Annotated in this window: 52 protein-coding genes, 1 tRNA gene and 4 pseudogenes; 40 read left to right on the forward strand and 17 right to left on the reverse strand. The window is 51.9% G+C overall.

Features of this window, described 5'->3' with window-relative positions; all coding sequences use genetic code 11:
• The first annotated feature begins 205 nt into the window (after window positions 1–205).
• The 6 genes and pseudogenes from ACLD3P_RS20135 to ACLD3P_RS20160 all read left to right on the forward strand — a co-directional run.
• On the forward strand, window positions 206–532 hold the full coding sequence (locus tag ACLD3P_RS20135; RefSeq protein WP_000162759.1) for a PTS fructose transporter subunit IIB: 327 nt from the start codon (window positions 206–208) through the stop codon (window positions 530–532).
• A gap of 20 nt (window positions 533–552) precedes the next feature.
• A complete protein-coding gene (locus tag ACLD3P_RS20140) occupies window positions 553–1800 on the forward strand; it encodes a PTS fructose transporter subunit IIC (RefSeq protein ID WP_001528423.1) in 1248 nt (415 codons plus the stop codon).
• A gap of 16 nt (window positions 1801–1816) precedes the next feature.
• Complete coding sequence (gene ypdF / locus ACLD3P_RS20145) at window positions 1817–2899, forward strand: aminopeptidase (RefSeq protein WP_411006593.1); 1083 nt, start codon at window positions 1817–1819, stop codon at window positions 2897–2899.
• Entirely contained in the window at window positions 2899–3939 is a 1041-nt protein-coding gene (gene ypdE, locus ACLD3P_RS20150; protein WP_000365989.1) for an aminopeptidase, read from the forward strand. The genes ypdF and ypdE overlap by 1 nt, the downstream gene beginning before the upstream one ends.
• 21 nt (window positions 3940–3960) lie before the next feature.
• On the forward strand, window positions 3961–6456 hold the full coding sequence (ptsP, locus tag ACLD3P_RS20155; RefSeq protein WP_001528500.1) for a phosphoenolpyruvate--protein phosphotransferase: 2496 nt from the start codon (window positions 3961–3963) through the stop codon (window positions 6454–6456).
• A gap of 13 nt (window positions 6457–6469) precedes the next feature.
• A pseudogene (locus ACLD3P_RS20160) lies at window positions 6470–6550 on the forward strand (hypothetical protein); the annotation flags it as partial.
• Between the two features lie 7 nt (window positions 6551–6557).
• Here the strand turns inward: ACLD3P_RS20160 and ACLD3P_RS20165 are convergent.
• Window positions 6558–7412, reverse strand: coding sequence for an AraC family transcriptional regulator (locus ACLD3P_RS20165; protein ID WP_000750530.1), 855 nt, complete (start codon window positions 7410–7412; stop codon window positions 6558–6560).
• Between the two features lie 585 nt (window positions 7413–7997).
• On the opposite strand from ACLD3P_RS20165, the gene alaC reads away from it, so the two are divergent.
• On the forward strand, window positions 7998–9236 hold the full coding sequence (alaC, locus tag ACLD3P_RS20170) for an alanine transaminase (protein ID WP_000763118.1): 1239 nt from the start codon (window positions 7998–8000) through the stop codon (window positions 9234–9236).
• 49 nt (window positions 9237–9285) lie between these two features.
• Here alaC and ypdK read toward each other — a convergent pair whose 3' ends face one another.
• Both ypdK and lpxP read right to left on the reverse strand, forming a co-directional pair.
• Complete coding sequence (ypdK, locus tag ACLD3P_RS20175; RefSeq protein WP_010723117.1) at window positions 9286–9357, reverse strand: membrane protein YpdK; 72 nt, start codon at window positions 9355–9357, stop codon at window positions 9286–9288.
• A gap of 402 nt (window positions 9358–9759) precedes the next feature.
• Complete coding sequence (gene lpxP, locus ACLD3P_RS20180; RefSeq protein WP_000484431.1) at window positions 9760–10680, reverse strand: kdo(2)-lipid IV(A) palmitoleoyltransferase; 921 nt, start codon at window positions 10678–10680, stop codon at window positions 9760–9762.
• A 521-nt stretch (window positions 10681–11201) separates the two neighbouring features.
• Here lpxP and ACLD3P_RS20185 point away from each other — a divergent pair.
• A complete protein-coding gene (locus ACLD3P_RS20185; protein ID WP_000639886.1) occupies window positions 11202–11444 on the forward strand; it encodes a YfdY family protein in 243 nt (80 codons plus the stop codon).
• Between the two features lie 274 nt (window positions 11445–11718).
• Here ACLD3P_RS20185 and pgtP read toward each other — a convergent pair whose 3' ends face one another.
• Window positions 11719–13110 carry a phosphoglycerate transporter PgtP gene (pgtP, locus tag ACLD3P_RS20190; protein WP_000955744.1) on the reverse strand — a complete coding sequence of 464 codons (1392 nt, stop codon included), beginning with the start codon at window positions 13108–13110 and terminating at the stop codon, window positions 11719–11721.
• Window positions 13111–13545: 435 nt separating this feature from the next.
• Between pgtP and pgtC the strand changes: the two genes are divergently transcribed.
• From pgtC to ACLD3P_RS20225, 7 genes and pseudogenes are all read left to right on the forward strand, one after another.
• Window positions 13546–14739 (forward strand): phosphoglycerate transport regulator PgtC, encoded by a 1194-nt coding sequence (gene pgtC, locus ACLD3P_RS20195; protein ID WP_000467985.1) that lies wholly within the window; start codon window positions 13546–13548, stop codon window positions 14737–14739.
• On the forward strand, window positions 14736–16742 hold the full coding sequence (pgtB, locus tag ACLD3P_RS20200) for a two-component system sensor histidine kinase PgtB (protein WP_000678493.1): 2007 nt from the start codon (window positions 14736–14738) through the stop codon (window positions 16740–16742). The genes pgtC and pgtB overlap by 4 nt, the downstream gene beginning before the upstream one ends.
• The gene (gene pgtA / locus ACLD3P_RS20205; protein WP_000930843.1) at window positions 16732–17979 is read left to right on the forward strand and encodes a two-component system response regulator PgtA; all 1248 of its coding nucleotides are present in this window, start codon (window positions 16732–16734) and stop codon (window positions 17977–17979) included. Before pgtB ends, pgtA begins: the two co-directional genes overlap by 11 nt.
• Before the next feature lie 267 nt (window positions 17980–18246).
• Complete coding sequence (gene pgtE, locus ACLD3P_RS20210) at window positions 18247–19185, forward strand: omptin family outer membrane protease PgtE (protein ID WP_129397602.1); 939 nt, start codon at window positions 18247–18249, stop codon at window positions 19183–19185.
• Between the two features lie 194 nt (window positions 19186–19379).
• On the forward strand, window positions 19380–19502 hold the full coding sequence (locus ACLD3P_RS20215; protein WP_411006726.1) for a tail spike protein: 123 nt from the start codon (window positions 19380–19382) through the stop codon (window positions 19500–19502).
• 80 nt (window positions 19503–19582) lie between these two features.
• Window positions 19583–19690: a hypothetical protein gene (locus ACLD3P_RS20220; protein WP_139780162.1), complete on the forward strand. Its 108-nt coding sequence runs from the start codon at window positions 19583–19585 to the stop codon at window positions 19688–19690.
• A 372-nt stretch (window positions 19691–20062) separates the two neighbouring features.
• A pseudogene (locus ACLD3P_RS20225) lies at window positions 20063–20509 on the forward strand (transposase); the annotation flags it as partial.
• Window positions 20510–20679: 170 nt separating this feature from the next.
• Here ACLD3P_RS20225 and ACLD3P_RS20230 read toward each other — a convergent pair.
• From ACLD3P_RS20230 to ACLD3P_RS20240, 3 genes and pseudogenes are all read right to left on the reverse strand, one after another.
• Window positions 20680–22602, reverse strand: a complete 1923-nt coding sequence (locus tag ACLD3P_RS20230) for an LPS modification acyltransferase (RefSeq protein ID WP_131046832.1) — start codon at window positions 22600–22602, stop codon at window positions 20680–20682.
• Window positions 22603–22654: 52 nt separating this feature from the next.
• Window positions 22655–22873 (reverse strand): annotated as a pseudogene (locus ACLD3P_RS20235) (glycosyltransferase); the annotation flags it as partial.
• Entirely contained in the window at window positions 22842–23231 is a 390-nt protein-coding gene (locus ACLD3P_RS20240; protein WP_131046831.1) for a GtrA family protein, read from the reverse strand. The gene ACLD3P_RS20240 and the pseudogene ACLD3P_RS20235, both read right to left, overlap by 32 nt.
• 320 nt (window positions 23232–23551) lie before the next feature.
• On the opposite strand from ACLD3P_RS20240, the pseudogene ACLD3P_RS20245 reads away from it, so the two are divergent.
• Window positions 23552–24176: pseudogene (locus ACLD3P_RS20245) on the forward strand (transposase); the annotation flags it as partial.
• Between the two features lie 147 nt (window positions 24177–24323).
• Here the strand turns inward: ACLD3P_RS20245 and ACLD3P_RS20250 are convergent.
• Window positions 24324–24398 (reverse strand) — tRNA-Arg (locus ACLD3P_RS20250).
• 75 nt (window positions 24399–24473) lie between these two features.
• Complete coding sequence (locus ACLD3P_RS20255; protein WP_000377772.1) at window positions 24474–25415, reverse strand: formate/nitrite transporter family protein; 942 nt, start codon at window positions 25413–25415, stop codon at window positions 24474–24476.
• 288 nt (window positions 25416–25703) lie between these two features.
• On the opposite strand from ACLD3P_RS20255, the gene mlaA reads away from it, so the two are divergent.
• The gene (mlaA, locus tag ACLD3P_RS20260; RefSeq protein WP_000776787.1) at window positions 25704–26459 is read left to right on the forward strand and encodes a phospholipid-binding lipoprotein MlaA; all 756 of its coding nucleotides are present in this window, start codon (window positions 25704–25706) and stop codon (window positions 26457–26459) included.
• A gap of 60 nt (window positions 26460–26519) precedes the next feature.
• On the opposite strand, the gene fadL is transcribed toward mlaA, so the two are convergent.
• A complete protein-coding gene (gene fadL, locus ACLD3P_RS20265; RefSeq protein ID WP_001549822.1) occupies window positions 26520–27827 on the reverse strand; it encodes a long-chain fatty acid transporter FadL in 1308 nt (435 codons plus the stop codon).
• A 370-nt stretch (window positions 27828–28197) separates the two neighbouring features.
• Between fadL and ACLD3P_RS20270 the strand changes: the two genes are divergently transcribed.
• From ACLD3P_RS20270 to sixA, 4 genes are all read left to right on the forward strand, one after another.
• Window positions 28198–28482 carry a YfcZ/YiiS family protein gene (locus ACLD3P_RS20270; RefSeq protein WP_000030904.1) on the forward strand — a complete coding sequence of 95 codons (285 nt, stop codon included), beginning with the start codon at window positions 28198–28200 and terminating at the stop codon, window positions 28480–28482.
• Window positions 28483–28659: 177 nt separating this feature from the next.
• Window positions 28660–29970 carry an acetyl-CoA C-acyltransferase FadI gene (fadI, locus tag ACLD3P_RS20275; protein ID WP_079905582.1) on the forward strand — a complete coding sequence of 437 codons (1311 nt, stop codon included), beginning with the start codon at window positions 28660–28662 and terminating at the stop codon, window positions 29968–29970.
• A complete protein-coding gene (gene fadJ / locus ACLD3P_RS20280) occupies window positions 29970–32117 on the forward strand; it encodes a fatty acid oxidation complex subunit alpha FadJ (RefSeq protein ID WP_131046830.1) in 2148 nt (715 codons plus the stop codon). Before fadI ends, fadJ begins: the two co-directional genes overlap by 1 nt.
• A 208-nt stretch (window positions 32118–32325) precedes the next feature.
• Window positions 32326–32811, forward strand: a complete 486-nt coding sequence (gene sixA, locus ACLD3P_RS20285; protein WP_001195801.1) for a phosphohistidine phosphatase SixA — start codon at window positions 32326–32328, stop codon at window positions 32809–32811.
• Between the two features lie 99 nt (window positions 32812–32910).
• Here the strand turns inward: sixA and smrB are convergent, their stop codons facing one another.
• The gene (gene smrB, locus ACLD3P_RS20290; RefSeq protein WP_097362590.1) at window positions 32911–33462 is read right to left on the reverse strand and encodes an endonuclease SmrB; all 552 of its coding nucleotides are present in this window, start codon (window positions 33460–33462) and stop codon (window positions 32911–32913) included.
• A 165-nt stretch (window positions 33463–33627) separates the two neighbouring features.
• Here smrB and prmB point away from each other — a divergent pair, with 165 nt between their 5' ends.
• Genes prmB through ACLD3P_RS20320 form a run of 6 tightly spaced genes read left to right on the forward strand, consistent with a single transcriptional unit; the run spans window position 33628 to window position 38174 of the window.
• A complete protein-coding gene (prmB, locus tag ACLD3P_RS20295; protein ID WP_001542329.1) occupies window positions 33628–34560 on the forward strand; it encodes a 50S ribosomal protein L3 N(5)-glutamine methyltransferase in 933 nt (310 codons plus the stop codon).
• A gap of 35 nt (window positions 34561–34595) precedes the next feature.
• Window positions 34596–35681, forward strand: coding sequence for a chorismate synthase (aroC, locus tag ACLD3P_RS20300; RefSeq protein WP_000918457.1), 1086 nt, complete (start codon window positions 34596–34598; stop codon window positions 35679–35681).
• A 3-nt stretch (window positions 35682–35684) separates the two neighbouring features.
• A complete protein-coding gene (gene mepA / locus ACLD3P_RS20305; protein WP_000750428.1) occupies window positions 35685–36509 on the forward strand; it encodes a penicillin-insensitive murein endopeptidase in 825 nt (274 codons plus the stop codon).
• Window positions 36509–37318 carry a sulfite exporter TauE/SafE family protein gene (locus ACLD3P_RS20310; RefSeq protein ID WP_000368599.1) on the forward strand — a complete coding sequence of 270 codons (810 nt, stop codon included), beginning with the start codon at window positions 36509–36511 and terminating at the stop codon, window positions 37316–37318. Before mepA ends, ACLD3P_RS20310 begins: the two co-directional genes overlap by 1 nt.
• Window positions 37318–37866 carry an elongation factor P hydroxylase gene (locus tag ACLD3P_RS20315; RefSeq protein WP_001066345.1) on the forward strand — a complete coding sequence of 183 codons (549 nt, stop codon included), beginning with the start codon at window positions 37318–37320 and terminating at the stop codon, window positions 37864–37866. The genes ACLD3P_RS20310 and ACLD3P_RS20315 overlap by 1 nt, the downstream gene beginning before the upstream one ends.
• A gap of 32 nt (window positions 37867–37898) precedes the next feature.
• Window positions 37899–38174: a YfcL family protein gene (locus ACLD3P_RS20320; protein ID WP_000559749.1), complete on the forward strand. Its 276-nt coding sequence runs from the start codon at window positions 37899–37901 to the stop codon at window positions 38172–38174.
• A gap of 51 nt (window positions 38175–38225) precedes the next feature.
• On the opposite strand, the gene mnmC is transcribed toward ACLD3P_RS20320, so the two are convergent.
• Window positions 38226–40226, reverse strand: a complete 2001-nt coding sequence (mnmC, locus tag ACLD3P_RS20325) for a bifunctional tRNA (5-methylaminomethyl-2-thiouridine)(34)-methyltransferase MnmD/FAD-dependent 5-carboxymethylaminomethyl-2-thiouridine(34) oxidoreductase MnmC (protein WP_172957617.1) — start codon at window positions 40224–40226, stop codon at window positions 38226–38228.
• A gap of 159 nt (window positions 40227–40385) precedes the next feature.
• Here mnmC and fabB point away from each other — a divergent pair, with 159 nt between their 5' ends.
• Window positions 40386–41600 (forward strand): beta-ketoacyl-ACP synthase I, encoded by a 1215-nt coding sequence (fabB, locus tag ACLD3P_RS20330; RefSeq protein ID WP_000817159.1) that lies wholly within the window; start codon window positions 40386–40388, stop codon window positions 41598–41600.
• A gap of 97 nt (window positions 41601–41697) precedes the next feature.
• The gene (locus ACLD3P_RS20335; RefSeq protein ID WP_131046829.1) at window positions 41698–42354 is read left to right on the forward strand and encodes a CPBP family intramembrane glutamic endopeptidase; all 657 of its coding nucleotides are present in this window, start codon (window positions 41698–41700) and stop codon (window positions 42352–42354) included.
• A 66-nt stretch (window positions 42355–42420) separates the two neighbouring features.
• Here ACLD3P_RS20335 and ACLD3P_RS20340 read toward each other — a convergent pair whose 3' ends face one another.
• The 3 genes from ACLD3P_RS20340 to ACLD3P_RS20350 all read right to left on the reverse strand — a co-directional run bounded on the left by ACLD3P_RS20340 (window position 42421) and on the right by ACLD3P_RS20350 (window position 43724).
• On the reverse strand, window positions 42421–42939 hold the full coding sequence (locus tag ACLD3P_RS20340; RefSeq protein WP_023218363.1) for a YbjP/YqhG family protein: 519 nt from the start codon (window positions 42937–42939) through the stop codon (window positions 42421–42423).
• The gene (locus ACLD3P_RS20345; protein WP_000118256.1) at window positions 42939–43307 is read right to left on the reverse strand and encodes an NlpC/P60 family protein; all 369 of its coding nucleotides are present in this window, start codon (window positions 43305–43307) and stop codon (window positions 42939–42941) included. Before ACLD3P_RS20345 ends, ACLD3P_RS20340 begins: the two co-directional genes overlap by 1 nt.
• Window positions 43308–43475: 168 nt before the next feature.
• Window positions 43476–43724, reverse strand: a complete 249-nt coding sequence (locus ACLD3P_RS20350; RefSeq protein ID WP_000433429.1) for a transcriptional regulator — start codon at window positions 43722–43724, stop codon at window positions 43476–43478.
• A gap of 172 nt (window positions 43725–43896) precedes the next feature.
• On the opposite strand from ACLD3P_RS20350, the gene ACLD3P_RS20355 reads away from it, so the two are divergent.
• Together ACLD3P_RS20355 and ACLD3P_RS20360 are read left to right on the forward strand one after the other, a co-directional pair.
• A complete protein-coding gene (locus ACLD3P_RS20355; RefSeq protein ID WP_001051266.1) occupies window positions 43897–44271 on the forward strand; it encodes a hypothetical protein in 375 nt (124 codons plus the stop codon).
• Window positions 44272–44450: 179 nt separating this feature from the next.
• Window positions 44451–45629, forward strand: a complete 1179-nt coding sequence (locus ACLD3P_RS20360; protein WP_023219861.1) for an MFS transporter — start codon at window positions 44451–44453, stop codon at window positions 45627–45629.
• Here ACLD3P_RS20360 and flk read toward each other — a convergent pair.
• Complete coding sequence (gene flk / locus ACLD3P_RS20365) at window positions 45626–46627, reverse strand: flagella biosynthesis regulator Flk (protein ID WP_000553395.1); 1002 nt, start codon at window positions 46625–46627, stop codon at window positions 45626–45628. The genes ACLD3P_RS20360 and flk overlap by 4 nt on opposite strands.
• A gap of 103 nt (window positions 46628–46730) precedes the next feature.
• Here flk and pdxB point away from each other — a divergent pair, with 103 nt between their 5' ends.
• The 9 genes from pdxB to purF all read left to right on the forward strand — a co-directional run bounded on the left by pdxB (window position 46731) and on the right by purF (window position 55886).
• Window positions 46731–47867: a 4-phosphoerythronate dehydrogenase PdxB gene (gene pdxB / locus ACLD3P_RS20370; protein WP_061424435.1), complete on the forward strand. Its 1137-nt coding sequence runs from the start codon at window positions 46731–46733 to the stop codon at window positions 47865–47867.
• A 67-nt stretch (window positions 47868–47934) separates the two neighbouring features.
• A complete protein-coding gene (locus tag ACLD3P_RS20375) occupies window positions 47935–48948 on the forward strand; it encodes an aspartate-semialdehyde dehydrogenase family protein (protein ID WP_411006592.1) in 1014 nt (337 codons plus the stop codon).
• A complete protein-coding gene (gene truA, locus ACLD3P_RS20380; RefSeq protein ID WP_024798143.1) occupies window positions 48948–49760 on the forward strand; it encodes a tRNA pseudouridine(38-40) synthase TruA in 813 nt (270 codons plus the stop codon). Before ACLD3P_RS20375 ends, truA begins: the two co-directional genes overlap by 1 nt.
• A gap of 48 nt (window positions 49761–49808) precedes the next feature.
• Window positions 49809–50468, forward strand: coding sequence for a DedA family protein (locus ACLD3P_RS20385; RefSeq protein WP_000364317.1), 660 nt, complete (start codon window positions 49809–49811; stop codon window positions 50466–50468).
• A 149-nt stretch (window positions 50469–50617) separates the two neighbouring features.
• A complete protein-coding gene (gene accD / locus ACLD3P_RS20390) occupies window positions 50618–51532 on the forward strand; it encodes an acetyl-CoA carboxylase, carboxyltransferase subunit beta (RefSeq protein ID WP_000118383.1) in 915 nt (304 codons plus the stop codon).
• Window positions 51533–51599: 67 nt separating this feature from the next.
• Window positions 51600–52868 (forward strand): bifunctional tetrahydrofolate synthase/dihydrofolate synthase, encoded by a 1269-nt coding sequence (gene folC / locus ACLD3P_RS20395; protein ID WP_000792275.1) that lies wholly within the window; start codon window positions 51600–51602, stop codon window positions 52866–52868.
• Window positions 52858–53532, forward strand: a complete 675-nt coding sequence (gene dedD, locus ACLD3P_RS20400) for a cell division protein DedD (protein WP_000157037.1) — start codon at window positions 52858–52860, stop codon at window positions 53530–53532. Before folC ends, dedD begins: the two co-directional genes overlap by 11 nt.
• 310 nt (window positions 53533–53842) lie before the next feature.
• Window positions 53843–54331: a colicin V production protein gene (gene cvpA, locus ACLD3P_RS20405; RefSeq protein WP_000262102.1), complete on the forward strand. Its 489-nt coding sequence runs from the start codon at window positions 53843–53845 to the stop codon at window positions 54329–54331.
• Window positions 54332–54368: 37 nt separating this feature from the next.
• On the forward strand, window positions 54369–55886 hold the full coding sequence (gene purF / locus ACLD3P_RS20410; RefSeq protein ID WP_000334205.1) for an amidophosphoribosyltransferase: 1518 nt from the start codon (window positions 54369–54371) through the stop codon (window positions 55884–55886).
• A gap of 35 nt (window positions 55887–55921) precedes the next feature.
• Here the strand turns inward: purF and ACLD3P_RS20415 are convergent, their stop codons facing one another.
• Complete coding sequence (locus ACLD3P_RS20415; protein ID WP_000168925.1) at window positions 55922–57349, reverse strand: sigma-54 interaction domain-containing protein; 1428 nt, start codon at window positions 57347–57349, stop codon at window positions 55922–55924.
• Between the last annotated feature and the right edge of the window lie 104 nt (window positions 57350–57453).

Below are 57453 nucleotides of genomic sequence, written 5' to 3' on the forward strand. Positions count from 1 at the left end.
GCTGGTAAGAGAGCCTTACAGGCGCATCTGAAAAACCTCCGGCTATGCCGGAGGATATTTATTCGCCTGTTACCGGCCATGCCGACACGCGTCACATTTCTGCTTAGCAGAATTACTTGTCCAGTAAAAGCATTATTCATCTGGTAACAAGCGTAGGCTTCTCACCGTCATAATTTCCCTCGTTAACTATTACGAGGAAAACGTTATGACTAAAAAACTGATTGCCGTTTGTGCGTGTCCGATGGGCCTGGCTCACACCTTTATGGCGGCGCAGGCGCTGGAAGAGGCGGCGGTAGAAGCAGGATACGAAGTCAAAATCGAAACCCAGGGCGCTGATGGTATTCAAAACCGTCTCACGGCGCAGGACATTGCCGAAGCGACGTTAATTATCCATTCCGTAGCAGTAACGCCGGAGGATAACGAGCGTTTTGAATCACGCGATGTATACGAGATCACGCTTCAGGATGCCATTAAAAATGCTGCGGGCATTATCAAAGAAATTGAAGAGATGATTGCCGCCGAACAACCGTAATTCTCGACAGGGATACAGATATGGCCATTAAAAAACGCAGTGCGACTGTTGTACCCGGCGCATCCGGCGCGGCAGCGGCAGTCAAGAAACCGCAGGCCTCTGGTAATAGCTTCTGGGGCGAACTACCGCAGCATGTGATGTCCGGAATTTCACGCATGGTGCCGACGTTAATCATGGGCGGGGTGATCCTCGCTTTCTCGCAGTTGATTGCCTATAGCTGGCTGGACATTCCCGCCGATACCGGCATCATGGACGCGTTGAACAGCGGAAAATTCGCTGGTTTTAATCTCTCCTTGTTGAAGTTCGCCTGGTTATCGCAATCTTTCGGCGGCGTGTTATTTGGTTTCGCCATCCCGATGTTCGCTGCCTTTGTGGCGAACTCCATCGGCGGCAAACTGGCGTTTCCGGCTGGTTTTATCGGCGGTTTGATGTCCACTCAGCCAACGCAGGTGCTGAATTTTGATCCGGCCAGCCTGCATTGGGTGACCACCGCGCCAGTCCCGTCAACCTTTATCGGCGCGCTGATTATTTCTATCGTCGCGGGATATCTGGTGAAGTGGATGAACCAAAAAATCCAGTTGCCTGACTTTCTGCTGGCCTTTAAGACCACCTTTTTACTGCCGATTCTCTCCGCCATTTTTGTGATGCTGGCGATGTACTACGTGATTACGCCCTTTGGCGGCTGGATTAATGGCGGAATTCGCACGTTGCTCACCGCGGCGGGTGAAAAGGGGGCATTAATGTACGCGATGGGAATCGCCGCCGCGACTGCCATCGACCTCGGCGGTCCCATTAACAAAGCCGCAGGATTTGTTGCCTTTAGTTTTACCACTGACCATGTATTGCCAGTGACGGCGCGTTCCATCGCGATTGTCATCCCGCCGATTGGTCTGGGGCTGGCGACGCTGCTCGACCGTCGTCTGACCGGTAAACGTCTGTTCAACGCGCAGCTTTATCCGCAGGGTAAAACGGCGATGTTCCTGGCGTTTATGGGGATCAGCGAAGGGGCGATTCCCTTTGCGCTGGAAAGCCCGATCACCGCCATCCCGTCTTACATGGTCGGTGCCATCGTGGGGTCGACGTTCGCCGTCTGGCTGGGCGCGGTGCAATGGTTCCCTGAGTCGGCAATCTGGGCGTGGCCGCTGGTAAGCCATCTCGGCGTCTATATCGCGGGTATTTTACTGGGCGCGGTGATAACGGCGCTGATGGTGATCTTCTTGCGCCATATGATGTACCGCCGGGGTAAATTACTGATTGAAAGTCTGTGAAATAAGGACTGATAACATGACGCGACTGACATCGCTTCGCCAATGGCTCACCGAGCGCCAATTAGATGCGGTACTGATCTCCTCGCGCCCGAACAAGCAGCCGCATCTGGGCATTTCCAGCAGCTCAGGATTTGTCCTGATCAGCCGCCAACATGCGCATATTTTGGTTGATGCCCGTTATTACGCCGATGTGAAAGCGCGCGCGAACGGATATTGCACACATCTGCTCGGCGGGCAACAGACGCTGGCGTCGTTGGCGAATCAGATTATCGCTGCGGAAAATCTGCAAACGGTTGGCTTTGAAGGCGCGCAGGTCAGTTGGGAGACGGCGCGTCGCTGGCAGACGGAACTGCAGGCCACCATGATCAGCGTCTCCATTGACGCGCTGCGGCAGGTTAAAACGGCGGCGGAAATAGACCGTATTCGTGAAGCATGTTGCATTGCTGATGCGGGTGCGGAACACATTCGCCGCTTTATCGCGCCAGGCCAGAGCGAGCGGGAAATCGCCGCTGAACTGGAGTGGTTTATGCGCCAGCGCGGCGCGGCGAAAGCCTCCTTCGATACTATTGTCGCCAGCGGCTGGCGTGGCGCGCTGCCGCACGGCAAAGCCAGCGATAAAATCGTGGCGGCGGGGGAATGGATAACTCTCGATTTCGGCGCGCTGTATCAGGGATATTGCTCCGATATGACCCGAACTTTTCTGGTGCCCGGCGCGGGCGCGCCGCAGGAGCATCCGCTGTTTCCCGTCTATCACATTGTCCTTGAGGCACAGCTTGCCGCCATTGCGGCTATTCGTTCGGGCGCGCGCTGTCTGACGGTGGATGCCGCCGCGCGCGACGTTATCGACCGGGCGGGATATGGCGAGTTTTTCGCTCATAACACCGGCCATTCTATCGGCATTGAGGTACATGAAGATCCTCGCTTTTCGCCTGATGACCACACAGTACTCGCACCGGGAATGCTACTGACCGTGGAGCCGGGCATTTATCTGCCGGAGCAGGGCGGGGTACGCATTGAAGATGTTGTACTGGTCACGCCGGAAGGCGCGGAAGTGCTCTATTCCATGCCGAAAACCGTATTACTGACAGGAGCCGCATGATGGATTTATCGCTACTGAAAGCGCTGTGCGAGGCGGATGCGATCGCCGCGTCAGAACAGGAGGTTCGCCAGATCTTACTCGACGAAGCGGATCGCCTGCATAAAGAGGTGCGCTTCGATGGCTTAGGATCGGTATTGATCCGACTTAATGCCTCGGATGGCCCGAAAGTCATGATCTGCGCGCACATGGATGAAGTGGGATTTATGGTGCGCAGTATTTCCGGCGAGGGGGCGATTGATGTGCTGCCGGTGGGCAATGTGCGAATGGCTGCGCGTCAGCTCCAGCCGGTCCGCATCACCACGCGGGAGGAATGTAAAATTCCCGGCCTGCTTGATGGCGAGCGCAGCGGCAACGAGGTGAGCGGACTGCGGGTCGATATTGGCGCGCGTTCTTATGACGAGGTGATACAGGCGGGGATTCGTCCCGGCGATCGTGTGACTTTTGATAGCGCGTTTCAGGTGTTGCCGCATCAGCGGGTGATGGGTAAAGCCTTTGATGATCGGCTCGGTTGCTATCTGCTGATAGCGTTGCTGCGTGAATGGCACGATGCGGAATTACCGGCGGAAATCTGGCTGGCGGCCAGTTCCAGCGAAGAGGTGGGATTACGCGGCGGTCAAACGGCGGCCCGCGCCGTTGCGCCGGATTTAGCCATCGTACTGGATACCGCCTGCTGGGCGAAAAACTTTGATTATGGCGCGGCGAATCATCGGCAAATCGGTCAGGGACCGATGCTGGTGCTGAGCGATAAGTCGCTGATTGCGCCGCCAAAACTAACCGCCTGGGTTGAGAGCATCGCAGCGCAAGCGGAAATACCGCTACAGTTGGATATGTTCAGCAACGGCGGAACGGACGGCGGGGCGGTGCATCTGAGCGGAACGGGCATCCCGACGGTGGTGCTTGGTCCGGCAACCCGCCACGGACATTGTGCCGCCTCGATTGCCGACTGTCGCGACATTCTGCAGACACAGCAGTTGCTGTCGGCGCTGATGACCGGTTTTACGCGCGATACTGTGGCTCGCCTGACGGATTTCAGGTGCTGATTTCGCGCTAAAGGAGTAGTTATGTTAACGATAGAGTTTCTCTGCCCGCTGCCTAACGGTATTCATGCGCGTCCCGCGTGGGAGCTGAAAGAACAGTGCAGCCAGTGGCAAAGTGATATTACTTTTATTAATCATCGTCAGAATACGCGGGCGGACGCGAAAAGTTCGCTGGCGCTTATCGGCACCAGTACGCTGTTCAATGATAGCTGCGTTCTGAATATTAGCGGGCGTGATGAAGAACAGGCTAAACGATCGCTGGAGGCCTGGCTTGCGCACCATTTTATCGACAGCGATAGCGTTCAGCCAGGGCCAGCCGAACTGGCGGCGCATCCGCTGCCGCGATCGCTGCTTCGCCTGAATCCGGATTTGCTGTACGGCGATGTGCTGGCAAGCGGCGTGGGCGAGGGGATTCTGACGCTGTGGCAGAGCGATAATCTGGAGGGCTACCGTACTATTCCCGCGAGCGCTGAAGATCTTACCCGCCTTGAAAATAGCCTGGCGACGTTGGCGGAACAGCTTAATCAACAGCTTCGCGAGCGTGACGGCGAGAGTAAAACTATTTTAAGCGCTCATCTGTCGCTGATTCAGGATGATGAGTTTGTGGGGAACATTCGTCGCTTAATGGTTGAACGCCATCTGGCGCTGGGAGCGGCGATTATTGCCAATATGGAACAGGTTTGTCGCCAGCTTTCGGCCTCGGCAAGTGATTATCTGCGCGAGCGGGTGAGCGATATTCGCGATATCACCGAGCAGTTGTTGCACATTACCTGGCCTGAAAAACAGCCGCGTAATGCGCTGGTGCTAACGCGTCCCACCCTTCTGGTGGCGGAAGACTTAACGCCCAGCCAGTTTTTAAGCCTCGATTTACAGTATCTGTCCGGCATGATCCTCGAAAAGACCGGGCGGACGTCACATACTTTGATTCTGGCGCGCGCTTCCGCGATCCCGGTGCTTAGCGGGCTCTCTGCCGAGGCCATTGGTCGTTATGCTACCCGGCCTGCGGTGCTGGACGCGCAGTGCGGCGTACTGGCGATTAGTCCGGATACCTCGGTGCGCGGCTATTATGCCGTGGCGCAGAAGCTGGCGGATAAACGACAACAACGGCAGGCGCGCGATGCGGCATTGCTTGCCTGTACGCAGGACAACCAGCGTATCGATATTGCGGCGAATATTGGCACCGCGCTGGAGGCGCCTGGCGCGTTCTCCAACGGCGCGGAAGGCATTGGCCTGTTTCGTACCGAAATGCTGTTTATGGATCGCGACAGCGCGCCGGATGAGCAGGAGCAGTTTGAAGCCTACCAACAGGTTTTGCTGGCGGCGGGCGAAAAGCCGGTGATTTTCCGCACCATGGATATTGGCGGCGATAAACATATCCGCTATCTCAATATTCCGCAGGAAGAGAACCCTTTTCTTGGCTACCGTGCGGTGCGTATCTACCCTGAGTTTGCCGGGCTTTTTCGCACCCAGCTTCGCGCAATTTTGCGGGCTGCTGTTTTCGGTCATGCGCAGTTGATGATTCCGATGGTGCATAGTCTTGATCAGATTTTATGGGTAAAAAGTGAGCTGAAAAAGGCGGTTGCGGAGCTGCATGGGGAAAGGCTGCGTCACGCGCAGGATATTCCGTTGGGAATTATGGTTGAGGTGCCGTCGGTCTGTTACATCATCGATCATTTCTGCGATGAGGTGGATTTCTTTAGCATCGGTTCGAACGATATGACGCAATATCTGTACGCGGTCGATCGCAATAATCCGCGCGTCTCGCCGCTGTATAACCCGATTACGCCATCGTTTTTACGCATGTTGCGGCAGATTATCCACACTGCCCATGAGCGAGGTAAATGGGTCGGCATTTGCGGCGAACTGGGCGGAGAAAGCCGCTATTTACCGCTACTTTTGGGACTGGGGCTGGATGAGCTAAGTATGAGCAGTCCACGTATTCCGGCGGTAAAAAGTCAGCTACGTCATCTGGATAGTCAGGCGTGTCGGGCGCTGGCAAGTCAGGCTTGCGAGTGTCGCAGCGCCCAGGAGATAGAAGCGCTGCTGAATCAGTTCGCGCCAGAAAAAGAGGTACGACCGCTGTTAGCGCTGGAAAATATCTTTGTCGGCGAGCCGCTCAGTAATAAGGAACAGGTTATCCAGTTTCTGTGCGGTAATCTTGGCGTTAACGGGCGTACCGAACATCCGTTCGAACTGGAAGAGGACGTCTGGCAGCGTGAGGAGATTGTGACCACCGCCGTTGGTTTTGGCGTGGCGATCCCCCATACCAAATCGCAATGGATTCGCCACTCGTCGATCAGTATTGCGCGTCTCGCACAACCCGTAGACTGGCAGTCGGAGATGGGTGACGTAGAGTTGGTGATTATGCTGACGCTTGGGGCGGATGAAGGGATAAATCATGTGAAGGTTTTTTCACAGCTCGCCCGTAAGCTGGTAAATAAAAACTTCCGTCAGTCGCTGTTTGCCGCCAATGATGCCGACAGTATTTTGGCGTTGCTGAAGGCGGAGTTAACGTTTTAGCATGGGATAACCGCCTGATGGCGCTGCGCTTATCAGGCCTACGTCCGTGAGTGATGGTAGGCCAGATAAGGCGTTTACGCCGCCATCGGGCGAGCGGTTTGTTACTGAAACCGCGCGCTGTAATCCCCTGGCGTCAGGCCAAACTGACGTCGGAACAGACGGCAAAAATAATCGCTATCCTGATACCCGCAACGCAGCGCGACTTCGTTAATCGGCAAGTGGTATTTCTGCAACATAATACGCGCTTTCGCCATTCGCACCCAGCGAACATACTCCACAAAACTCATGGTGCCATGCTGAGTAAATAGTCTGGACAGGTGGTTGGCGGTGATATTAAAGAACTGTGCAACGCTTTCTCTGTTTAACGGCTGGGCGTAGTTATCCTGTACCCAGTTACAGATACTGTGATAGAGAAATTCAGTGCGTGGACGGCAGATATCGGGGGGCGTATTCACCACGTTCCGGCACAAATGCAGGAGGCTGAGCACCAGCGGCTGGATAATATTTTGTTCCTGAGGCGAACGGCTTAAATGGGTAAGCGCGGTCAGCATTGCTTCGCCTTCGCCACGTTGCAAATGTGGCAATTCGATACGGCGCGTCGGACGTAAAAGCGATGCTGTACGGTTTTCGTAAAACAATAAACCCAGCCAGGAGGGCGCGAATACCAGACTAAGCAGCATCACCGGTTTATCGCTAACCGCCAGGTTCGCCGCACGGGCAGGGATAAACAACATTTCGCCTTCTGTCAGCCGACGCTGCGTTCTTTCCAGTTGATTACCGTATTCTCCGCGCAAGACGATATCCAGCCGCGGGAGGTCGATACATAAGCTGCCGGAGGGCAGGGAGGGTGGTTGGCTGGCAAACCATACGCGTCCTAATCGGTGTGGATTCAGCACCAGGCCGCTAAACAGATCGGCAAAAAATTGTTGGTCTGCCGGTAAGTCTGTTTTTTTCATTGCCTTTCCTGTGCATGAATGCTTCAACTGTCTGAATTATTTCACTTTACTCTTGCTGAGCGAAAGATCAAACACCAGCGCGTTGAGTCATCACGTCATGGCGGTTAGTCAGGCGAAAACAGGGATTTATTTTACTATACGTATCCGGTTCGCTGCCTTATTTACGGTTTCATCGCGGCATCTTGCTGGAAAGGATCCTCATTTTCGGGGAAATGTCCCTGAAAAACACCGCAATATGACATGATTGAATACCATTATCATTAGTAAGGATTTTGGTTAAAGAGGAAAAACCACAAAACCAAAAGGGGATTATTTGAGATAAGGTTTATTGACAGGAAATTATCGTCGGCTGCGCCACGTTACGTAAATTCAATGATATCAATTTGTTAATAATATGATTTGTTTGATGCTATAACTGACACGTTTAAAAAGTAAGTTTTTACGCTTGTTCCTCTTTTTTGTCGCTAAAAATATTTTCATTAGCCTCTCGACAGGAAGAAAATTTTCAGGCTATTTTCTAAAGGAGCCACCATCGTGGCAGCGTCGCTCGGACGGTCCGGGCGCTAACGTTAATCTGAGGATATTATGGCTGACTTCCGCCCTGAACGTCGCTTTACGCGTATCGATCGCCTTCCGCCCTATGTTTTTAACATCACCGCTGAACTCAAAATGGCTGCGCGTCGGCGCGGCGAAGATATTATTGATTTCAGTATGGGTAATCCTGATGGCGCAACCCCTCCCCACATTGTCGAAAAACTTTGCACCGTCGCGCAGCGTCCGGATACGCACGGTTATTCCACGTCTCGCGGCATACCGCGCTTACGCCGCGCGATTTCTCACTGGTATCAGGAACGTTATGATGTCGATATCGATCCGGAAACCGAAGCGATTGTGACCATCGGTTCCAAAGAGGGACTGGCGCATTTAATGCTGGCGACGCTGGATCATGGTGATACGGTACTGGTGCCGAACCCCAGTTACCCGATTCATATCTATGGCGCCGTTATCGCCGGGGCGCAGGTGCGTTCGGTTCCATTGGTAGAGGGGGTGGATTTCTTCAACGAGCTGGAGCGCGCTATTCGCGAAAGTTATCCGAAACCGAAAATGATGATTTTGGGTTTTCCGTCTAACCCTACGGCCCAGTGCGTCGAACTGGAATTTTTTGAAAAAGTGGTCGCTCTGGCTAAACGTTATGATGTGCTGGTGGTGCACGATCTGGCGTATGCCGATATCGTGTACGACGGCTGGAAAGCGCCATCCATTATGCAGGTGCCTGGCGCGCGCGACGTGGCGGTCGAATTTTTCACACTGTCGAAAAGCTATAATATGGCGGGCTGGCGTATTGGGTTTATGGTGGGCAATAAAACCCTGGTCAGCGCGCTGGCGCGCATTAAAAGTTATCACGATTATGGCACCTTTACCCCGCTTCAGGTGGCGGCTATCGCCGCTCTGGAAGGCGATCAGCAGTGCGTGCGCGATATTGCCGAGCAGTATAAACGTCGTCGCGATGTGCTGGTGAAGGGGTTGCATGAGGCGGGCTGGATGGTTGAAATGCCGAAAGCCTCAATGTACGTCTGGGCGAAAATCCCGGAGCAATATGCGGCGATGGGGTCGCTTGAGTTTGCCAAGAAGCTGCTGAATGAGGCGAAGGTTTGCGTTTCTCCAGGGATAGGCTTTGGTGATTATGGCGACACCCATGTACGCTTTGCATTAATAGAGAATCGCGACCGCATTCGCCAGGCCGTCAGAGGGATTAAAGCGATGTTCCGCGCCGATGGCGTGCTGCCGTCACATCCAAAACCCGTTGAGGCGAGCACGGAGTAGAAAAGCAAACAGGAGCCCCATGGCTCCTGTTTTTCTTTGCATTGTACTTTTAAATCATCAGGGCGAAAGTACCGGCCCAAACGATGACCATAAATGAAATGCCCATAAAGAAATATTTCACGTTTCATCTCTCCGCGTACCTGTCGTACGCCTAAATGAACTTACACTTACCTGATTATAGAGAGTTGATGCCGGACAATACGAAATTGAGAATTATTCGTGTTTCGACCGCCTGCATCACCTCAGAATTCTGCGCGTCATCGCTCCAGACGGCGCTAATGTACGCCTAAAAATGAGGTGAAACAAGAGGCATTTTCTTATTTACTTTTAGTAACTTACAAGTGTCGGGAATCGGCGACAGTTTAATTTCTGACAGTGATGAATCGCTATTGAGCGACGCCGCCGACACAGTAAAAAAACGCCTGTAAACAGGAGACTTATCGCTAAAAGCAGGAATGAGTAATTTACGATGTGAATATTATGGCAATGCGAAATGACAAAATAAAAGGCCTTGCGGCCTTTTTCAGATGTAGAGTGACGCTTCCCCCAACGGGCGAGTCTTGAAACGGCGATGGATCCAGAGATATTGCTCCGGGGCGCGCATGATCTCTTTCTCTATAATTTTATTCATATAGGCAGCGGCTTGATTTTCATCTGCCGGGTAACCTTCCATTTCAGGGGTAATATACAGACGATAACCCGAATTATCGGATTTCCTGACCATTGTAACGGTCAACATGGCGGCGCCGGACAGCCTGGACAGTACATAGGTGCCGTTGGTGGTGGCGACGTTTTCAACCGCGAAAAATGGCGCAAAGGAGCTACCTTTAGGGCCGTAGTCCTGGTCGGGAGCAAACCAAACGGCTTCCCCTTTTTTTAGCGCGCCCACAATGCCGCGCAGATTGTTTCTGCCGATCATCGCTTTATTTGAGCGCATACGACCGCGCGTCTGCACCCACTCCATGAGCGGGTTGTTATGCGGACGATAGGTCGCCATCATCGGCTGGCAGAGACCCATTACCCGGCCTCCCAATTCCAGCGACATAAAATGCACGCCAACGACCATTACGCCGCGATTTTGCGCCTGCGCACGGGTAAGGTTGTCCAGCCCGTCCACATCAAACCATTTACGAACCCGGCTATCAGGCCAGAACCAGGCCATGCCCGTTTCAAGCAGCGCCATGCCAAGAGAGTGGAAATTCTCGGCGATCAGTTTTTCCCTTTCTTCCCGGGAGAGGGTCGGAAAACAGAGTTCAATATTTTTCTGGGCGATCGACTCACGTCGCTTCAGGAAGGGGCGCGCCAGCTTACCGGTGCGGGTGCCCAGAAAACGTAAAACCGGGTAGGGAAGCTGCACCAGTAACCAGAGGACGCCAACGCCAAACCACGTCAGCCAGTAGCGCGGGTGCAAAAACGCGCGTGAAAATTTGCTTTGAGGAAACATAAAATACCTTCTGTAGATACGAAAATAATGTATCGCAGAAGAGTCATTATCCGCAGCGGTACACTCTGAAATACGCATCATCCTTCAAGTTGCGTTCGCTTATCCGAAGCACTTACTTGAGTAAGCCCATCAGGGTAACTTGAATGATTTACGTATAGTTAGGCCATCATGTACGACAATGGTTCCCGTAAGGAGTGTAAAACTAAGTCAGTACTAAACCACGAGGGCATGAACGCCAGGCAGGCTAATGTACCACCAGTTATTTACTCGCGCCCAGAAATTCTTTATCAAGAAGCGTAAATATTTCTCCCGTAGCAAAAATAAGCTAATCATTATTTTTAATGCATTGTTTTTACAGTGATAATTTTATTTCAGACGAAGGTTATTGAAAAATGATTAGAAAAATAAAATGTGAGATAAATGTTATGGAAATGACGTGCTGATAAGGTTTATCTTAAAGGAGAAGTGAGAGGGACCGTAAGGCTATATGGAAGCCTTGCCATAGACAGGAGGTATTATAGATGATCTATTTATGGACATTTCTTGCAATAAGTATACTTGCCGTGAGTTGCTATATCGGTCAGGTGATGGGGGCTTTTTCTGCGGTTTCTTCTTTTACGGGAATGGTTATCCTTGCCGCGCTGATTTATTTACTCAATGTATGGCTGCAGGATGGCGATGACATCGTTAGCGGATTATTGCTTTTTCTTGCACCGGCATGTGGGTTAATTATTCGCTTTATGGTGGGATACGGTAAGCGTTAGTCAGTACATACCCTTCATACTTCAAGTGGCTTATGTGTTGGCTACGGATTACTCGGCCCATCGATGGGCCTCGCTCTGACGGGCCGTCGCACGCGACGTTCAAATCTGCTCCCGGCAGATTTGTTGTTCACCCCAGTCATATCGTTATCTATGCTCCTGGGACTCACTCCCTTGCCGCCTTTAAGCAACTCGAATTATTTTGGGTATACACGATGTCAGCGAATAGATAGCGCCGACAATGTCGGCGCTTCTGTTTCCCGGGAAGGCTAATCGTTTATTGCGCGTCCGCAAGCTGCAGTGAGTCCTGATTATGTAACGCATTCTGGCGCTGGCGTTCCAGTTCCAGCGCGCCGCGATGGGAGAGGTAACAGAATAGAATGCAGCACACGATGCCGCCCATCAGCAGATAAAATCCGCCGTACCAGCCCAGTTTATCCACCATGACGCCAAACAGGCTGGTGCCCAACGAGGCGCCGAAAATATAGCTCATGAACCCACGTAATCCGACGGCGGAACCTACGGCAAAGCTGGGGACTATCTCCATTGTCTGTACGGACGCGAGGAATTGCGGGACGTAAATCAGACAACCTACAATGGCGGCGAAAATCGTTACCATCAGCAAAGATTCACTTTTCCAGTATCCGATCAGACAGACAAAAATCAGCGCCATGCAAATCATGGCTAACGGCATTCTGCGGCCCTTAAACAGTTTATCTGACAGCCAGCCTGCCAGTAGCGTAGAGGGAATCGCCGCCCACTCGAAAAAGAGAAACGCGACGCTCATCTGTTCTTTTGAAAAGTGTTTTACTGTCAACAGATAGATAGGCAACCAGCTAATCATGCCAAACCGCACCATATAGACGAAGACATCTACCAGCGAAATATACCAGGCATTTTTATTGCGCAGCACATAAGTACAGAAGATTTGCCATGCGCTCATATTTTCCGGCGCTTTTGCCGTATTCTTCGTTTTCAGTATGACTTTTTCTTCCGGCATCATCTGTTCCAGGGAGGGAAGACCTTCTTCGCGCGGCGAACCTTTTCCCAATACCAGAACAATTAAGGCAAAAATGACGGCGACGCAGGCCGGAACGATATAACTGGCGCTTTGCCAGTGTTCGCTGCCCAATATCGCAAAAGCCGCACCGACGATAGGCGCGACGATCCCGCCGCCAACGTTATGCGAGATATTCCAGAAGGCGCCTACGCGTCCGCGTTCCCGACGAGGGAACCAGTTTGCAATAGTAATAAACGAGGGGCCGACGCCCATGCCCTGAAAAAGGCCATTGAAGACCACCAGAGCGGCAAATATCCAGAATGCGCTACTGAATCCCAGCCCAACGTTAACAATCGCGCAGAGTACCAGACCGCACGCCATGAAGACTTTTGGGCTGGCTTTATCCGCCAGACTGCTCATTACGCCTTTACTGATTCCGTAAGCAATAAGCATACAGCTACTCAGCAGGCCGATTTGCGTAGCGCTGAGATCCAATTGCTCTTTTAAATAAGGCGTCGATAATGTGAAGTTGTTTCTGACTATATAGTAAGCGAGATATCCCAGAAATACGCTTAACAATGCCTGTATACGATATCGACCATACGTAGCCTGGACTTTTTCCGGTGGGACTTTATGCGCCGATTGCCCTGTTTTTAATATTGTTAACATGGAGTCACCTGTATTTTATAGTGAGATGAACATCAGGAGGTTTTGTCGGTAGAGTGAAAGGCGTGACAATAAAATTCAAGTCGAAGAAATGTGTCAAAATTGACTCAATTGGGTGAATTTAAAGGTTATTTTTGACCCATCCTGAAGGGTGTGGTGAAACTTTAATTATTGGCATGGCCGTTTTATCGTTAGCATGTGCGGATATTAACAAATTTGCTGCCAGTGATCTGATACGCTTTATTGATGTTTTCGGGCGACGGACCCGTTATTATTCAAATAACGTTGTTCTGGATGCCAACAGAAATAAAAGGGTAAGTTTTGTCTCAATATTTTCTTTATGTGATATCGATATTTATGAACGGGATCACAAATCGACTTTTCTCATGCTGTAGTCGTTTCGCCAGAGTGGGCGCTTTTACGCTATGGCTGGCGGCGATGTTCGGTTCTTGCCAGGCGTACAGCCGCGAGCTGGTGATGGCAACGACCTTTTCACCCAGCGCGACCGCCTGGATTATCCAGCGCTGGCAGACGGAGCCGGGTTCCGTCATGATTCGTACGCTCAACCGTACCAGCGGTTCTTTAGAGCAATTACTTGATACGGCGAATGCGGAAAATGTCGATCTGATCCTGACGTCATCCCCCATGCTGTTGCAACACCTTCAGGAGCACCAAAAGCTGGCGCTATTGGATAGCGCGCCTGCCGCCAGCCAGAAGCTGGTGCCGCGTTCTATCCGCTCAACTTCAGTGGCAGTAGCGGTATCCGGATTTGGGCTATTGATCAATCGTTCAGCGCTCGCTGCGCGCCATCTTCCGCCGCCTGCCGACTGGCAGGATATGGGCCTGCCCAGTTACCAGGGCGCTCTATTAATGAGCAGTCCGTCACGCTCAGACACGAATCATTTGATGGTAGAGTCGCTGTTGCAGCAAAAAGGCTGGACGGCAGGATGGGCGACGCTGCTGGCAATCTCGGGTAATTTGGTCACGATTTCCTCTCGCAGTTTCGGCGTAGCGGATAAAATCAAAAGCGGGCTTGGCGTTGCCGGGCCGGTCATTGATAACTATGCTAATTTGCTACTTAACGATCCTAATCTTACTTTTACCTATTTCCCGTATTCTGCGGTGTCGCCCACTTACGTCGCGGTGTTGAAAAACAGCCGTCATGCAGACGAAGCGCGTGCTTTTATTCATTACTTATTAAGTCCGAAAGGGCAAAGGATACTGGCTGACGCGAATACCGGTAAGTATCCCGTCGCACCGCTTAGCGCCGATAATCCTCGCGCCGCGCAACAACAGCGTTTGATGGCCCAGCCGCCGTTGAACTATCGTCTGATCCTGAAGCGTCAGCAACTGGTACAACGCATGTTTGATACCGCGATCAGTTTTCGTCTTGCGCAGCTTAAAGATGCATGGCGAGCGTTGCACAGCGCAGAAACGCGGCTTAAACGCCCCTTACCTGAAATCAGAGCCTTATTGACCAGCGTCCCGGTGGATGCGGCAAGCAGCGAAGATGAAACCTGGCTGGCGCAGTTTGATAATAAAAGCTTTGCCGAACAAAAAATGATGGAGTGGCAGATCTGGTTTCTGAACAATCAGCGGCTGGCGATTCACAAGCTGGAAGAGCTGAAATGAAGGGGAGATTATTGCAACGGCTTCGTCAGCTCAGTATCAGCAACAGTTTACGGGGTGCATTTTTAACGGGCGCATTACTGACGCTGATTGTCAGTATGGTCAGCCTTTATTCCTGGCATGAGCAAAGTTCACAGGTTCGCTATTCGCTTGATGAATATTTTCCTCGCATCCACTCCGCTTTTTTAATTGAGGGGAACCTGAATCTGGCCGTGGATCAACTCAATGAATTTTTGCTGGCGCCGAACACGACGGTACGTTTGCAGTTACGTACGCAGATTATTCAGCATCTGGATAAGATTGAGCGTCTCAGTCAGGGGCTTCAGCTTGCTGAGCGCCGGCAACTGGCCGTCATTTTACAGGATAGCCGGACCTTGCTGGCGGAGCTGGACAACGCCCTCTACAACATGTTTTTGGTGCGGGAGAAAGTCAGCGAGCTTTCCGCTCGCATTGACTGGCTCCATGATGATTTCACCACGGAGCTAAATTCGCTGGTACAGGATTTTACCTGGCAGCAGGGGACGCTACTCGATCAAATTGAGGCGAATCAGGGCGACGCGGCGCAGTACTTGCAACGTTCGCGCGAAGTGCAGAACGAGCAGCAGCAGGTATATACCCTGGCGCGAATTGAAAATCAGATTGTTGACGACCTGCGCGACAGATTGAATGAGCTAAAGTCCGGCAATAATGACGGGATGCTGGTGGAGACCCATATTCGCTATCTGGAAAACCTAAAAAAAACGGCGGATGAGAATATTCGTGCGCTGGATGACTGGCCCAGCACGATCACGCTGCGGCAAACCATCGACGAACTATTGGAAATCGGGATGGTAAAAAATAAGATGCCCGATACCATGCGCGATTATGTTGCGGCGCAAAAAGCCTTACTGGACGCCAGCCGCGCCAGAGAGGCTACGCTAGGGCGCTTTCGCACGCTGCTTGAGGCGCAGTTAGGTAGTAGTCACCAGCAAATGCAGACGTTCAATCAACGCCTGGAACAGATTGTCCGCGTTAGCGGTGGGCTTATTTTAGTGGCAACGCTCCTGGCGTTGCTGCTGGCCTGGGGACTCAACCACTATTTTATCCGTTCCCGGCTGGTAAAGCGTTTTACCGCGCTTAATCAGGCTGTGGTACAGATAGGGCTGGGGAGAACCGACTCGACTATCCCGGTTTACGGGCGCGATGAGCTAGGACGGATAGCCCGTTTGCTACGTCATACGCTGGGCCAGCTCAATATGCAACGCAGGCAGCTTGAACAAGAGGTCGCCGAGCGCAAAGAGATAGAAGCCGACCTGCGCGCCATGCAGGATGAGTTGATTCAGACGGCGAAACTGGCGGTAGTCGGCCAGACCATGACCACGCTGGCGCATGAAATTAACCAGCCGCTGAATGCGCTTTCAATGTATTTATTTACGGCGGGACGCGCGATTGAACAAGGTCAGAGCGGACAGGCGAGAAATACGCTCACCAAAGCGGAAGGGCTCATTAACCGGATTGACGCCATTATCCGTTCGCTGCGGCAGTTTACCCGCCGGGCGGAGCTGGAAACGCCATTGTATCCCGTTGATCTGCGCCAAACCTTTGTGGCGGCATGGGAGTTATTAGCCATGCGCCACCAATCCCGGCAGGGAGCGCTTTCACTGCCAACCGACACCGTATGGGTTAGCGGCGATGAAGTGCGTATTCAGCAGGTTCTGGTGAATGTGCTGGCGAATGCGCTTGACGCCTGTTCGCATGATGCGGCGATCGCGGTGACGTGGCAGACGCAGGGAGAGGCGCTGGAGGTTTATATTGCAGATAACGGCCCTGGCTGGCCTGTGGCGCTGTTGCCCTCTTTACTCAAGCCGTTTACCACCAGTAAAGCTGTCGGGTTGGGTATTGGGCTGTCGATTAGCGTGTCGCTGATGGCGCAAATGAAGGGCGACCTGCGTCTGGCGTCGACGCTGACGCGTAACGCTTGCGTGGTGCTGCAATTCTCGGTAACGGATGTCGATGATGTTGAATGATGAATGTTCTATTTTGCTGATTGATGATGACGTTGATGTACTTGACGCCTACACCCAAATGCTTGAGCAGGCAGGCTACCGCGTGCGTGGCTTTACCCATCCTTTCGAGGCCAAAGAGTGGGTAAAAGCGGATTGGGAGGGGATCGTTTTGAGCGATGTATGTATGCCGGGGTGTTCCGGTATCGATCTTATGACGCTGTTTCATCAGGATGACGATCAACTGCCAATCTTATTGATTACCGGACATGGCGATGTACCGATGGCGGTTGATGCGGTGAAAAAGGGTGCCTGGGATTTTCTGCAAAAACCCGTCGATCCGGGCAAGCTGTTGATATTAATTGAAGACGCGCTACGCCAGCGCCGGTCGGTCATTGCACGGCGGCAATATTGCCAGCAGACGTTACAGGTTGAACTGATTGGGCGCAGCGAGTGGATGAATCAGTTTCGACAACGGTTACAACAACTGGCGGAAACGGACATTGCCGTATGGTTTTACGGTGAGCATGGCACTGGACGTATGACTGGCGCCCGTTATCTCCATCAACTGGGGCGTAACGCGAAAGGGCCGTTTGTACGCTATGAACTCACGCCGGAGAATGCCGGGCAGTTGGAGACATTCATCGACCAGGCGCAAGGAGGCACGCTGGTGTTGAGTCATCCCGAATATCTGACACGCGAACAGCAGCACCATCTGGCGCGTTTACAAAGCCTGGAGCATCGGCCTTTTCGTTTGGTGGGCGTTGGCAGCGCTTCGCTGGTGGAGCAGGCGGCAGCTAACCAGATTGCGGCCGAGCTTTACTACTGTTTCGCCATGACCCAAATCGCCTGCCAGTCTCTTTCTCAGCGACCGGATGATATCGAGCCGTTATTTCGCCATTATCTTCGAAAAGCCTGCCTGCGGCTCAATCATCCAGTGCCGGAAATTGCGGGGGAATTACTGAAAGGAATAATGCGACGCGCCTGGCCAAGCAATGTGCGTGAACTGGCTAATGCGGCGGAGCTTTTCGCTGTTGGCGTGCTGCCGCTGGCGGAAACGGTCAACCCGCAGTTGCTTCTGCAGGAACCGACTCCGCTTGACCGGCGCGTTGAAGAGTATGAGCGACAAATTATTACCGAAGCATTAAATATTCATCAGGGACGAATTAATGAAGTGGCGGAGTACCTGCAAATTCCCCGTAAAAAACTTTATCTGCGCATGAAAAAATATGGTCTAAGTAAAGAGCATTATAAATTCTGATATTACAGTTACTTTCAATCTGGCTGACAACAACAGCAACGATGTCGTTAGCCAGATAACGTCACATCACCGTAATGGTAAATCATTCCATCATGATTATAGATTGCTTATTATTCACCTGAGCATCAAATTCTATTTCTTAACTTCAATATAAGGTAAAAATGCGTCAAGTTCTCTGGCGTAATAAATGTACTCTTGTCCGACGATTTGACAAGATGAAAACTTCATCACCTCTCCAGATTACATCTGAATATGAGGACAAGAGAAATGAAAAAACATGCTATTGCAGTAATGATGATCGCCGTATTTTCTGAGTCGGTTTATGCGGAGTCTACCTTATTTATTCCGGACGTCTCTCCTGATAGCGTCACGACATCCCTTTCTGTGGGGGTGTTAAATGGTAAATCCAGGGAGCTGGTTTATGATACCGACACCGGGCGGAAGCTGAGTCAACTGGACTGGAAAATAAAAAATGTCGCCACGTTGCAGGGGGATTTATCATGGGAACCCTATTCGTTCATGACGCTGGACGCCCGCGGCTGGACGTCTTTGGCGTCGGGATCGGGTCATATGGTTGACCATGACTGGATGAGCAGTGAGCAGCCAGGCTGGACCGATCGTTCAATTCATCCGGACACCAGCGCCAACTATGCTAATGAATACGATTTGAACGTGAAAGGTTGGTTATTGCAGGGCGATAACTACAAGGCGGGCGTAACAGCGGGCTATCAGGAAACCCGTTTTAGCTGGACGGCAAGAGGCGGGTCTTATATTTATGATAATGGTCGGTATATTGGTAACTTTCCTCATGGCGTGCGCGGCATAGGTTATAGCCAGCGTTTCGAAATGCCCTATATCGGGCTGGCGGGTGATTATCGTATTAATGACTTTGAGTGTAATGTACTGTTAAAATACAGCGACTGGGTAAATGCGCATGATAATGACGAACACTACATGCGCAAACTTACCTTCCGTGAAAAAACGGAAAATTCACGATATTATGGCGCTTCTATTGACGCCGGATATTATATTACCAGTAATGCAAAAATCTTTGCTGAGTTCGCTTACAGTAAATATGAAGAAGGTAAGGGCGGTACGCAAATCATAGATAAAACCAGCGGTGATACGGCGTATTTTGGTGGCGATGCCGCAGGTATAGCTAATAATAACTATACGGTTACCGCGGGGTTGCAGTATCGCTTCTAGACCACATCGGGATGTCATCGGTCATAACCGGCCGATGACGACTTTTTGCTGAACGTATGGCATGTCCGGTGATATTGTGTTTACCTCATATAGATCTGGCGGGTTTGGCGTTAAGAGGTGGCAAGGAACAGTAGAGGGGGACCTCATCCAGATGTTATAAACTTCAATTCAGAAAGTTACTTTCCATATACTCTTTGTGGGACTGCTTCAACCTTTGGGCAGATATCGGAAATGAAAAAGATAGACCAGGCGACTATTCGCTATCAGAATATCCGGTACACCAACTACCAACTACCAACTACCAACAAATCATTTAGTCGATGGTCTCGTTGCCATTGGTTCATAGAGTGTTGGTCTTGGTATGGATGGCTGGGGAAGTTATGTATCGAACATTCTTATGCAAGATTGCGCAGGGTCTGGTGATCTATGGTACACATATGGGAAGGCATTCACATATATTTCTGTAATCGATACTAAAACTTTAACACTAACTAATTGTTTGTAGAAAGTGGTTGCATTATTAATGGTTTGAGACTCATTGACATAAAACAAACACCATCTGGTAATCTGTCAGACCCCGCATCCTTAATAGTTAACTATAAAGATTGTATGGTAGTTGAGATGTCGTTAGTCCTAATATCGTGTCAGATAAATTTATAAAAGATTACTCATGTTTTGTGTCACATGCAAAAATAATTCGGCTTCGTTAAGGTCTTTAGGGGAAATACCTAATGGATAATTAGTTAGATTAACGTTAACAACACTTTGAACGTGTAATGAATATGGGGGTAAAATATAAGTATTGGGAGATTGTAATTAAAAATTATGTAATTGTCTGATTATTATATATTCACTCCAGCAAAGGAGAAAGGCAATTATGGACGAAAAGAAAATCACAGCTCTTGCGGCTGAACTGGCTAAAGGTCTTAAAACTGAAGCCGACCTCAGTCAGTTTTCCCATATGCTGACGACATTAACCGTCGAAACGGCGCTCAATGCTGAGCTGGCTGACCATCTCGGGCATGAGAAAAATGCTCCTAAAACGAGCTCAAACTCCCACAATGGCTACTCATTAAAAACGGTGCTGTATGATGGCGGCGAGATAGTGCTGAACATGCTGCGTGACCGTGAAAATACCTTTGAACTGCAGCTGATTAAGGAGCATCAGACGCGTATTACGAGATGGACAGTCAGATTTATCCCTTTATGCCAAAGGCATGACATGACTACCCGCGAAATCATCGCCACCTTCAAAGAGATGTACAACGCTGATGTGTCGCCCATGCTGATACTTAAGATCACCGCCGCAGTAAAAGAGTTGGTCAAAGGGGCGTCAAAAAATGGAGTATGCCGATCCAGGAGTGGTCGCTGGCAATGAGTCGCTTTATTATCGAGTTCGGTGACCGCCTGAGCGATCACCGTTAATATAGTGGCAGTTACACAGTATGACTGGCAGGTTCTATATTGGATTTATATGTAATAGTAACAGCCTATCTATTTGATTATTTTATTTCCGATTTTATTAAAAAGGAAATCAGAACCAGGCTTTGTTAAATGTCCCCAATCAACGGCAGTGATAAAATCAGGACCATTACCAACTCTTGTAAGACATCCACTTTCGTTACATAATGCTTTGTATGCTGATATATATTCAATTCCCATTTTTGGAACATTGTTACTAAAGTAAGAGTCCCACTCGCTTATTTCACTATTTAATCCATATGTCATATACAATGGTGGGTTTTTTTTAAACTCACTCAGGTAGTTAGATATTATTTTAACTAAATTTGCATTCCATTCCGGGACTGGTCCAATGAAAATAATCCTTGAGTCAGGGGATGCCTCTTTAATTTTTTTAATGGTTAATGATAACGTATCAATTGCTAACTTTTTATCATGTACTCCATTTGTTCCTCGAATTGACCATGTCAGCAGAACCACCTCAGGCTGAACACGTTTAATTTCATTAATTCTATTATTGTTTAGAGTGATGACACTTCTCTGTAAATCATCTTTACCGTCAACAAATAGAGGAGGAGCGTTACCATCTGTCATTTGGCTTATTATATAATCAGAACCTTTATTATCTATATAATGAGAAAGTCCATTGAAAAGAGCCGCCGCATAAGAATCACCAATGATAAATATATTATGCTTGCCATTTTTTATACATCCATTGGATATGGCAGCAGTAAGTTGTACTGAGTGGCATATTCCTCCACGGAGTAGTTCTCCATATTTATAATAATTGTACACGTCAGTAACAGAAGCATATTCACCTGCTGATTTATTGATTTCCCTGTCTTTAACTCCATTTATATGAAAAATAAATGCGCCAATTAAACCTGTCCCAAATACTGATAATGCTAATAATATTGCTGTGATATATTTATTTCTGGCATTTCTCAGTGGTTTTTCAATTAAATAATAAGTTAATATCGCCAAAAAGAACGATGATAATAAAAGAAGAATTAATTCATGGTAGTCTGGTGAACCAGCAAATATTGAACGATAGAATGAATAAATAGGCCAATGCCACAAATAAAGAGGATAGCTAATAAGACCAAAGAAAACAACAGGCCTAACACTAAGCAATTTCGACACAACTAAATCATTACCATTAGATGCTATTATAAGAGAGGCGCCAAGTACTGGGATTATTGCTATATATCCAGGAAATGACATCTTTTCATCTATCATGGTTATTGATAATGCGATTAGTATAATTCCTAACAGGGACATTAATTTTGATAACGAAGTGTTTATTCCTATAAATCTCAATGTGGATATAATCGCTCCAGCCATTAACTCCCAAAATCTTGATGCGGGAGAGTAGTAATTAGCTCCGCCATCAGATGCCATTGTAAAAATGCTAATCGCATAGCTAATTATAAATATAGTTGCGCATGATAATACTATGTTTCTGTTATGGTTTTTGCTTCTAAAGCATAGCAATATAACTACTGGCCATATTATATAAAATTGCTCTTCAATTCCCAGTGACCACAAATGTAGTAAAGGTTTAAGGTATGACTTTGAATCAAAATAGCCAGACTCACTCCAAAGAGTAAAGTTTGATATAAAGAATGAGCCGCTAAAAACATGCTTACCAAGTAATTTGTAATCATCCTGGAATAAATAAACCCAACCAACAATAAGACATGATACAAGAACTATGGATAATGCTGGAAATATTCTAAGCACTCTCCTTTTATAGAAATCAAGGTATGAAAATGATTTGTTTGATGCAGATTTTAATATTATTGATGTTATAAGGTATCCAGATATCACAAAGAATATATCTACTCCAACAAACCCACCCGGCAATAATGATGGGAAATAATGGAATATTACCACAGATAAAACCGCTATTGCGCGTAATCCATCTATATCAGGTCTGTATTTTAAGTGTTCCAACTTAAATTACCTCAATTTAAAAAAAGATTAATAAAATGGTTGTGCATCTTGCATCATTCCCGAAGTTTCGTGTAAACGAAAACGGAATGACGAGTGGATCAGATACGGCTATTATTTTAATTATTGACTCTGTCACATCTTTACTTCCGTCATTAATAAAAATAATCTCAACTTTATATTTTTCAAGTTCATTAAACTCATGTACCGTTCTATAGAAAATCGGTATCGTGTCTTCTTCGTTAAAAACTAGGACGACAAGAGAGATTTTCATTTTTATCCCTGAAGATAATGAATCTGGAATAGATAAAGCCGCATACCAGGCTAATTGCCGAGAAAGTGATGAGGGTAACCAATGGTGGCAAAGAACATTGGTCAGCCATCCATCCAACAACAGCGCTCAGTGCTCCCATGAATCCCATATACATCATGTAGCGAATTGCAGTAGTGCTGGCATTAAAGGTGAAGCGCGCATTAGCATAGAAGCTGAACGATACAGCGATAACAAAATCGGAAAAGTTCGTCAGCGCCTGATGCGTATGCATCCCATACATACAGAAAGCAAATACTCTCCAATGAATGAGCATGTTAAGAACACCGATCGATGTGTACTTAGCGAATAACTTCAACATTATGAAAATTATCAGATTCAGAAAGGTCTGGAGTGTAGCACTACAAATTGGTTTGATCGATATAAGCGATCAATAATTGTATTTTTAATAGCTTTAAACTATTGAGTTTTAATATATTGATCGATGTTATCGATCAATTGGTATTGCTGATTGCCAAGCGTCTTGGAATAAAAACGGGACATGTAAAGCTTTGCATCGTCTTACAAGGCTTTGCATTTTTTTTCAGGGAGAGGTACTTGAAAGGGTGGAAGTGCTGGGGGGAGGGGGAGCGTTAAAAATTCTGTATAATTTTAGTAACATAAAATAAAAAAGAATGGCACATATCCCATCCCTTCGATTTCGACAAAGCACTTAAAGCCCTTCAGGTCCGGCCAGGCATTAACGGGCAAAGATGGCATCTTAACGCCATTAATCAAGTATTTAACCGAGTCTACCCTGTCTGCTGAACTTGATTCCCATCTGGCTCAGGATGTTGAGGCAAACCGTAAAAATGGTTCCGGCAAAAAGCCATTAAAGCCCCAACAGGCAGTTTTGAACTGGCAACTCCGCGCAATCGTAACGGCACTTTTGAGCCATAACTGGTGAAGAAGCTTCAGACCCCCTGTACGACGAGATCGAGCGCAATATCATTCGACTGTTTGCGCTGGAGATGAGTTATCAGGACATCGGTCGGGAGAGTGAAGATCTTTATGCCTTCAGCGTTTCAACCGCCACCGTCAGTGCAGTACCGATAAAGTCATCCCTGAACTAAAACAGTGGCAACAGCGCCCGCTGGAGAAGGTTTATCCCGTCGTCTGGCTGGACGCTATTCATTATAAAAACCGTGAGGATGGCCGTTATCAGAGCAAGGCGGTTTATACCGTTCTGGCACTGAATCTGGAAGGCAAAAAAGAAGTTCTGGGCCTATATCTGTCGGAAAGTGAAGGTGCTAACTTTTGGTTAAGTTCTAACAGCGAGAGGGTACTTTAAAGGGATGCTTTTCGTTATGTTTATAGGCACTATTCGCTGGAAATCATAAGACATCAAAAACGCTGCAACGCCTTGTGTGGTGTGGGTTTGCTGAGATTTGTGAGAGGTGGGTAAAAGAGGTCATGGTGTCCCCTGCAGGAATCGAACCTGCAACTAGCCCTTAGGAGGGGCTCGTTATATCCATTTAACTAAGGGGACAACGCGGCGCCAGTATAGCGTTTTTTATTCGCCGGAGTAAGTGTAGCGCCGCCTGACTGGTTAAACCGTCGCCACTCAGCGCTGTTTTTCCGCTTTTTTCCGCTCCCGTTCCAGGCGTTCGCCGCGTAGCCTCGCTTCTTCCTTACGCTTATTGCTCATATCGTTGCGGATCTGCGCGTGGCTCATCAATGCGAAAATAAAAGTGCCGCCGCAGATATTTCCGGCAAGTGTGGGAAGGGCGAAGGGCCAGAGAAAGTCGCTCCAGGGCAGCGTGCCGTTGAAAACCAAATACAAAATTTCAACGGAACCGACGACAATATGGGTGGTATCGCCCAGCGCGATAAGCCAGGTCATCAAAATAATGACCACAATCTTTGCCCCGCCTGCTGCAGGAAACATCCATACCATTGTGGCGATGATCCAGCCAGAGATAATCGCGTTGGCAAACATCTCCGTTGGGCTATTTTTCATGACCTCCATACCAATTTTGACAAAGGCGTCGCGGGTCTCTTCATCAAATATAGGCATATATTCAAATGCCCACGCCGCAACCCCGGTGCCAATAAGGTTGCCCAATAAGACTACGCCCCATAAGCGCATCAGCAGGCCAACGTTACTCAGAGTGGGATTTTGCATTACCGGCAATACGGCGGTAACGGTATTTTCAGTAAATAATTGCTGGCGGGCCATGATGACAATGATAAAACCAAAGGTATAGCCGAGATTTTCCAGTAAAAAGCCGCCGGGAACGCCTTCAAGCTGCACGTGGAAAATCCCTTTCGCCAGGAGTGATGCCCCCATAGAAAGTCCTGCGGCAATGGCTGACCAGAGCAAAGCCATCGCATCGCGTTCCATCTCTTTTTCACCATCCTGGCGAATATGTTCATGAATCGCCATGGCGCGGGAAGGAAGACGATCTTCATCCACCTCAATCTCTTTACCGCTTTGTTTTTCTTCGCTTTCAACTTCCAGGTCACTGCTGTGCCGGTTAATTTTATCGTCGTTAAGGCTATCCATGATGATCCCTGCTGATTAACACATATTAATAAAGCGTAGCGGTTTTTCATTTACCCAGGCCGGGGCATTCTCCGAAAAAATAAAAATGATCACGCTCGTTTTTATCTGTTTCGTTAGAATAGGGCCGTCACGTTGTTGCGTTACCAGGCTATGCTCAGAGCAATGAGATCGCGCATATAGACATCGTTTGACGTGCTGTTAAAATCGCTCACACCTAAACAGGCGGATACGGTAGCGTTCCGTCATGGATGGCAATCAGCGATAGCCATAATTCACAGGGAGACATCTATGAAGCTTCGCCTGTCGGCGCTGGCGCTGGGAACCACACTGCTGGTCGGGTGTGCGAGTTCCGGTACAGAACAGCAGGGGCGTTCAGACCCATTTGAAGGGTTTAACCGCACCATGTACAACTTCAACTTTAATGTGCTGGACCCGTATGTTGTTCGGCCGGTCGCGGTCGCCTGGCGTGATTATGTTCCACAGCCTGCGCGTAACGGTTTAAGTAATTTCACTGGCAACCTCGAAGAACCGGCGATCATGGTGAACTATTTCCTGCAGGGCGATCCTTATCAGGGTATGGTGCATTTCACCCGTTTCTTCCTGAATACCTTATTAGGGATGGGCGGCTTTATTGACGTCGCGGGAATGGCGAATCCTAAGCTGCAGCGCGTTGAACCGCATCGCTTTGGCAGTACGCTGGGCCATTATGGCGTGGGGTATGGGCCTTATATGCAACTTCCGTTCTACGGCAGCTTCACGCTGCGTGAAGATGGCGGGGATATGGCGGATACCTTGTATCCGGTGCTTTCGTGGTTGACCTGGCCAATGTCCATAGGAAAATGGACTATCGAAGGGATAGAAACCCGCGCGCAGTTGCTGGACTCCGATGGTTTGCTGCGCCAGTCTTCCGATCCTTATATTATGGTGCGCGAGGCGTACTTCCAGCGTCATGACTTTATCGCCAATGGCGGAAAACTCAAGCCGCAGGAAAACCCGAACGCGCAGGCGATTCAGGACGAACTCAAAGAGATCGACTCGGAATAAACGGCAGTAAATAAAAAGGTGAGCGCAATGCTCACCTTTTTGATCCGTTTCAGAAAGAGATTAGAACGCGTAGTTAAAGTTAGTACCGAACAGCCAGGCTTTCCCTTCAGATTCAAACTGATAAGGCCCTTCATTAATTTTCACGCTCTGACCATGCATATAAGAGACGCCAACATCGACAGACGCATCTTTATTAAAGGCGTAAGTCGTACCGGCGCTCAGCCAGAAACGGTCCTGGTCCGGAATAGAGATAGAACGGTTTTGCGCTGGTACCGGGCTGTCATCGAAGGCGATACCGGTACGGAACGTCCAGTTGTCATCGTAGTAATAGGTGGTACCCAACGCAATGCGGTAAGCGTCTTTAAAGCCTTCATGCTTCTCAAAGAGCGTATCGCCGGCGGTCGATTTTGCCTTCAATTCCTGGAACTGACTCCAGCTGGTATAGGCCAGGCTATAGTGGATGGCCCACTGTGGCGCCACACGGTTATAACCGGACACTTCCCACATTTCCGGCAGATTCAGCGTCAGGTAGCCTGACTGCGTCGCGCCGCCGGTTGCCGTTGGGATAGGCAGATTAAATTGGTTTATAGCGATGGGAAGATCGCTACTGTAGTTGCCTTTAAAGTCAATTTTGACTTCCGAGCGGTAGGTCAGCGCGTAGCGGTTATTTTTATCCAGTTCATAAAGGATCCCGGCATTCCAGCCAAAGCCCCACTGATTACCGTTCAGGTGGGCAATCTTGGTATCGCTGGGAATCCGACCCGCGACCGGCGCCAGCGCCGGATTCTGTGCCGCGACCAACTGGCCTAAATCGCCCGCAAAACGTTCGATTTTCGCGCGCGCGTATACCGCATCAAAGCCGAGGCCGAAGCTCCAGGCCTCATTTAAGCGATAAGCGCCGCTTAAATTCAGGTTCATGGTTTCAAGATCGGTCGTACCGCCAACCGAGCCGCCGGCGTATGTGTCGTTAAACTCTGTCGCCAGACCATAGTTAGAGGTAATAGAAGCTCCCCAGCCAAACTGATCGTTAATCGGGGCGACAAAATGGACGTTCGGCACCCAGGCCGTCGGCGCGATGTTATCCGCATCTAACGTCCGACGAGATGGCGATGTCCCGCTAATATTAACATCAGGATCAATATAAACCGCGCCCGCTGAAAACGTCGGGCGGTCAAACATAGTAATTAACGCCGGGTTGCGGCTAACGTTACCCGCATCATCTGCGATTGCGCCTTCACCCGAATAGGCCCGGCCAAGGCCAGAGGAAGAAAATTCGTTTAACTGAAAGCCTGCAGACCAGGCTTGGGTGGAGATGATTGCCACTGCGACTGCGAGAGCAGACTTTGTAAACAGGGTTTTCTGGCTCATGACCATAACCTCATTGATTATTTTTATACAAACTATGTTACATGCTGTAACAGGAGCGCGAAGTGTAGGGTCTGCGGTACGACTTAGAAATCAGACCAGTGGCGAGAGTATAGGTCTGACCAGCTAGAATGTTGCAAGTATGTTTATAAGTTTTTTCAATTGTGATCTTAGAAACGAGATCTGGCTGGCAAAATCGGCGGGCTTAACGGTCTCCCGATCGCGCGATTTTTGTTTTAGATCATTTTTAAGTGTGATTTCGGTCACTTAACGCGTTTCCCACCATTAACGACTGGAGAGGCGAATGCCGGGAGCGTAAAATATCCCCATCGTTTATCTGGCACCCTGGGTGCAAATACAGAGGAAATCTACAATGAGTAAATGCAGTGCTGATGAAACCCCGGTTTGCTGCTGTATGGACGTTGGAACCATCATGGACAACTCCGATTGCACCGCGTCATACAGCCGCGTATTCGCTACCCGCGCAGAGGCTGAAGAGACGCTAGCGGCGTTAACCGAAAAAGCGCGTAGCGTGGAGTCTGAACCTTGCCAAATTACGCCAACCTTTACCGAGGAATCCGAAGGCGTTCGTCTGGATATTGATTTTGTTTTCGCCTGCGAAGCAGAAACGCTGATCTTCCAGCTCGGCCTGCGTTAATCCGTTCATTCACGACGCCTCCGTCATCATCTGGCGGAGGCGTTTTCTTTTTTTGTCGCTTCCCTTCACTGTGCCTTAGCTCCCACTTTCTTTTCTCTCTGCTTGGCTAAATGTAAAAAATTGGTTAAGACTGTGATCAGGTCAGACCACTAATTTATTTTTTTACAGGGGAGTACTATGCGTCAGGCTTTACCGTTGGTCACCCGCCAGGGCGATCGCATTGCTATTGTCAGTGGGTTACGAACCCCCTTCGCTCGTCAGGCCACTGCATTTCATGGTATTCCCGCTGTTGATCTCGGCAAGATGGTGGTAGGCGAGCTGCTGGCGCGCAGTGAAATTCCAGCTGATGCCATTGAGCAACTGGTTTTTGGTCAGGTAGTACAAATGCCGGAAGCGCCCAACATTGCGCGCGAAATTGTGCTGGGTACGGGGATGAATGTTCATACCGATGCCTATAGCGTAAGCCGCGCCTGCGCCACCAGTTTTCAGGCGGTAGCGAATGTGGCGGAAAGCCTGATGGCCGGCGCGATACGCGCCGGTATCGCTGGCGGCGCGGATTCGTCGTCGGTACTGCCAATAGGCGTGAGTAAAGCCCTGGCGCGGGTACTGGTTGATGTCAATAAAGCCCGGACGACCCGCCAACGGCTGACGCTTTTTTCTCGTCTGCGCTTACGCGACCTGCTGCCCGTTCCTCCCGCCGTTGCTGAGTATTCCACCGGTCTGCGCATGGGCGATACCGCCGAACAGATGGCGAAAACGTATGGTATTACGCGTGAACAGCAGGACGCTCTGGCGCATCGTTCACATCAGCGCGCCGCGCAGGCATGGGCGGATGGCAAACTGGCGGAAGAAGTGATGACGACCTATGTGCCGCCGTATAAAAACCCCTTTGCAGAAGACAACAACATTCGCGGCACCTCCACGCTGGCGGACTACGCTAAACTGCGTCCCGCTTTTGACAGAAAACATGGCTCCGTGACCGCCGCCAATAGTACACCGCTGACCGACGGCGCTGCCGCCGTTATTCTGATGACCGAATCCCGCGCTAAAGAGCTGGGGCTGCACCCGCTTGGTTATCTGCGCAGCTACGCCTTTACCGCTATTGATGTCTGGCAGGACATGCTATTGGGGCCGGCCTGGTCAACGCCGCTGGCGCTGGAGCGGGCCGGGTTGACGATGGCCGATCTGACGCTTTTTGACATGCATGAAGCGTTTGCCGCTCAGACTCTGGCGAACTTACAACTGCTGGGCAGCGAACGATTTGCCCGTGAGGTGCTTGGTCGTGCGCAGGCGACAGGGGAGGTGGATGACGCTAAATTCAACGTGCTCGGCGGCTCAATCGCCTACGGGCATCCTTTTGCCGCAACGGGCGCGCGGATGATAACCCAAACGTTGCACGAATTACGGCGTCGGGGCGGAGGTTTTGGCCTGGTCACGGCCTGCGCGGCTGGCGGTCTTGGCGCGGCGATGGTTCTGGAGGCGGAATAATGACTACCACATCAGCTTTTATGCTTAACGTGCGTCTGGATAATGTCGCGGTTGTCGCTATTGATGTCCCTGGAGAAAAGGTGAACACCCTGAAAGCGGAGTTTGCCGCGCAGGTACGCGCCATCCTGAAGCAAATCCGGGAAAATAAAGCGTTGCAGGGCGTTGTTTTTATCTCAGCCAAAGCAGATAACTTTATTGCTGGCGCTGATATCAACATGATAGGCCACTGCCAAAACGCGCAGGAAGCGGAAACGCTGGCGCGTCAGGGGCAACAACTGATGGCGGAGATCCAGGCGTTGCCTGTTCCGGTTATCGCTGCCATTCACGGCGCCTGCCTGGGGGGCGGTCTTGAAATGGCGCTGGCCTGCCATCGGCGTATCTGTACCGACGACGTTAAAACCGTTCTCGGACTGCCGGAGGTACAGTTAGGGCTTTTACCGGGATCGGGCGGAACGCAGCGACTTCCACGGCTGGTGGGGGTCAGTACCGCGCTGGATATGATCCTGACAGGTAAACAGCTTCGCGCCAGACAGGCGCTTAAAGCCGGGCTGGTTGATGATGTGGTGCCGCAAACCATTTTACTGGAAGCGGCTGTCGAGCTGGCTAAAAAAGAACGTCTGGCGCAGCGGACATTACCGGTCCGGGAACGTATCCTGGCGGGGCCGTTGGGACGCGCGCTGTTATTTCGCCTGGTGCGTAAAAAGACGGCGCAAAAAACGCAGGGTAATTATCCGGCGACGGAGCGGATCATTGATGTGATTGAAACTGGACTGGCGCAGGGCAGCAGTAGCGGCTATGACGCGGAAGCGCGCGCTTTCGGCGAGCTGGCGATGACGCCTCAATCGCAGGCGCTGCGCGCTGTTTTTTTTGCCAGTACCGAGGTGAAAAAAGATCCCGGTAGCGATGCGCCGCCCGGCCCGCTGAACAGCATGGGCATCTTAGGCGGCGGGTTAATGGGCGGCGGTATCGCCTGGGTTACGGCCTGTAAAGGCGGATTGCCAGTACGAATTAAGGATATAAATACTCAGGGGATCAATCATGCTCTGAAGTACAGCTGGGATCTGCTTGAAACAAAAGTACGCCGCCGCCATATCAAAGCCAGCGAACGCGATAAACAATTGGCGTTGATATCAGGTTCGACAGATTATCGTGGTTTCAGTCATCGTGATCTGGTCATTGAAGCGGTGTTTGAAGATCTGCCGTTAAAACAACAGATGGTGGCGGAAGTGGAACAAAATTGCGCTGCTCACACCATTTTTGCCTCCAATACTTCTTCCCTGCCGATTGGCGATATTGCGGCGAATGCGGCCAGACCGGAACAGGTGATTGGATTGCACTTTTTTAGCCCGGTCGAGAAAATGCCGCTGGTTGAGGTCATTCCTCACGCGTCTACTTCCGCGCAGACCATCGCCACGACCGTTAAGCTGGCGAAAAAACAGGGTAAAACCCCGATAGTCGTCAGCGATAAAGCCGGGTTTTATGTTAACCGAATTCTTGCGCCATATATCAATGAGGCGATTCGGATGCTGACTGAAGGCGAACGTGTCGAACATATTGACGCCGCCCTGGTAAAATTTGGTTTTCCGGTGGGGCCAATCCAACTTTTGGATGAGGTAGGAATCGACACGGGCACTAAAATTATTCCTGTGCTTGAGGCGGCGTATGGAGAACGTTTTAGCGCGCCTGCAAATGTTGTCGCTTCAATTTTGAATGACGATCGCAAAGGTAGAAAAAATGGTCGCGGTTTCTATCTTTATGGCGAAAAAGGGCGTAAAAGCAAAAAACAGGTTGACCCTGCTATTTATAAGCTTATTGGCGTGCAAGGGCAGAGTCGACTATCTGCGCAGCAGGTGGCAGAGCGCTGTGTCATGTTAATGCTTAACGAAGCGGCGCGCTGTTTCGACGAAAAAGTGATTCGCAGCGCGCGCGATGGCGATATCGGCGCCGTGTTTGGTATCGGTTTTCCGCCGTTCCTCGGTGGCCCGTTCCGCTATATGGATGCTCTCGGGCCGGGTGAAATGGTGGCGACATTACAGCGCCTGGCCGCACTTTACGGTCCTCGTTACGCGCCTTGTGAACAATTAGTGCGCATGGCGGAGCGCAGGGAGCATTTCTGGACGAATGGGGAAACTGACCAGGGAAATTGAGGTCAAAGAGAATATGAATCCGCACTGAATGCTTCCTTAATGGCGAAATAATAATCAAGGATTGACTATACTTACGCCATTGAGGTAAAAAACAGCGTTTCATTCGGTGAATGGATAAGGCACAATGCCGGCCACCGCATTTTTGCCGCAGCCAATAGGGGCATGTGGTAAGCGTGTTGGTGAAACTGGTTAACAAAAGCGGTGCAATATGCAAGTTTTTATCATGCGTCACGGCGACGCAGCCCTCGATGCCGCCAGTGATTCGGTTCGTCCCTTGACCCCTTGTGGGTGTGACGAGTCTCGCCTGATGGCGAACTGGCTGAAAGGTCAAAAAGTGGATATCGAACGTGTTCTGGTGAGTCCGTTTCTTCGGGCCGAACAGACGTTAGATGTGGTCGGCGATTGTATGAATCTGCCGGCTCAGGTGGATGTCCTGCCGGAGCTAACGCCCTGTGGCGATGTCGGTCTGGTCAGCGCCTACCTCCAGGCGCTGGCCAATGAAGAGATCGGATCGGTGCTGGTGATCTCTCACTTACCTCTGGTCGGATACCTGGTATCTGAGCTTTGTCCGGGCGAAACGCCGCCGATGTTCACGACGTCCGCAATTGCCAACGTTACGCTTGATGTAAGCGGCAAGGGGACATTCAACTGGCAAATGAGTCCCTGCAATCTGAAAATGGCGAAAGCGATTTAATCTTTGCTGCCTGATGGCGCTTCGCTTATCAGGCCTACGACAGCGCTGGCTGTTCGTAGGCTGGATAAGCCGCTTGCGCCGCCATCCGGCAATTCCGCATCAGGGTAATTCGGGCGGTTGCCACTCTTCCACTTCAATCAACACCAGCAGCGCGGCGTCGCCGCCGTACTCTTTTGGTGCCTGATGAAAGGCCATCACATGCGGATGCTGCGCCAGCCATAACGGCGTTTGCTGTTTCAGAATATGTTTACCGTGTCCATGCATGACGCAGGCGCAAAAAATATGTTCCCGACGGCAGGCGGCAATTAGCGCTCCCAATTCCTGCTTGGCCTGAAGCTGCGTTAAGCCGTGTAAATCCAGAAACAGTTCTGGCGAATAGTCGCCGCGGCGCATTTTTTTTAGCTCGAAATGGCTGACATCTTCACGGACATACTTTACCGGCCCTTCCGTATTGAGCAGCGGCTGGAACTCATCAGAAAAATAGTGGCTGGCGTCCGCCTGTTCCTGAATTAACCTTCGGGTAGGGACTTCCGTGATTTTCTTGCGCAGTGGCCGATGGACGATAGTATCCTGTTTAATCTTTCGGGTGCCGACCATCAGCTGACGGAACAGCGCCAGGTCCTCCTCGCTGAGCGATGTTTTCTTTTTCATTCGTGGGTCTCGTCTGATCTTTTGCCTTAGTTTACCCGACCCGGAGGATATCCGAACGGTCAAAACGGATTTTTCGTATTCTCCCGCCGCGTCAATGCTGATTTATCCCTGTCTTCGTGGCAAACTAGCCGCCGAATTTAATGCGAGCATGCCCTGGAGGAATACGTGGATAAAATTTTCGTCGATGAAGCAGTAAGTGAACTGCATACCATTCAGGACATGTTGCGCTGGGCGGTAAGCCGCTTTAGCGCGGCGAATATCTGGTATGGACACGGTACCGATAACCCGTGGGATGAAGCGGTACAACTGGTGTTGCCGTCTCTTTATCTGCCGCTGGATATTCCGGAAGATATGCGAACCGCGCGGCTGACGTCCAGCGAAAAACACCGCATTGTCGAGCGAGTGATTCGTCGCATTAACGAACGTATCCCGGTCGCCTACCTGACCAATAAAGCCTGGTTCTGCGGCCACGAATTTTATGTCGATGAGCGCGTGCTGGTGCCGCGTTCGCCCATTGGCGAGCTGATTAATAACCACTTCGCCGGCCTTATTAGCCAACAGCCGAAATATATTCTGGATATGTGTACCGGTAGCGGCTGCATCGCCATCGCCTGTGCTTATGCTTTCCCGGACGCAGAGGTTGATGCGGTCGATATTTCGCCGGATGCGCTGGCTGTCGCCGAGCATAACATTGAAGAACACGGTCTTATCCATCACGTGACGCCAATCCGTTCCGATCTGTTCCGCGATCTGCCGAAAGTTCAGTACGATCTGATTGTCACTAACCCGCCTTATGTCGATGCGGAGGATATGTCCGATCTGCCGAACGAATATCGCCACGAACCTGAGCTGGGGCTGGCGTCCGGCACTGACGGCCTCAAATTGACCCGCCGTATCCTGGGGAATGCGCCGGATTATCTGTCCGATGACGGCGTTCTGATTTGTGAAGTCGGAAACAGCATGGTACATCTGATGGAGCAGTATCCGGATGTGCCGTTCACCTGGCTGGAGTTTGACAACGGCGGCGATGGCGTCTTTATGTTGACCAAAGCGCAGTTGCTCGCGGCCCGTGAACATTTCAATATTTATAAAGATTAAAACACGCAAACGACAACAACGATAACGGAGCCGTGATGGCAGGAAACACAATTGGACAACTCTTTCGCGTAACCACTTTCGGCGAATCACACGGGCTGGCGCTTGGGTGTATCGTCGATGGCGTGCCGCCCGGCATCCCGTTGACGGAGGCCGATCTGCAGCACGATCTCGACAGACGCCGCCCCGGCACCTCGCGCTATACTACCCAGCGCCGCGAACCGGACCAGGTAAAAATTCTCTCCGGCGTGTTTGATGGCGTGACGACCGGCACCAGCATTGGCCTGCTGATTGAAAACACCGATCAGCGCTCGCAGGACTACAGCGCGATTAAAGATGTTTTTCGTCCGGGACACGCGGATTACACCTATGAGCAGAAATACGGCCTGCGCGATTACCGTGGCGGTGGACGTTCTTCCGCGCGTGAAACCGCGATGCGCGTAGCGGCAGGGGCGATTGCCAAGAAATACCTGGCGGAAAAGTTCGGTATCGAAATCCGCGGCTGCCTGACCCAGATGGGTGACATTCCGCTGGAGATTAAAGACTGGCGTCAGGTTGAGCTTAATCCGTTCTTTTGTCCCGATGCAGACAAACTTGACGCGCTGGACGAACTGATGCGCGCGCTGAAAAAAGAGGGCGACTCCATCGGCGCGAAAGTGACGGTGATGGCGAGCGGCGTGCCGGCAGGGCTTGGCGAACCGGTATTTGACCGACTGGATGCGGACATTGCCCATGCGCTGATGAGCATCAATGCGGTGAAAGGCGTGGAGATAGGCGAAGGATTTAACGTGGTGGCGCTGCGCGGCAGCCAGAATCGCGATGAAATCACGGCGCAGGGTTTTCAGAGCAACCACGCTGGCGGCATCCTCGGTGGCATCAGTAGCGGGCAACACATTGTGGCGCATATGGCGCTGAAACCTACCTCCAGCATTACCGTGCCGGGACGTACGATCAACCGGATGGGCGAAGAAGTCGAGATGATCACCAAAGGGCGCCACGATCCGTGTGTGGGGATTCGCGCAGTGCCGATCGCAGAAGCCATGCTGGCGATCGTGCTGATGGATCACCTGCTGCGCCATCGGGCACAGAATGCGGATGTAAAGACAGAGATTCCACGCTGGTAAGAAATGAAAAAAACCGCGATTGCGCTGCTGGCATGGTTTGTCAGTAGCGCCAGCCTGGCGGCGACGCCGTGGCAGAAAATAACTCATCCTGTCCCCGGCGCCGCCCAGTCTATCGGTAGCTTTGCCAACGGATGCATCATTGGCGCCGACACGTTGCCGGTACAGTCCGATAATTATCAGGTGATGCGCACCGATCAGCGCCGTTATTTCGGCCACCCGGATCTGGTCATGTTTATCCAGCGGTTGAGTCATCAGGCGCAGCAACGGGGGCTCGGAACCGTCCTGATAGGCGACATGGGGATGCCTGCCGGAGGCCGCTTTAATGGCGGACACGCCAGTCATCAGACCGGGCTTGATGTGGATATTTTCTTGCAGTTGCCGAAAACGCGCTGGAGCCAGGCGCAGCTATTGCGCCCGCAGGCGTTAGATCTGGTGTCCCGCGACGGTAAACATGTCGTGCCGTCGCGCTGGTCGTCGGATATCGCCAGTCTGATCAAACTGGCGGCACAAGACAATGACGTCACCCGTATTTTCGTCAATCCGGCTATTAAACAACAGCTTTGCCTCGATGCCGGAAACGATCGTGACTGGCTACGTAAAGTACGCCCCTGGTTCCAGCATCGCGCGCATATGCACGTGCGTTTACGCTGCCCTGCCGACAGCCTGGAGTGCGAAGATCAACCTTTACCCCCGCCGGGCGATGGATGCGGCGCTGAACTGCAAAGCTGGTTCGAACCGCCAAAACCTGGCACCACAAAGCCTGAGAAGAAGACACCGCCGCCGCTGCCGCCTTCCTGCCAGGCGCTACTGGATGAGCATGTACTCTGATGGACAATTTTTATGATCTGTTTATGGTCTCCCCGCTGCTGCTGGTGGTGCTGTTTTTTGTCGCCGTACTGGCAGGATTTATCGATTCTATCGCCGGGGGCGGAGGGCTGCTCACTATCCCTGCGCTGATGGCCGCCGGGATGTCGCCGGCAAACGCGCTGGCGACCAATAAATTACAGGCGTGCGGCGGCTCCCTCTCGTCTTCGCTCTATTTTATTCGCCGTAAAGTGGTAAACCTGGCCGAGCAAAAGCTCAATATTCTGATGACGTTCATTGGCTCGATGAGCGGCGCGCTGCTGGTGCAGCACGTGCAGGCGGATATTTTGCGCCAGATCTTGCCCATCCTGGTGATTTTCATCGGCCTCTATTTTTTATTGATGCCGAAGCTGGGCGAGGAAGATCGCCAGCGCCGCCTGTATGGATTACCGTTCGCGCTGATAGCCGGGGGATGCGTCGGGTTTTACGACGGCTTTTTCGGGCCTGCCGCCGGGTCGTTTTACGCTCTGGCGTTTGTCACCTTATGTGGCTATAACCTGGCGAAATCCACGGCACATGCCAAAGTGCTTAACGCTACCTCCAACGTTGGCGGCCTGCTGTTATTTATCATCGGCGGCAAAGTGATCTGGGCGACGGGCTTCGTGATGCTGGTTGGTCAGTTTTTAGGGGCGCGAATGGGGTCGCGTCTGGTGTTGAGCAAAGGCCAAAAGCTTATCAGACCGATGATCGTTATTGTCTCGGCGGTAATGAGCGCCAGGTTACTTTATGATAGCCACGGACAGGAGATCCTCCATTGGTTGGGGATGAATTAATGAACAATACGCACCATTACGAACAGTTAATTGAGATTTTTAACGGCTGCTTTGCCGAAGAATTTAATACCCGTCTGATTAAAGGCGACGACGAACCGATCTATCTTCCTGCTGACGCGCAGGTACCGTACCACCGTATCGTCTTTGCGCATGGGTTTTACGCCAGCGCGCTGCATGAGATTTCTCACTGGTGTATCGCCGGTAAGGCGCGCCGCGAACTGGTTGACTTTGGTTACTGGTACTGCCCGGACGGACGCGACGCGCAGACCCAAAGTCAATTCGAAGACGTTGAGGTGAAGCCACAGGCTTTCGACTGGTTGTTTTGCGTGGCGGCGGGGTATCCCTTTAACGTCAGTTGCGACAATCTGGAAGGCGATATTGAGCCGGATCGCGTGGCGTTTCAGCGCCGGGTTCATGCACAGGTAATGGCGTATCTGGAGCAGGGCATTCCTGAACGTCCGGCCCGCTTCATCAAAGCGCTACAGAATTACTATCACACGCCCGAACTTAAGGCGGAACAGTTCCCGTGGCCGGAAGCGCTTAATTAAAGCCAGCGCCACGTTTACAATGAGGAAAGAAGATGATCGCGGAGTTTGAATCACGCATTCTGGCATTAATTGACGATATGGTAGAGCACGCCAGCGACGATGAGCTTTTTGCCAGTGGATACCTGCGTGGCCACCTGACGTTAGCCATTGCCGAGCTGGAGAGCGGTGATGACCACTCCGTCGAGGCGGTCTATGCCAACGTTAGCCAAAGTCTGGAAAAAGCGATCGGCGCCGGCGAACTGTCGCCGCGCGATCAGGCGTTAGTCAAAGCCATGTGGGACAATTTGTTCGACAAGGCAAAACAATAACGCCGTGGGCCGGAAGGCGACGCTTGCCGCCTTCCGCTATTGACTGGCCCATTACTTCACCGCTTTTCCCTTCAATAACTTTCTCACCCATAACCGATTTGGATTTAACGCCGCCAGCGTACCGGCATCCAGTGGAATCGGCTCGTTACTCATCTGCGCCGCCAGAATTTCTGCGCATAATGGCGCTGAGCACAAACCACGCGATCCCAGCGCGCCGAGCATAAATAAACCCGGATACACAGGCGCAGGCGCCGCCGACGTTTTATTATCGGCTAAATCGGCGTAATGCGTCAGCGTGGCGTGGTAATCCGGGACATTGCCCACCATCGGCAGATGGTCGCGGGTGGCGCAACGCACGCCGCAACGGGCGCTGTTGCCGCTAACGTCAACCTCTGTGGCCCAGTTCGCATCCGGAAAACAGTCAAGCAGACGCTGTCGGTTCTGACGCTGATCTTCTTCGCGCCAGACGGTGCTTTCGTCGCCCCGGTGATAGCTGGCGCCAATACAGTGCTGCTGATTATGCGGATTTTGCGGCGTCAGATAGCCGTCGTAGCATAACACCTGACGCAACGCCGAGAGGGCGGGGGTGGTGGGAATATGACTGACCTGCCCCCCGACGGCATAAACCGGCAGCGGCCGGGTCTGATCAAAACGGTTAATCTGATGGCCGTTCGCCAGGACGACGGTCTCATGGCTGGCGGTTTCACCTGACGTAAAGCGCAGTTGCCAGCGCGACTCCTGCGCAACGAGCGACGTGAGCGTATGGCGAAAGCGCGTTTGTAAACCCTGTTCGGTCGCCAGTGCGATGACTGCGCGAGTTAATTGTTCCGGGCATAGCCAGCCGCCTGCCGGATAGGTAATTCCTCCGCAGCGTGTCGTCACGCCAACCGCCTGTTCCGCCTCTTCGGCATTGAGCGCCGAGGCCAGTTCGGCGGGCAGCGCCAGGGACAGCATCTGGGCAATTTTCTGCTGGCTTTTCTCATCCCATCCGAGCTGCGTCACGCCGCACCAGTCATGATCAAAAGAGACGGGCAGGGCATCATACAGGCGACGGGCAAAGGTGAATGCGGTCGGGAAAAAGCGATTAATGGCGGCGTCATGTTTGCTAAGGAGCGGATAAAGCGCGCCCTGTCGATTACCAGAAGCGCCCTGGGCGGGCTGATCATCTGCGCAATAGAGCGTCACCTGCCAGCCGCGACGCAGTAACGCCAGTGATAACAGCGCGCTGGCTATGCCGCCGCCAATGATTGCCGTTTCACGTTTTTCGCTTCCGCTGCGGTAAAACCAGGGCGCGGAAAGGGTCGGCATGAGGTGTTGTTCCATCACTCCGCAAAGCATCTCGCGTTTACGTCCGAAGCCTTTGCGTTTTTGCATGGTAAAACCGGCTTCCTGTAATCCCCGACGAACGAAACCCGCCGAGGTAAACGTCGCCAGCGTTGCGCCGGGCCGCGCCAGCCGCGCCATCGCGTTAAACAGGTTTGGCGTCCACATATCCGGATTTTTCGCCGGGGCAAAACCGTCGAGGAACCAGGCGTCGACTGTTTGATTCAGCGTGGCGTCCAGTTGGTCGGTCAGTTCATTAATATCGCCAAACCACAAATCCAGCGTCACCCGGCCCCGATCCAGCAATAGGCGGTGGCATCCCGGGAGCGGCAGCGGCCATTGCGCCTGCAGCTGCTCCGCCCAGGGCGCGAGCTCCGGCCAGTGTTGGTGCGCCAGCGCCAGATCGCCGCGCGTTAACGGGAATTTCTCAAAACTGATGAAATGTAACCTTTGCAGCGTCGCCTGTGGATGCTCAGAACGAAAGCCGTCAAACGCCTGCCACAGCGTCAGGAAGTTGAGTCCGGTGCCAAAACCGCTTTCCGCGACTATAAATAATGGATGTGAATGTACGGGAAATCGCTCCGCAAGACGATTGCCGCCAAGAAAAACGTAGCGTGTCTCTTCGAGTCCATTGTCATTAGAAAAATAGACATCATCAAAATCTCGGGAAACAGGTGTACCCTCAGCGTTAAATTCGAGTGTGGCGGGTTGTATGGCGTATTGTTTCACGTAAGTTACTCGTCTGACGGGCGGTATCGCGATCTTAACGATGTGTGCCTGACGGCGCAAATTTCCGTACTAAATGGCTGATCGGACTTGTTCGGCGTACAAGTGTACGCTATTGTGCCAATCGAAACTTAAAAATAGTGCGAATTACAGAGGTATTGAATGAAACGTGCAGTGATTACTGGCCTGGGCATCGTTTCCAGCATCGGTAATAACCAGCAGGAAGTCCTGGCATCTCTGCGTGAAGGACGTTCAGGGATCACTTTCTCTCAGGAGCTGAAGGACGCCGGCATGCGTAGCCAGGTATGGGGCAACGTAAAACTGGATACCACTGGCCTCATTGACCGCAAAGTCGTGCGCTTTATGAGCGACGCCTCCATCTATGCTTATCTGTCTATGGAGCAGGCAGTGGCCGACGCCGGTCTGGCGCCGGAAGTCTATCAGAATAACCCGCGTGTCGGCCTGATTGCAGGTTCCGGCGGCGGCTCCCCGAAATTCCAGGTCTTTGGCGCAGACGCCATGCGTAGCCCGCGTGGTCTGAAAGCCGTGGGCCCGTATGTGGTGACGAAAGCAATGGCATCCGGCGTTTCCGCCTGCCTCGCTACGCCGTTTAAAATTTATGGTGTGAACTACTCCATTAGCTCCGCTTGCGCGACCTCCGCACACTGTATCGGCAATGCGGTTGAACAGATCCAACTGGGCAAACAGGACATCGTTTTTGCTGGCGGCGGCGAAGAGCTGTGCTGGGAAATGGCCTGTGAGTTCGACGCGATGGGGGCATTGTCCACCAAATATAACGATACGCCTGAAAAAGCGTCCCGTACCTATGATGCGCACCGTGATGGATTTGTCATCGCAGGCGGTGGCGGTATGGTTGTTGTCGAAGAGCTGGAACACGCTCTGGCGCGCGGTGCGCATATCTATGCGGAAATCGTCGGTTACGGCGCAACATCCGATGGCGCAGACATGGTTGCTCCGTCTGGTGAAGGCGCAGTACGTTGCATGCAGATGGCGATGCACGGCGTAGACACGCCGATCGACTACCTGAACTCTCACGGTACCTCTACTCCGGTAGGCGACGTGAAAGAACTCGGTGCAATCCGTGAAGTGTTTGGCGATAACAGCCCGGCAATTTCTGCAACCAAAGCGATGACCGGCCACTCGCTGGGTGCCGCAGGCGTGCAGGAAGCTATCTACTCTCTGCTGATGCTGGAGCACGGTTTTATCGCGCCGAGTATCAACATCGAAGAGCTGGATGAGCAGGCTGCGGGTCTGGACATCGTGACCGAAACGACCGAGCGTGAACTGACTACCGTAATGTCTAACAGCTTCGGTTTTGGCGGCACCAACGCCACGCTGGTGATGCGTAAGTTGTAAGCCTGACTATTACGTTGTAGTATCAATAATGAAACAGGTCGCTAATGCGACCTGTTTTTTCATTCAGGGAACAACAAATTATATGGATATTCTATAAATGCCAACTAATACATTAGATAAAATTAGGCATAGTTTGAGTTGTGTGGCTGTTTTATTTGGTTTGCTTGGCATTTTTGTTTTTGCCTCATTTTCGCCTTCCTATGCCTGGCTTTATTTGGCAGGTCTGGCTGCGCCTTTTATATATAGTATTGTTTTTGTCTATGCGATTGCCGCCTGGAGTATTTATTCAAAGTATTATCCGTTTTTATCATTGGGCCGCTTATCATTTGTGGAATGTTTTTTTCCGGCGCTGGCCCTGGTGTGCCTTACCGTTCTCTACAATGCTTTTAGTGGCCCGGAACCCTGGATGGCCGAGTTATCAAGGCAATTCTTTCTTCATAAATTTCTTAACACGCTGGCGATGTGCTTTCTGGCTCCTGTGGCGGAGGAAATTATATTCAGAGGGTTTTTATTGAACAGCAGTATCGGTTGGGGTCGGTACTCAAGAGTTTCCGGTATTATTATTACCTCACTCGTTTTTGCATTTATGCATACACAATATCTCTTTGCGGTGACTTTTGTTTATCTGTTTGTTTTCTCATCTATATTATGCGTTGTTCGAATGAGAAGTCGTGGGTTAATGATACCGATAATACTTCATGTTTTAAATAATGCCTGGGTTATTTTCGGCTTACTGTTTTCAGCGACGGAATAAGCGCCTGATGCAAGAGGCGCTTTAACCTCTCCGGTACGAACAAGAGACCGATGGCGGTTCCCTTTTTTAATGCTTCTTATATTCCGGCGCGACTTTCGCTGACCAGGCCTCAGCCTGGGTGATGGCGCCTGCGTCATAAATCGGCTGTTCATAACCCTTATCAGCATCCCGAACGCGGTAAATTTTCCAGCGTCCCTCTTCCCAACGGGTATAAACTTCCAGGTGGATGGGCGTTGACTCTGTAGCCAACAGAACATCCACTTTTTCTCCGCCGAGGAAAGGGTGTGCCTTCCCAACCCGTAACTGTGGAATCCACTCTGGCGCATAGTCCTGCGCATACATAAAATAATCAGCCCCCACAATCTCCTGTTCATAAAGGGACTGTATTAGCGCCAGGCGATGAATAACCTCTTTAGCGACGTAACGTTGCATTAAGGCGGTGGTGTCGTCAGGGGGATTCACATCGTTCGTGAACGTCGTCATCCATGAGGTATAGAACTGCTTCACGGCCTGCGTACTGTCGTAATGAGGCGCAGAGCAACTACAAAGCAACAGGATAAGCGCGACAAGGGAGAACGTTTTCATTAATTCTTCCTGTAGATGGTATATGAGGGCCTGGCTGCCCGGTAGCCCGGGCCGGCCCACATATCGCGTTGTTTAAAATCTGAATACCACTCTGTGCCATCATATATCGCCATGTGACCGCTCGGGTTTCCGCCAGCGTAAGGTTGAATAATGATGACGTCACCCTCGCGCGGCATTTCATAGGTACCAATAGCGGTGAATCCGGCGCTTCTTAACATTGGGCCATAATCTTTTGCATGATATGTATGCCCCAGCGTGATACCGCCCGCCTGAATTGCCTTTCGGGTAAATTCCGCACATCGGCCTTGAGAATGAGAACCTGCATGCGTTTTGGCATAATTAACCGCCATTCTTTTATCCCAACTCATAATGATTCCTGTTAATAAAATACGTAATAGCAACGACGTAATGCTTTAACAGTATTTGATTCGGGAAGCATGACAAATAGTGCTATTACTATTTTCAATAGAATAAGTTTAAATATTTATTAATTGTTGAGGTTGATAAGTTAGGGCCAATTTATTCAACATTAATTATTATTCTGCGGTATTGGCATCATTTTTTATTTGCATATCGCCATAGCGCGACGGCCAGATCTCCTGCGGCGTGATGCCAAGCGCGTCCGCAATAATCCGTTCGGCTCTCGGCCAGGAGCGGGTAAAGACATTGCGCAGTGAATCAGGTGATAAACCGGCCTGACGAGAAAGATCTCTGAGCGTAATACCTCTTTTTTCCAGTGCACTTTTAATATCTGCACGATGCCAGTCTTGGCTTTTTGGTTCCATTCTGTAATCCTAAGAAGATGTGTTATCGGCACCGATATTTTTAAAGTGAAAATTAGCGTGAGAAAAAGAAAGTTACTTTCTTTTTCACTCTAAGAATAGTGCCAGAAAGAAAGCAAAATTTCGCGCAAAAGAAGAAATATTTTTATTTCATCAAAGGAAAGGAAAGAAACCGATGGCAAAGGAATGGTTCACGGTTAAGGAATGTCTTGGCTTGCCGGGGTTTCCGGGAAGCGAGCCTGCGGTTCGCGAACGTTTGTATAAGTACAGCGAAGGGAAAGAGGGGGTCAGGCGTAAGCGTGTTAAATCAAAGGCCGAGGAGTTTCATATATCTGTTTTCCCTCTTTATGTTCATCGTTATCTGGACGACAGCGGAGAGGAACCGACGCCAGAACCCATTTCCTTACAGGAAGCGGAGCCTGAAGATATTTGGGAGATGATGTTCAGGTTACTGACGCCAGAACAGCGCAAGCAGGTGACCGGACGGTTTAAGGTGAGAGGGATGAAAGCGGTCTTTCCCTTTCTGTTTGATGACACGCCGCCACGTTGATACCCTGGCTGCAATTTCAAGGTTGACAAGTTTCGCGTCTCACAGGCAGACTTCACTCTCTACATTATCCTTCCGATAATGCGTAAGCGTTTAACGTTATCCAACGCACCTTAATCCTGACGTTCAGGTAGAGGGGGGCGTGGCCTTTCCCCGCCTTACTCTGCATTCTGGAGTAATGCATGACAGCAGTTAGCCAAAAAACAACGACCCCGTCTGCGAATTTTTCGCTGTTCCGCATCGCCTTTGCGGTTTTCCTGACCTATATGACGGTCGGCCTGCCGTTACCCGTCATCCCGCTTTTTGTCCATCACGAACTGGGCTATAGCAATACGATGGTTGGGATCGCCGTGGGCATTCAGTTTTTTGCGACGGTACTGACGCGCGGCTATGCCGGACGGCTGGCGGATCAATATGGTGCTAAACGATCGGCGTTACAGGGGATGTTTGCCTGCGGGCTGGCGGGCGCCGCCTGGCTCCTGGCCGCGCTGTTGCCGGTTTCCGCGCCGGTAAAATTCGCGCTGCTTATTGTCGGGCGTTTGATCCTCGGATTTGGCGAAAGCCAGCTGCTGACCGGAACCCTGACCTGGGGATTGGGGCTGGTTGGCCCAACGCGTTCCGGTAAGGTGATGTCGTGGAACGGGATGGCGATTTACGGCGCGCTGGCGGCCGGTGCGCCGTTGGGCTTGCTGATCCATAGCCACTTTGGCTTCGCGGCGCTGGCGGGGACGACGATGGTTTTACCTCTGCTGGCCTGGGCATTCAACGGCACCGTGCGTAAAGTACCTGCGCATGAGGGGGAGCGACCTTCACTGTGGAGCGTGGTCGGGCTTATCTGGAAACCGGGCCTGGGTCTGGCATTGCAGGGCGTGGGTTTTGCCGTCATCGGTACGTTTATTTCACTTTATTTTGTCAGCAATGGCTGGACGATGGCGGGATTCACCCTGACCGCGTTTGGCGGTGCGTTTGTACTGATGCGCATATTGTTCGGTTGGATGCCGGACCGCTTTGGCGGCGTGAAGGTCGCCGTTGTCTCATTGCTGGTTGAGACGGCAGGACTGCTGCTCTTGTGGCTGGCGCCGACGGCCTGGATAGCGCTGGTAGGCGCGGCGCTCACCGGGGCAGGGTGTTCATTGATTTTCCCGGCGCTGGGCGTGGAGGTTGTGAAACGCGTACCTTCTCAGGTACGCGGTACGGCGCTCGGCGGTTACGCCGCGTTTCAGGATATCTCCTACGGCGTTACCGGCCCGCTGGCGGGCGTGCTGGCCACGTCATGCGGCTATCCTTCCGTATTCCTCGCGGGAGCGATCTCCGCGGTGGTTGGCATCCTGGTGACGATATTATCGTTCCGGCGTGGTTAAGAAACCAGCCAGAAAAGCGCCAGTACAATTATTAGCGCGATAAACAACAGGCCTGGCCGCGCAGACAGATTTTTTACGGTTTCAATCATCGGCGCGAACGGGCGGTAGATGGGTTGAATAGAGAGCGGTTCAAGCTCATCCGCCTCCCGCTCTACGCGACGCAGGAAAATATGGTTAAGTAAGTCCTGCACCTGGGCGGTGGTCAACACCGTTTGCGGCTGAATTTGATAAGTGTGTTGGGCATACTCTTTGATCGCTGTGAGTTCGTCCGGTTCCAGCGGTTGTTTTAACGCAGCTTGCAGCGTATGTAGCGTAGGCGCGTGTTGTAGTGACAGCGTCTGCCGCGCCTGTAGCCATGTCGCCAGATGAGTAAACTGCTTTGCCGGAATGAGCTCGCCGCTTTTCACGCCGGAGAGTTCCAGCATTGATTGCCAGATAAGTTTGTTTGACTCGCCGGTCGCGGCCGCCAGCTTCGTCACCAACTGATTCAACGTATTATGTTCAGCAGGCAATAATGGCCGATCCGTTGCCGGACGTTGCTGCGGCTGCGGAATGGAAAGCTGTCCCTGTTGCAGGAGCGTCAGCACGTTTTTGAGTTGATCGGGCGTAAGCTGGCTAAGCGCGGTTTGACCGTATTGCTGACGGATAAAATCGCTGACGGCCTGACGATTATTCCCGACGCCAAGCAGCTCTGTTAGCTGTGAAAGCACCTGACGATTGGCGTGATTTTGCTGCGCTACGCCCAGACGCTGGGTAAGATTCTGTTCAGCGGCGGGGAAGTGGCGCGACAGTAGCGGCGCGTCATTTTTTATCCCCAGATCGTGTTTCATTCCGGCCCATACTTCCGCGCTTTGCTGCTGGGTCAGTGAAATCAGGCGCGTGATCAGCCTTTCCAGTACCGTACGCTGTTGCATGGAAAGCGGCTGCTCGCTCGCAGCGGAAAGAGGATTACGCCCTTCGCCTGGAGGCTGTGCAGGGGCGCCGGAGATGGGATGCATAATTAATTATCCTTTAACCATAAATCTGAGCAATATATGCCTGGCGGCCAGATTATGGCACACTTGTCCGGTTAACTCTCGTTCTCAAACAGGTACGACAGTCGTGAAAATTCTCGTTGATGAAAATATGCCTTACGCCCGCGAATTATTTAGCCGCCTGGGTGAGGTAAAGGCAGTGCCGGGTCGCCCGATCCCCGTTGAAGAATTGAACCATGCCGATGCGTTAATGGTGCGTTCGGTCACGAAAGTGAATGAATCGCTGCTGAGCGGCACGCCGATTAACTTCGTTGGTACTGCTACGGCAGGCACAGATCATGTGGATGAGGCATGGCTGAAGCAGGCGGGCATCGGTTTTTCAGCCGCGCCCGGCTGTAATGCTATCGCCGTGGTGGAGTATGTGTTTTCCGCGCTGTTGATGCTGGCCGAACGTGACGGCTTTTCGTTACGCGATCGCACTATAGGGATTGTCGGCGTGGGTAACGTCGGAAGCCGGCTACAGACCAGGCTTGAAGCGTTGGGTATCCGCACGTTGCTGTGCGATCCGCCACGCGCCGCACGCGGGGACGAGGGTGATTTTCGTACGCTGGATGAGCTGGTGCAGGAAGCGGATGTCCTGACTTTCCATACGCCGCTCTATAAAGACGGACCGTACAAAACGCTGCATCTGGCCGATGAGACGCTGATCCGTCGACTGAAACCCGGCGCCATTCTCATTAACGCCTGCCGCGGTCCGGTGGTGGATAACGCCGCGTTGCTGGCGCGACTTAATGCCGGGCAGCCGCTGAGCGTGGTGCTTGATGTGTGGGAGGGCGAACCGGATCTTAACGTCGCGCTACTGGAAGCCGTGGATATCGGCACGTCGCATATTGCCGGCTATACGCTGGAAGGCAAAGCGCGCGGCACCACCCAGGTCTTTGAGGCGTATAGCGCGTTTATTGGCCGCGAGCAGCATGTCGCGCTGGAGTCATTACTGCCTGCGCCTGAGTTTGGTCGTATTACGCTTCATGGCCCGCTGGATCAACCGACGCTGAAAAGACTGGCGCATTTGGTGTATGATGTGCGCCGCGACGATGCGCCACTGCGTAAAGTCGCTGGAATTCCGGGTGAATTTGATAAATTGCGTAAAAATTATCTTGAGCGCCGTGAATGGTCGTCTTTATACGTGATGTGTGACGACGAAACGGCAGCCGCCTTGCTGTGTAAGCTAGGTTTTAACGCTGTTCATCACCCGGCACATTAATGTCTTCTTAATGCTCCCTGTCGAATAATGCGACAGGGACGCTTATGTATTTCTGGAGTAAATCACCATGTCTGAAGGCTGGAACATTGCCATTCTGGGCGCAACGGGCGCCGTAGGCGAAGCCCTGCTTGAAACACTGGCTGAACGCCAGTTCCCGGTCGGTGAAATTTATGCGTTGGCGCGTCATGAAAGCGCGGGCGAGCACCTCCGTTTTGGTGGCAAGTCGGTCATTGTCCAGGATGCGGCGGACTTTTACTGGACGCAGGCGCAGTTGGCGTTTTTCGTTGCCGGCGCAGAGGCATCGGCTGCCTGGATAGACGACGCGACCAATGCAGGCTGCCTGGTGATAGATTCCAGCGGTCTGTTCGCGCTGGAGCCTGATGTGCCGCTGGTCGTGCCGGAAGTTAACCCGTATGTACTGGCGGATTACCGTAACCGTAACGTGATTGCGGTCGCCGATAGTCTGACCAGTCAACTGCTCGCGGCGCTCAAGCCGTTAATCGATCAGGGGGGACTGTCGCGCATCGCCGTCACCAGTATGTTATCAGCGTCCGCACAGGGGAAAAAAGCGGTCGATGCGCTGGCCGGACAGAGTGCGAAGCTGCTTAACGGCATACCGATTGATGAAGATGATTTCTTTGGCCGCCAGTTGGCGTTCAATATGCTGCCGCTGCTGCCGGATCGTGAAGGCAGCGTGCGCCAGGAACGTCGTATCGTCGATGAAGTGCGTAAAATTTTGCAGGACGATGGCGTGATGATCTCCGCCAGTGTCGTGCAGTCGCCGGTGTTCTATGGCCATGCGCAGATGGTGAGCTTTGAAGCGCTCCGTCCGCTGGCGGCGGAAGAGGCGCGCGAGGCGTTTTCCCGCGGTGAAGATATCGTACTGTCAGAAGAGACGGATTACCCGACGCAGGTGGGCGACGCTTCCGGCAATCCACAGCTCTCTATTGGCTGTGTGCATAATGATTACGGTATGCCGGAACAAATTCAGTTCTGGTCAGTGGCGGACAACGTGCGTTTCGGCGGCGCGCTGATGGCCGTTAAAATTGCGGAGAAGCTGGTGCAGGAGTATCTGTACTGATGTCCGGACAGCAATTATCGCCGGTCTATAAAATTGCGCTGGGTATTGAGTACGACGGCAGCAAGTATTATGGCTGGCAGCGTCAGAATGAAGTGCGCAGCGTGCAGGAAAAGCTGGAAAAAGCGCTCTCGCAGGTGGCAAATGAACCTATTAACGTGTTCTGCGCCGGGCGCACCGATGCCGGCGTTCACGGCACCGGGCAGGTTGTCCATTTCGAAACGACCGCATTGCGCAAAGATGCGGCATGGACGCTGGGGGTAAATGCGAATTTGCCTGGTGACATTGCCGTGCGCTGGGTGAAAACTGTACCGGATGATTTTCACGCGCGATTTAGCGCTACGGCTCGCCGTTATCGCTATATCATCTACAATCATCGACTGCGTCCTGCGGTATTAGCAAAAGGCGTGACGCATTACTATGAGCCGCTGGATGCAGAGCGGATGCATCGCGCGGCGCAGAGTCTGCTTGGCGAAAATGATTTTACCTCGTTTCGCGCGGTGCAGTGCCAGTCGCGCACGCCGTGGCGTAATGTGATGCACATCAACGTTACCCGCCACGGCCCTTATGTGGTGGTCGATATCAAAGCGAATGCCTTTGTTCATCATATGGTCAGGAATATTGTCGGCAGCCTGCTGGAAGTAGGCGCTCACAACCAGCCGGAGAGCTGGATCGCAGAGCTGTTAGCGGCCAGGGACAGAACGCTGGCGGCGGCAACGGCGAAGGCGGAGGGGCTATATTTGGTTGCGGTGGATTACCCTGACCGGTTTGACCTTCCAAAACCGCCAATGGGCCCGCTATTTCTGGCGGACTAATCCGAATCGTACACCCGAAACGTGTCGGGTAGAAAGGCAAAGACAAATATGGACCTGATCTACTTTATTATTGATTTTATTCTGCACATCGATGTGCATCTGGCGGAGCTGGTCGCGGAGTACGGCGTCTGGGTGTACGCTATTTTGTTTTTGATTCTGTTTTGTGAAACCGGCCTGGTCGTCACGCCGTTCCTGCCGGGCGACTCGCTGCTGTTTGTCGCCGGGGCGCTGGCTTCGCTGGAAACCAACGATCTCAATGTGCATGTCATGGTGGCGTTAATGCTGATCGCCGCAATTGTCGGCGATGCGGTAAATTACACGATTGGTCGACTGTTCGGCGAAAAACTGTTCAGTAATCCGAATTCGAAAATTTTCCGCCGCAGTTATCTGGATAAAACCCACCAGTTTTATGAAAAACACGGCGGTAAAACTATCATTCTCGCTCGCTTCGTGCCGATCGTCAGAACCTTTGCGCCGTTTGTGGCAGGGATGGGGCACATGTCCTATCGGCATTTTGCCGCCTATAACGTCATCGGCGCGCTGCTGTGGGTGCTGCTCTTTACCTACGCCGGTTATTTCTTCGGTACGATACCGTTGATTCAGGATAACCTTAAGCTGCTGATTGTGGGGATTATCGTGGTTTCGATATTACCTGGCGTCATCGAGATTATTCGGCATAAGCGCGCTGCGTCGCGTGCCGCAAAATAGAAAGTAACTCAGCGGTTCGACCACTTTTTTATCCAAAGTTTCGGGCTGTTATGTTTTAATGTGCAACATTCATGGTCTGTTGGGGGCAAAAATGGCATTATGCGCCCCTTATAATAAAGCTGACTAAGGTTCAGGCAGAAAGGTCACCAATGAGCTGGATTGAACGAATTAAAAGCAACATTACTCCCACCCGCAAGGCAAGCATTCCTGAAGGGGTGTGGACCAAGTGTGATAGCTGCGGTCAGGTTTTATACCGCGCTGAGCTGGAACGTAATCTTGAGGTCTGTCCTAAGTGTGACCATCATATGCGCATGTCGGCGCGCAATCGCCTGCATAGCCTGTTAGATGAAGGTTCCCTTGTGGAGTTGGGTAGCGAGCTGGAGCCAAAAGACGTGCTCAAGTTCCGCGACTCCAAAAAATATAAAGACAGACTGGCGTCCGCGCAGAAAGAAACCGGCGAGAAAGACGCGCTGGTGGTCATGAAAGGGACGCTTCACGGTATGCCGGTTGTCGCCGCCGCGTTTGAATTCGCGTTCATGGGCGGCTCAATGGGGTCTGTCGTTGGCGCACGCTTCGTTCGTGCCGTTGAACAGGCGCTGGAAGACAACTGTCCGTTAGTGTGTTTCTCTGCTTCCGGCGGCGCGCGTATGCAAGAAGCGCTGATGTCGCTGATGCAGATGGCGAAAACCTCGGCGGCGCTGGCTAAAATGCAGGAACGTGGTCTGCCCTACATCTCGGTATTGACCGATCCGACAATGGGCGGCGTTTCCGCCAGTTTTGCGATGCTGGGCGATCTCAACATCGCCGAGCCAAAAGCCCTGATTGGCTTCGCCGGCCCGCGCGTTATCGAACAAACCGTTCGCGAAAAACTGCCGCCGGGATTCCAGCGCAGTGAGTTCCTGATCGAAAAAGGCGCTATTGATATGATCGTCCGCCGCCCGGAAATGCGCCTGAAGCTGGCGAGCATTCTGGCGAAGCTGATGAATCTGCCCGCGCCGAACCCGGACGCCCCGCGTGAAGGCGTGGTGGTGCCTCCGGCGCCGGATCAGGAGTCTGAGGCCTGATAACTGAAAAGGGCAGGGCCGCAGGCTCTGCCCTTTTGCTTTTCACCGTAAAGAAGCAGCGGAATCAATGAAAAACAAATCCATACCTCAAGCTGCGTCGCCCCTGGCCTCGTGGCTTTCTTATCTGGAAAACCTGCACAGCAAGAGTATCGATTTAGGCCTTGAGCGCGTAAGCCAGGTGGCAGCTCGTCTGGACATCCTCAAGCCTGCGCCGTTCGTTTTTACCGTTGCGGGAACCAACGGTAAAGGTACGACCTGTCGAACGCTGGAGTCGGTGTTAATCGCGGCGGGATACCGTGTGGGCGTCTATAGTTCGCCTCATCTGGTACGTTACACCGAGCGCGTGCGCGTGCAGGGGAAAGAATTAGCGGAATCCGCGCATACCGCGTCCTTTGCGGAAATAGAAGCGGCGCGCGGCGATATTTCATTGACCTATTTTGAATATGGTACGTTGTCGGCATTGTGGCTGTTTAAACAGGCTAACCTTGACGTGGTGATTCTGGAGGTCGGGTTGGGCGGGCGCCTGGACGCCACGAACATTGTGGATGCCGATGTAGCGGTAATTACCAGCATCGCGCTTGACCATACTGACTGGCTGGGGCCGGATCGCGAAAGTATCGGCCGCGAGAAGGCCGGGATTTTTCGCGCGGAAAAACCCGCTATTGTCGGCGAACCGGAAATGCCGGCAACCATCGCGGATGTCGCGCAGGAGACCGGCGCGCTGTTGCGGCGTCGCGGCGTTGACTGGCGTTATGAGGTGACAGCGACCCACTGGGCGTTTACCGATGGCGACGGTACGCTTGCCGGACTGCCTTTGCCGCAGGTTCCCCAGCCGAATGCCGCCACCGCTCTGGCCGCGCTGCGCGCCAGCAGGTTGAACATTGACGAGCAGGCGATTCGCGACGGTATTGCGCAGGCTACCTTGCCGGGACGTTTTCAAATCGTGAGTGAGTCGCCGCGCGTTATCTTTGATGTCGCCCATAATCCCCACGCGGCGGAATACCTGACGGGTCGTCTGAAAATGTTGCCGAAACGCGGGCGCGTGCTTGCGGTGATTGGTATGCTGCATGATAAAGATATCGCCGGCACGTTAGCCTGGTTGAAAAGCGTGGTTGACGACTGGTATTGTGCTCCGTTAGAGGGGCCGCGAGGCGCGACGGCGGAACAACTTCTGGAACATCTGGGGAAAGGGAATGTCTATGATAGCGTCGCGCAGGCATGGCAGGCCGCTATCGACGCGGCGCAGCCAGAAGATACCGTGCTGGTGTGCGGATCGTTCCACACCGTCGCACATGTTATGGAAGTGATAGACGCGGGGAGAATCGGTGGCGAGTAAGTTTCAGAATCGTTTAGTCGGCACGATTGTGTTAGTCGCGCTGGGGGTTATTGTGCTTCCCGGTCTGCTGGACGGACAGAAAAAGCATTATCAGGATGAATTTGCTGCGATTCCACTGGTACCGAAGCCTGGCGACCGCGATGAGCCGGATATGATGCCTGCCGCAACGCAGGCGCTGCCGACACAGCCGCCGGAAGGGGCGGCTGAAGAGGTGCGGGCGGGAGATGCGGCAGCGCCATCGCTGGACCCGTCGCGCATGGCGTCTAACAATGTTGAGCTTGATCCGATACCGGTGGAGACGCCTAAACCGAAGCCGGTTGAAAAGCCGAAGCCGCAGCCTAAACCGCAACAGCCGGTTGTCGCCGCTTCCACGCCGACGCCAGCGCCGCAACCAGTCGCCGACGATAAACCTGCGCCGACCGGCAAAGCCTATGTCGTACAGTTGGGCGCGCTGAAAAATGCGGATAAAGTCAACGAGATAGTCGGCAAGCTTCGTTCCGCCGGGTTCCGGGTTTATACTTCCCCCTCAACGCCGGTACAGGGTAAAATAACCCGTATTCTCGTCGGGCCGGATGCGTCGAAAGATAAGATGAAAGGATCGCTTGGCGAGCTCAAGCAGATTTCCGGGTTAAGCGGCGTGGTGATGGGATATAGCCCGAACTAAGGCGCGTTTTGCCTGAGCGCGCAGCGTTAAGGCCTACGGTGCTCACCTGGTAATAGCCGAAGTTCTGTAGGCTGGATAAGGCGTTTATGCCGCCATCCGGCAGAAGGAATGAACCTGGTATCCTGCGCTTATCAGGCCGATGGCAGCTCTTCTGGTCGTGCCCGAAGAGATAAAAAGTGTGATGGCGTTGAATATTTTTTCAGCGCCATTTTTATTTACGCGTGGGAAGGAAATCCCTACGCAAACGTTTTCTTTTTCTGTTAGAATGCGCCCCGAACAGGACGACAGGGCGTAAAATCGTGGGACATCTATGGTCTGGATTGATTACGCCATTATCGCGGTGATTGCTTTTTCCTGTCTGGTTAGCCTGATCCGCGGCTTTGTTCGTGAAGCGTTATCGCTGGTGACGTGGGGTTGTGCTTTCTTTGTCGCCAGTCACTACTACACTTACCTGTCTGTCTGGTTTACGGGCTTTGAAGACGAACTGGTTCGTAATGGGATTGCTATCGCGGTACTGTTTATCGCGACGCTTATCGTCGGCGCTATCGTGAATTTTGTGATAGGTCAGCTAGTAGAAAAGACCGGCCTGTCGGGAACTGACCGGGTGTTGGGGATCTGTTTCGGCGCACTGCGAGGCGCGCTGATTGTCGCCGCCATTCTGTTCTTCCTTGATACCTTTACCGGCTTGTCGAAAAGCGAAGACTGGAGCAAATCGCAGCTCATCCCGCAGTTCAGCTTCATCATCAGATGGTTCTTTGACTATCTGCAAAGCTCGTCGAGTTTCTTGCCCAGGACGTAACAGGTTCTGAGATGTGGCTTAACGAGGAAAATGACGTATGTGCGGTATTGTCGGTATCGCCGGTGTTATGCCGGTCAACCAGTCGATTTATGACGCGTTAACAGTGCTCCAGCATCGTGGTCAGGATGCTGCCGGTATCATCACCATTGATGCTAATAACTGCTTCCGCTTGCGTAAGGCAAACGGGCTGGTGAACGATATTTTTGAAGCTCGCCACATGCAGCGTTTGCAGGGCAACATGGGGATCGGCCATGTGCGCTACCCTACCGCAGGCAGCTCCAGCGCTTCCGAAGCGCAACCTTTTTACGTTAACTCGCCGTATGGCATCACGTTGGCCCATAATGGCAACCTGACTAACGCGCACGAGCTACGTAAAAAGCTGTTTGAAGAAAAGCGCCGTCATATCAACACCACCTCCGATTCCGAAATCCTGCTCAATATTTTCGCCAGCGAGCTCGACAACTTCCGTCACTATCCGCTGGAAGCCGACAATATTTTTGCCGCGATTGCCGCGACTAACCGTCAAATCCGCGGCGCCTATGCCTGCGTGGCGATGATTATCGGCCACGGCATGGTGGCTTTTCGCGATCCGCACGGCATTCGCCCGTTAGTACTGGGCAAGCGTGACGTTGGCGATGGACGTACGGAGTATATGGTCGCTTCTGAAAGCGTGGCGCTGGATACGCTGGGCTTTGAGTTTCTGCGCGATGTCGCGCCGGGCGAAGCTATCTATATTACCGAAAAGGGGCAACTGTTCACGCGCCAGTGCGCGGATAACCCGGTCAGTAACCCCTGTCTGTTCGAGTACGTTTACTTTGCTCGCCCGGACTCCTTTATCGACAAGATCTCCGTCTACAGCGCTCGTGTGAATATGGGCACCAAACTTGGCGAAAAAATCGCTCGTGAATGGGAAGATCTGGACATCGACGTCGTGATCCCTATCCCGGAAACCTCCTGCGATATCGCACTGGAAATTGCCCGTATTCTCGGCAAGCCGTACCGCCAGGGATTTGTCAAAAATCGTTACGTGGGACGTACCTTTATCATGCCGGGCCAACAGCTACGCCGTAAATCCGTGCGCCGTAAGCTCAATGCTAATCGCGCGGAATTCCGCGATAAGAACGTCCTGCTGGTGGATGATTCCATCGTGCGTGGCACCACATCAGAGCAGATCATCGAGATGGCCAGGGAAGCCGGCGCGAAGAAGGTTTATCTGGCGTCCGCCGCGCCGGAAATTCGTTTCCCCAACGTCTATGGCATTGATATGCCGACCGCCAATGAGCTGATCGCGCATGGTCGCGAGGTGGATGAAATTCGTCAGATCATCGGCGCAGACGGGCTTATCTTCCAGGATCTGAACGATCTGATCGAAGCCGTGCGCGCGGAAAACCCGGATATCCAGCAGTTTGAATGTTCGGTATTTAACGGGGTATATGTCACCAAAGACGTAGACCAGCAATACCTCGACTTCCTGGATTCATTACGTAATGACGACGCCAAAGCGGTGCTGTTCCAGAACGAAATGGAAAACCTGGAAATGCATAACGAAGGCTAATGGCTTTGCCAGCGGCGCGATGCCGCTGGCCGATGTCAATTACGCACCACGCCGAAGCGAATAGCGTATTTTTGTACTTTGTACTGTAACGTGGTGCGCGATACGTTAAGGCTGCGGGCCGCGGCGGCAATATTCCCCTGATGCGTATCCAGCGCGGTTTCTATTAAATGCCTTTCGTAGTTGGCAACCCGTACCTCCAGCGACCCTTCATACTGCGGATCGGGTGACGAGGGAAGGGGATTTTCCGGCGCGGTTTCCGGTACGCCTAAATTTAACTCGTCCTGTTCAAAAATGATGTGTTTGAGCAGTCCGTCTTTTTCCTGCATGATCATGCTGCGTACAATCGCGTTTTCCAGCATCCTGACATTACCCGGCCAGGCGTGATTGAGCAGATCAGCACGCGCCGTCTCGCTTAATCCGTGAATATCCTGCGGCACGTCATTACGGTATTTATCAATAAAATAATTCGCCAGTAAGGGAATATCTTCCGGGCGGGCGCGCAGCGGCGGTAACGTCAACATTCCGACGCTCAACCGATAAAAAAGATCTGCCCGCAGGCGTTCTTGTTGAATTAATTTGACGGGCGCTTCGTTCATGGCGGCAACGATCCTGACATCAGAGTGGAGTTGCTGTTGTCCGCCGAGCCGCCAGAAGGTTTTATCCTGCAAGAATCGCAGCAGCTTACTTTGCATCTCTATCGGCATGGCGTTCAGCTCATCAAGAAAGAGCGTTCCCCCGTTTGCCAGCTCCAGATAGCCCTGGCTATTTTCCGCGCCGGTATAGGCGCCGCGCACGGTGCCGAAAAGCGTACTTTCGATAAGCGTAGGCGGTAGAGCGCCGCAGTTCAGGGCGATAAATGGTTTATTCGCCCGCTTGCTGCATTGATGGATCAGGCGGGAAAATAGCTCCTTACCCGTACCCGTCTCCCCGACAATCGTCACCGGAATATTACTGGCGGCCAGCCGTTTGGCTTTGGCGATATTACTGAGCATTTCCGGGTTTTCGGTAATAATGGCATGGTGCTTCTCATGGTGATCGGCATACAGCAGTTGGTTCAGTTCTACCACCTGCTCCTGGAGCCGCCTGACGCCGGACATATTCCTGCCGATTTCGATAACGCCGACCATGCCGCCATCGCTTGCATAGAGCGGCGCGGTGGTGTGCTGATAGTCAACGGCCTGGCCTCGCGCATTGTAATAAATTTGATAATGGCCAATGTATTCCACGCCTTTTTTTAACGATGAAAGCATCGTACTTTGGGTCTCTTTCATGCCCGGATAGACATCCAGCATATGTTTTCCCATTGCCCGTTCAATACTGTAGCCGTCCAGATCCGCGCTTTCCTGATTGTAGTAAACGTATTCACCACGCTCATTAATGACGGCCAACGGCTGATGAATCAAATCGAAAAAGCGGGAAAACATCCTGAGCGCCGAGGCCAGTTCCTGATTGGTGGATGCCATACATGCATTCCTCATATCTATTGTTCATGTTGCCATTATAAAAGTGACGAATTTTCGTCGTTGTGATGAATAGCAAACTCAATGACGAAAATGAGAAACAGCTT

The sequence above is a fragment of the Salmonella sp. 741265073_HBA genome (assembly GCF_046569105.1).
Taxonomy (GTDB): domain Bacteria; phylum Pseudomonadota; class Gammaproteobacteria; order Enterobacterales; family Enterobacteriaceae; genus Salmonella; species Salmonella enterica.

Excerpts from the sequence above, each read along its gene's own strand:
- ACLD3P_RS20135 (WP_000162759.1), top strand. The coding sequence starts at position 206 with ATGACTAAAAAACTGATTGCCGTTTGTGCGTGTCCGATGGGCCTGGCT.
- ACLD3P_RS20140 (WP_001528423.1), top strand. The coding sequence starts at position 553 with ATGGCCATTAAAAAACGCAGTGCGACTGTTGTACCCGGCGCATCCGGC.
- ypdF (WP_411006593.1), top strand. The coding sequence starts at position 1,817 with ATGACGCGACTGACATCGCTTCGCCAATGGCTCACCGAGCGCCAATTA.
- ypdE (WP_000365989.1), top strand. The coding sequence starts at position 2,899 with ATGGATTTATCGCTACTGAAAGCGCTGTGCGAGGCGGATGCGATCGCC.
- ptsP (WP_001528500.1), top strand. The coding sequence starts at position 3,961 with ATGTTAACGATAGAGTTTCTCTGCCCGCTGCCTAACGGTATTCATGCG.
- ACLD3P_RS20165 (WP_000750530.1), bottom strand. The coding sequence starts at position 7,412 with ATGAAAAAAACAGACTTACCGGCAGACCAACAATTTTTTGCCGATCTG.
- alaC (WP_000763118.1), top strand. The coding sequence starts at position 7,998 with ATGGCTGACTTCCGCCCTGAACGTCGCTTTACGCGTATCGATCGCCTT.
- lpxP (WP_000484431.1), bottom strand. The coding sequence starts at position 10,680 with ATGTTTCCTCAAAGCAAATTTTCACGCGCGTTTTTGCACCCGCGCTAC.
- ACLD3P_RS20185 (WP_000639886.1), top strand. The coding sequence starts at position 11,202 with ATGATCTATTTATGGACATTTCTTGCAATAAGTATACTTGCCGTGAGT.
- pgtP (WP_000955744.1), bottom strand. The coding sequence starts at position 13,110 with ATGTTAACAATATTAAAAACAGGGCAATCGGCGCATAAAGTCCCACCG.
- pgtC (WP_000467985.1), top strand. The coding sequence starts at position 13,546 with ATGTTCGGTTCTTGCCAGGCGTACAGCCGCGAGCTGGTGATGGCAACG.
- pgtB (WP_000678493.1), top strand. The coding sequence starts at position 14,736 with ATGAAGGGGAGATTATTGCAACGGCTTCGTCAGCTCAGTATCAGCAAC.
- pgtA (WP_000930843.1), top strand. The coding sequence starts at position 16,732 with ATGTTGAATGATGAATGTTCTATTTTGCTGATTGATGATGACGTTGAT.
- pgtE (WP_129397602.1), top strand. The coding sequence starts at position 18,247 with ATGAAAAAACATGCTATTGCAGTAATGATGATCGCCGTATTTTCTGAG.
- ACLD3P_RS20220 (WP_139780162.1), top strand. The coding sequence starts at position 19,583 with ATGCAAGATTGCGCAGGGTCTGGTGATCTATGGTACACATATGGGAAG.
- ACLD3P_RS20240 (WP_131046831.1), bottom strand. The coding sequence starts at position 23,231 with ATGTTGAAGTTATTCGCTAAGTACACATCGATCGGTGTTCTTAACATG.
- ACLD3P_RS20255 (WP_000377772.1), bottom strand. The coding sequence starts at position 25,415 with ATGGATAGCCTTAACGACGATAAAATTAACCGGCACAGCAGTGACCTG.
- mlaA (WP_000776787.1), top strand. The coding sequence starts at position 25,704 with ATGAAGCTTCGCCTGTCGGCGCTGGCGCTGGGAACCACACTGCTGGTC.
- fadL (WP_001549822.1), bottom strand. The coding sequence starts at position 27,827 with ATGAGCCAGAAAACCCTGTTTACAAAGTCTGCTCTCGCAGTCGCAGTG.
- ACLD3P_RS20270 (WP_000030904.1), top strand. The coding sequence starts at position 28,198 with ATGAGTAAATGCAGTGCTGATGAAACCCCGGTTTGCTGCTGTATGGAC.
- fadI (WP_079905582.1), top strand. The coding sequence starts at position 28,660 with ATGCGTCAGGCTTTACCGTTGGTCACCCGCCAGGGCGATCGCATTGCT.
- fadJ (WP_131046830.1), top strand. The coding sequence starts at position 29,970 with ATGACTACCACATCAGCTTTTATGCTTAACGTGCGTCTGGATAATGTC.
- sixA (WP_001195801.1), top strand. The coding sequence starts at position 32,326 with ATGCAAGTTTTTATCATGCGTCACGGCGACGCAGCCCTCGATGCCGCC.
- smrB (WP_097362590.1), bottom strand. The coding sequence starts at position 33,462 with ATGAAAAAGAAAACATCGCTCAGCGAGGAGGACCTGGCGCTGTTCCGT.
- aroC (WP_000918457.1), top strand. The coding sequence starts at position 34,596 with ATGGCAGGAAACACAATTGGACAACTCTTTCGCGTAACCACTTTCGGC.
- mepA (WP_000750428.1), top strand. The coding sequence starts at position 35,685 with ATGAAAAAAACCGCGATTGCGCTGCTGGCATGGTTTGTCAGTAGCGCC.
- ACLD3P_RS20310 (WP_000368599.1), top strand. The coding sequence starts at position 36,509 with ATGGACAATTTTTATGATCTGTTTATGGTCTCCCCGCTGCTGCTGGTG.
- ACLD3P_RS20315 (WP_001066345.1), top strand. The coding sequence starts at position 37,318 with ATGAACAATACGCACCATTACGAACAGTTAATTGAGATTTTTAACGGC.
- ACLD3P_RS20320 (WP_000559749.1), top strand. The coding sequence starts at position 37,899 with ATGATCGCGGAGTTTGAATCACGCATTCTGGCATTAATTGACGATATG.
- fabB (WP_000817159.1), top strand. The coding sequence starts at position 40,386 with ATGAAACGTGCAGTGATTACTGGCCTGGGCATCGTTTCCAGCATCGGT.
- ACLD3P_RS20335 (WP_131046829.1), top strand. The coding sequence starts at position 41,698 with ATGCCAACTAATACATTAGATAAAATTAGGCATAGTTTGAGTTGTGTG.
- ACLD3P_RS20340 (WP_023218363.1), bottom strand. The coding sequence starts at position 42,939 with ATGAAAACGTTCTCCCTTGTCGCGCTTATCCTGTTGCTTTGTAGTTGC.
- ACLD3P_RS20345 (WP_000118256.1), bottom strand. The coding sequence starts at position 43,307 with ATGAGTTGGGATAAAAGAATGGCGGTTAATTATGCCAAAACGCATGCA.
- ACLD3P_RS20350 (WP_000433429.1), bottom strand. The coding sequence starts at position 43,724 with ATGGAACCAAAAAGCCAAGACTGGCATCGTGCAGATATTAAAAGTGCA.
- ACLD3P_RS20355 (WP_001051266.1), top strand. The coding sequence starts at position 43,897 with ATGGCAAAGGAATGGTTCACGGTTAAGGAATGTCTTGGCTTGCCGGGG.
- ACLD3P_RS20360 (WP_023219861.1), top strand. The coding sequence starts at position 44,451 with ATGACAGCAGTTAGCCAAAAAACAACGACCCCGTCTGCGAATTTTTCG.
- flk (WP_000553395.1), bottom strand. The coding sequence starts at position 46,627 with ATGCATCCCATCTCCGGCGCCCCTGCACAGCCTCCAGGCGAAGGGCGT.
- ACLD3P_RS20375 (WP_411006592.1), top strand. The coding sequence starts at position 47,935 with ATGTCTGAAGGCTGGAACATTGCCATTCTGGGCGCAACGGGCGCCGTA.
- truA (WP_024798143.1), top strand. The coding sequence starts at position 48,948 with ATGTCCGGACAGCAATTATCGCCGGTCTATAAAATTGCGCTGGGTATT.
- ACLD3P_RS20385 (WP_000364317.1), top strand. The coding sequence starts at position 49,809 with ATGGACCTGATCTACTTTATTATTGATTTTATTCTGCACATCGATGTG.
- accD (WP_000118383.1), top strand. The coding sequence starts at position 50,618 with ATGAGCTGGATTGAACGAATTAAAAGCAACATTACTCCCACCCGCAAG.
- folC (WP_000792275.1), top strand. The coding sequence starts at position 51,600 with ATGAAAAACAAATCCATACCTCAAGCTGCGTCGCCCCTGGCCTCGTGG.
- cvpA (WP_000262102.1), top strand. The coding sequence starts at position 53,843 with ATGGTCTGGATTGATTACGCCATTATCGCGGTGATTGCTTTTTCCTGT.
- purF (WP_000334205.1), top strand. The coding sequence starts at position 54,369 with ATGTGCGGTATTGTCGGTATCGCCGGTGTTATGCCGGTCAACCAGTCG.
- ACLD3P_RS20415 (WP_000168925.1), bottom strand. The coding sequence starts at position 57,349 with ATGGCATCCACCAATCAGGAACTGGCCTCGGCGCTCAGGATGTTTTCC.